This window comes from Actinopolyspora alba, from assembly GCF_900112765.1.
GTDB classification, from domain to species: domain Bacteria; phylum Actinomycetota; class Actinomycetes; order Mycobacteriales; family Pseudonocardiaceae; genus Actinopolyspora; species Actinopolyspora alba.
The window spans coordinates 1-54,967 of record NZ_FOMZ01000017.1; the positions used below are offsets into that span (position 1 = coordinate 1).

The following is a 54,967-nucleotide window of genomic DNA, read 5'->3' on the forward strand; positions in this document are numbered from 1 at the left end:
CACCTGGTAGAGGTCACCGTCGATGTCGATGGTGACCGAGGTGGGGCGACCGACTCGGTGACGGCGACGGGTGAGCACCCGTTCTGGGTGCCCAATCGGGACGAGTGGGTCGACGCGGCCGATCTCCAGGCTGGGGATCGGGTGCGCACCGCTGAGGGTGAGCAGCGGCTGGTCACCAGCATCCGCACCTGGACCGCCCTGCAGCGCGTCCACAACCTCACCATCAACAACACCCACACCTACTACGTCGCCCTCAACGGCCACGACGAAACACTCGTCCACAATTCGGGCGATCGTCCGTGTGGTCCGGATCCCGAAGGGAATATCGTTTACCGTGCGCTTGCCGAAGGTGAGGACCCATCTGTGGGGCTTCACGCTCGGGCGCCTAACAAGGTGAATGCTGAACCTGTCTCGCACGTTGCCGGGCTGAAGGAGAGCCCCTGGATATCCACATCCAAAGAGCCGAGTATAGCGTTCGATAAGTACAATCAGGGGCATGGCGTGGTGGCGATCGACTCGCGGTTCGTTGAAAGAGCAGAAGACATTTCCTCCGGACCCTTCACCAGTAGGAGACATAGAGCTTATGCCAGGAAGGATCAGGAGGTTCTGATCTTTCGACATGTGCCGGTCGAGGCCATCGTGGGCCGTTGGTGAGGAGATTGCTGATGGAGGACGATCTGCTGGAGGCATTGGAAGAAGCCTGGGATGTCGAGTCTGGGTTCTTGGGAAAGCTTCGTGCAGGCCGATTTGATCCCGAGGCCGGGGAAGCCTACGTGGCGCTGCTGTCGAGGATTCCGCCGATCGGGGAAACCGTCGATTCGAGGCTAGTTCAGCTGATCTGGTTTGCTCCCACACTCATTGAATGGCAGACTGAAAGAGCCGCTAAAAACGAGAAAGAAGTGGAAAAATTGGGGCACATCTGGGACCAAGTTCGCGAAGCCTTGATCGCCCTTCTGGGGCTTCCCTGAAGTTGTTGACTACGTAGGCTGCGCTTGTTTGCGTTTCGGTGAAGCTGTGTTAGCCCCAAGGGCTTACTAGGCCGGAGTGGGGTAAGGCTGCTGGCATGGTGGGTGGCCTTGAATCTACCGATGAGTTCCTGTGGGGGCGGGGGATCGGGAGTGGTGCTGGTGGTGCGTGTGCGCCGAACAGCTTTGTGCCGGGGATCTGGGGGTGATTGACGTAACACGCGGGAGTTTGGGTTGTTGTGACTGGGTGTGCATGGTGGAGAAATGCTGCTGTTACTCGTCGATGCCCGCTGTTGTGGTTGTCAAATTCTCTGGTTTGTCGTCGTCCTGAAGCTTGCTCCCTGGATACTTATTCGGGAGGTTCGGGAGGTTCTGGTCTGTCAGTGTGTCGAGTGAGGCTGTCGTGCGCCGGTGAATAGGAGGTTGGTGATGGACGAAGAGCTGCTGGAGGCGTTGGACGAGGTGTGGGACATTGACACCGGCTTTTTGGGAAGGCTCCGTGCGGGCCATTTCGATCCCGAGGCGGGGGAGGAGTATGTAGCGTTGTTGTCGCGGATTCCTCCGGTCGGGGACACCGTTGACTACAGGCTGGTCCAACGGATCTGGTTCGCCCCCACGTTCATCGAGTGGCAGATCGAGAGGGCCACCAAAAGCCCTGGGGACGAGGTCAGGTTGCGGCGGATCGAGAGTCAGGTCCGCGAAGCCGTGGTTGCTGTTCTGGGTGTTCCCTAGAGTTATCGAACAGCAGTCATGCTCGGCCGCCTGACGCCGAAGCTGTGTTGGAGCCAGGAGATTTCAATCGGGCGAAACGGATAAAGTCCCTGGCTCTGTGACGATCCTGACAGTCATCGCTGAGCTTCCCCGAAACGGGCCTGGTGCTGGTGGTTCGTGTACGCCGAATAGTTTCGTGCCGGGTACCGAGGTGGTGTTGGCCGATGGGTCGCGCGAGGCGATCGAGGAGGTCGAGCTCGGTGATCGGGTGTTGGCCACCGACCCGGAGACGGGGGAGACCGGGCCGGAGCGGGTGACGGCCACCATCACCGGCGAGGGTGAGAAACAGCTGGTGGAGGTCACTGTCGATGTCGATGGTGACCGGGGTGGGGCGACCGACTCGGTGACGGCGACGGGTGAGCACCCGTTCTGGGTGCCCAATCGGGACGAGTGGGTCGACGCCGAGGACCTCACGGCCGGGGATCGGGTGCGCACCGCTGAGGGTGAGCAGCGGCTGGTCACCGGTATCCGCACCTGGACCGCGCTGCAGCGAGTCCACAACCTCACCATCAACGACACCCACACCTACTACGTCGCCCTCAACGGCCACGACGAAACACTCGTCCACAACAGCGAGTGCGGACAGAGTCGGTTCTGGAGCACTACCGAGTATCAGGGGCAGCGCATATATCAGAGAGATGACCTCGTGGATCCAGCGCTTTATTCTGCTAAAGACACGTATGGACGTAGTAATCTGAAGCGTATGAAGCAAGGAGTTGCTCCGATTGGTCCGGACGGTAAGTCGGTGAACTTGCATCACATGTTGCAGACGCAGGATGGGCCGATCGCTGAGGTTACGAGTACCATGCACCTGAATAAACCTGGATACGGTATCCTGCACTGGAAGGCTGGTAGTGACATTCCCAGTGGTATCGACCGGGTAGCCTTCGAGGGATGGAAGAAGCAGTACTGGAGGGACAGGGCTGCTGGATTCATCGCGAGAGGATTTCGTGGGAAATGAGTATGAGTGATGTCGACGAGTTTGTCCGGCTCGTCGTTGCGAACAGCCATTTAGCTAACCACTACGCCTCTCCGCCTGACGCCGAGTTGATCAACTGGGCGGAGAGCAGTGTGGGACTGAAGCTTCCGCCGACCTTTCGTCGTTACCTTGAGACTCTTGGTGGTTGTGATCTTCCGGGGGAGGAGATTTACGGTCTTTTTCGGGATAGGTCTGACGATTCGGTGGTGCATGGTTTTTCCGAAGAAACTTTGGAATCTCGAAGAGATATAGTTAATTTTCCAGGTTTTTTGATTCCTTTTATGGAAGACGGCATGGGGGGATTTTATGTGATGGATACCTCTCAGGCTGATGCTTCCGGTGAGGCTCCGGTATATATATGGACCCCTGAGTTTAAAGATTCTCCAGGGGAATACGTAGGGCAGGACTTTGGTGAGGTGGCTTTGATGATGGCCTCTCGTGCAATTGCTAGCGAAGACGTAGAATAGTGTAGTGCCAGGCAGCGTTGATCGTGTAATAGGGTTGTCGGATTTTTGCGCCGAGTGCGAAGATGCGTTTGGGATGGGCTCGTTGGTTGTGCCGACGGCGGTAGGGACGATGGCGGTGTTCTGCTCGTCGTGACTGGCGATTTCTGTAGTGTCTTCGTGGAAGTAGTTCGTAGTTCGGGGCAATGGCGTTATCTGGAGCCGGAGGCCTTGATGGGAAAGTGGGAACAATTTGTCGCGGACTGCGAGAGGGGGTACCCCTACGATAGGGAGGACTACTTCAACGATCGGACATTTCGGGGAAGCATTGAGGATGTTTTAAACGCTCCTGTATTGCAGGATTTTTCAGAAATGGTGGTGTTTCGTACCAGGGTGGAGATCATCGACGCGCGCTTTCGGCCGTTACTGATTCCGGATGTATTTCCCAAGTTTGGTGAGGAGGAGTGGTGGTTGCGTGGTTTGGTGCGTTATGCGCGGCGGAAACTGGTTTCCGAGGTGTGGGAAAGCTTTGGTGTCGAGATCGCTGAGGTTGAGTAAGGCGCCCGGCCATGGCTGTGTCCGATTGGTGTGGGGTTTTGGTGTATGGTTTTGGGTGATGTTGTCGGGGATGTGAAAATGTCTTGGCTGATGCGGGGGTAGTGCTCGGAACCGAGTACAGTGCTGACGAGACGAACAAGTTGGAACGCGTCGGGGATCGAGTTCGCGAAGTCTTGACCCTTGGTCTGGGGCTTCCTTGGCACTGTTGAACACGTGGTTCATGCTCGGTTGATTGAGGGCGATGTTGTGCTGATGCCAGGGTGCTTTGTCGGTCGCAGTGGGTAATGTGCGTCACTGCTAGTGTCCAGTTTCTTTCATGGGTGGTCTGCTTCGTTGCCGCGTTCGTAGGGCATGTAGTGAGGAGTTGGTGTCTGGTGTCTGTGGACTGGAAAATTGAGATCGTCGAGTACGGTGATATCCCTCAAGTTGAGGATGACACCGTTCCGCAGGATGAAGCCGAGCGGCGGTGGAACCGTTATGTGGAGCTGGCTGACTCCGTGACCGGTGATGAGGGTCCTGAGGGGGTTGTTGCGATCGTGTCTTCGTTGAAGGTCCAAGACGATTACGGTGCTTACGAATCGGCGTATGGTGCTCTGGAGCGTTTCCCTCCCGCGGATCTCGGGAAGGGTGTCGCTTGGGCGGCTGAGGAGCTCACTCGAATTCCGTATGATCGCAGCGGAATCGTTCTTGTGACTGTGGCCAGATTGCCCGCCGCTGCCGCGGAGGCGTTCAACGAGGCGGTCAAGTCCGTTCCTGGGGAGGTTCGGAACAGGCTTCGCGATGTTGTCGATTTCCACGAAGCGAATGACTGGCTCGCCGAGGACGGGGACAAAGGCATCATCAAGGTGCCCCGCGAGTAGGGAACGATCGACACCGGCCACCGCAGCCTGCGTGTGACCGCATACCTCCCCTGGCATCTGACGCCAAAACACTGAAGGTGAGCGACCTCGAACAACGGTGTCGTCGCTGGAGCCGGTGCTGGCCGCGGATGCCGTGTCTGCGGGTTCGTGCCGGATGCGTTGGGGGCTGTGGGTGGTCTCCGGCGTGGTGGCGGCATGTCGCGTCCGGGGTCGGCGCCGGATCTGCCCGGTGGTGGTTCGGCACGGTCGTCGGGCTCTGGCGGTTCGTCGGGTGCTGGTGGTTCGTGCACGCCGAACAGTTTCGTGCCGGGTACCGAGGTGGTGTTGGCCGATGGGTCGCGCGAGGCGATCGAGGAGGTCGAGCTCGGTGATCGGGTGTTGGCCACCGACCCGGAGACGGGGGAGACCGGGCCGGAGCGGGTGACGGCCACCATCACCGGCGAGGGTGAGAAACAGCTGGTGGAGGTCACTGTCGATGTCGATGGTGACCGGGGTGGGGCGACCGACTCGGTGACGGCGACGGGTGAGCACCCGTTCTGGGTGCCCAACCGGGACGAGTGGGTCGACGCGGCCGATCTCCAGGCCGGGGATCGGGTGCGCACCGCTGAGGGTGAGCAGCGGCTGGTCACCGGTATCCGCACCTGGACCGCGCTGCAGCGAGTCCACAACCTCACCATCAACGACACCCACACCTACTACGCCGCCCTCAACGGCCACGACGAAACACTCGTCCACAACGTCAAGTGTGGGGCGAACGGTGGTTGGCATGGAGCTCTGAAAAAGGCGGGGCCGGGGAAAGAGATCAACCATATCCCAGCCAACACGACCAGTCCCCTCGCGCATCACAGTGGTCCTGCGATTCGGATGGATATCGCTGACCATCGTGCGTTGTACAGCACGGGGGGTTCGTTGCCTGCCCAAGCATGGCGTACGAGGCAGAAGGAGTTGGTCGATGCTGGAGACTTCCGTGGTGCCATGCAAATGGATGTGGACGACATTCGATCTCGTTTTGGCAGCAAGTACGATGAGGCGATCCGAGAGATGTGGGTAAGTCTCAGCAGCAACAAGGCCCTTCGGAGATGGGCCTCTTCGTTGCCGCGGTCGTAGGGCATGTAGTGAGGAGTTGGTGTCTGGTGTCTGTGGACTGGAAGGTTGAGATCGTCGAGTGCGGTGATATCGTCCAGGATGAGGATGAGACCGTTCCGCAGGATGAAGCTGAGCGGCGGTGGAACCGTTATGTGGAACTGGCCGACTCCGTGACCGGTGATGAAGGTCCGGAGGCGGTTGTTCCGATCGTTTCTTCGTTGCGAGCCGAAGAGGACTACGGTGCTTATGAAGCCGCGCATGGCGCTTTAGAGCGTTTCCCGCTCGCTGATCTTGGGAAGGGTGTCGCTTGGGCGGCCGAGGAGCTCACTCGGATTCCGTATGATCAAAGTGGAATTGTGCTTGTGATTGTGGCCAGGTCTTCCGCCGAGGCGGCGGAGGCGTTCAATCAGGAGATAAAGTTCGTTCCGGGGGATGTTCGGAGCAGGCTTCGCGATGTTGTCGATTTCCACGAAGCGAACGAGTGGCTCGCCGAGGACGGGGACAAAGGTGTCATCAAGGTGCCGCGTGAATGACCGCGTGAGTTCAGGGGTGTCATGAATCGAGAACAGTGGGCTTGTGCATCGCGAAGCTTGGCTTTTTGGGAGTCTGTTGCAGGATGGGTGAGAAATCAGTGGCGAACTCGCTGAGGCCTGAATGTCTTCCGGAAGGATTTACCTATCCTCGGGAGTTCGTTCGTGTGGTGGAGCTCGGGCTCACGGACCTGGAACCGTGGCTGTTTCTTGCGGGAGAAGGGCTCGTGGAGCGCTGTGCTGGTCTGCGGGAGCGCTATCCGGACAGGAATGTGATCCCGTTCGCTCGTAGGATCGACAACGATGATGTCGCTTGTTGGGATCTCGATCGCGATGCCCGCGTGGTGATCGTCCACGATTTCGCTTCGCCGGGGTGGGAGCGGCAGGGAGAGTACGAGGGCTTCTACGACTGGCTCCGCCAAGCGGTGGAGGATCTGATCGAGTATGACAACTGACCTGAAGCCGTTCACGCCGGAGTGCTGGGATCTACTGTGCTGATCGGCAGTGGAGTTCGGGTTCGTTAACGTCCTTGTTCCACGCTCTCGTCTAGATTCTCCCAGGTGCGGGGTTCGACTCCGCACATCCGGCCGACACGGACGATTTCTTCATGGAGCTCGCGTGTGAGGACCGCGTCGTACTCGCCGAGCTGCGCGCACATGTTCTCGAAAGCTATCCCCCACTCGGCGTGGACAGCGAGTTCGGTCATGTCTTTTCGGTCCTCGTCGGACAGCGCGGGAACCCTCCTGATCAACGGGATGAGACTGTTCTCGATGCACTCGATCCGTTCGCGGTTGCGCATGTGTTTTCCCCTGAGCTGGTGCGTGAAGCGCTCCGAAGAGCGGGAGCTTGGGCTGCGTATCGGTCGCGGACGAGGTTCGGTGTCGGAGTGTATCGTGTCCGGAACGATGGTTGGTGTTGCAGTCATCACGATTTGACCGTGGTTCATTCCGCCCTCGAGGTTTCGATGATATCTTTTGCGTTTTTCCCTCGCGGTGATGATCCGTCGTGGAGGGGTGAGTGGATTTCGGAAATCCCTCTTTATGGTATAACAAAGAATGATTTTGTTTTTTATTATTTTAATGTCGATGTCGTAATCAGTGATGGCGAGAACGATGTTTTGCTGTCGGATCCGGTTGTTTCCGTTGTTGACTTTGTTTTGATGCTTGGCCTGTTGCGGCACGAGGTTAGCAGGTTGGGTGCTTCTATTGTGATGACGTCGCGAATCAATAAGTATGTCTTCGCGACGAAGCAAGGTGGTGATGTCGAGTTGTCCTACAGTTTTTCGCCTGTGGTTTCGTGTGTTTCCGCGGATGACATCGAGCGGGCTCCTGTTGTCGCGGCTCGTGCCGCTTTGGACGTGCTGTACGGGGCTCGTGAGGAGTTGAGATCGAATCCGTTCCTGGCTGGGCTCGTGGATATGGTCCGGGCTGGTTGACCGGTTGCGGAAGGCTACGCTACGGCGGATGTGCGACACGGGAACGAGCGATTCGTTGGTACGGGATTGCGCGGAGTTGGACGTGACTGTGCTCGCGGTTGAGCCGTACGGTGTCAGGGTCGTTGCACGGGACGGTGTCGAGGGAATTATCGACAAGATCAAGATTCCGTCCTGGTTGGCCTCCGAGGAGCTTCCCTGCGTGGGGGAGTCGCTGACTGTGGTGGTGCTCGACGAGCGGCGCGATCGGTTTCGGGCGAGTCTGCTCGACACTGATTTCGAGATCGCGGGAATGGTACGGCGCGGTGAGTTGGACGAAGAGGCATACGTTCATCCCGCGGACTTCGCTCCGGAACAGCTCAAAGGAAGGTTGTCGTTCAACGACCGCGACTCGGGCGAACTGGGAGATGAGTGATGACTCATGGTGCGGAAATGGAGAGCGAGTTGCCGATGGCGTCCTCGTTGGATCGATTGCGGATGTTGTTACCGCCTCCGGAGGTGGCACCCGCACCGCAGCCTTGGGAAGATGTCGAGCGTCGACTCGGCGTGGCGCTGCCGAACGATTACAAGGAGTTCATGGAGACATATGGCGGTGGTACTATTGAGGAGTTTTTGATATTTCTTGCTTACAGTCAATCTTTCGAGGCGGCTATGGGGTGGAAAGGAAGGGATTTGGAAGAGATTCGGATGAGTCCTGAGGACGTATTTCCGGGAGGTGTTGTCGAGGAAGATAAAGTAAATTTGTTGCCGTGGGCTTATACGATTGACGGTGATGTGTGTTATTGGTTGATGGATCCTAGGGAGGATCCGGATCAGTGGCGTGTGGTGTCACGTGAGCGGGATATGGAGTGGAACTTTTTCGGAGGTGGCATGATGGAGTTTTTGGTGGAAATTACCTCAGGGCGGCGTCGAGAGCCTTGGTTTCCGGATGATTTTCTGCGCGGCTCTTCGTGTTTTAAAGCTACTGCGTAGTATCTTGCCGGACGGCATGGAGGTTTACATTAGGTCAGTTGTAGGTTAAGAGCGGAAGGCGACAGTTTCGTTTTTCTGCGTTGATTTTTAGTTGTGCGGTGGTGAATAATCTGACCAGTTCGTTGTCTTGTGGTGGTGTAGCTGTGATTATTTTGAGCGTTTCCTAGAGTGGTCGAACACGTGGTTCATGCTTGGTCGCTTGAGAACGAAGTTGTGCTAGCGTCAGGGCGCTCTGCCGGTCGCAGTGGGTAATGCGCGTCACTGCTAGTGTCCAGTTTCTTTCATGGGTGATCTTCTTCGTTGCCGCGGTCGTGGGGAATGTAGTGAGGAGTTGGTGTCGGGTGTCTGTGGACTGGAAGGTTGAGATCGTCGAGTGCGGTGAGATCGTCCAGGATGAGGATGACACTGTTCCGCAGGATGAAGCCGAGCGTCGGTGGAATCGCTATGTGGAGCTGGTTTTGTCCGTGACCGGTGATGAAGGTCCGGAGGGGGTTGTTGCGATCGTTTCTTCGTTGCGAGCCGAAGAGGACTACGGTGCTTATGAATCCGCGTATGCTGCTCTGCAGCGTTTCCCGCTCGCGGATCTCGGGAAGGGTGTCGCCTGGGCGGCCGAGGAGCTCACTCGAATTCCGTATGATCCTAGCGGAATCGTTCTTGTGATTGTGGCCAGATTGCCCGCTGAGGCGGCGGAGGCGTTCAACCAGGAGATAAAGTCCGTTCCGGGGGATGTTCGGAACAGGCTCCGGGATGTTGTCGATTTCCACGAAGCGAATGACTGGCTCGCCGAGGACGGGGACAAAGGTGTCATCAAGGTGCCGCGCGAACAGTGAATGGTCCAATCAATTGGGATATTTTTGCTGAAGGGCTTCAATTGGATTACATAGAGCAGTTGAAGAGGTTCGTTTCTCCATCAAATGTTCATCTTCCTGATGTGGACTGGGTCGGAATCGAGAGCTCCTTGGGATCCTCTCTTCCTGGCGACTACAAAAGGTTTATAGAAGTTTATGGCCCAGGAGATTTCGATAGTTATATCCTTGTGGTGTCTCCTTGTGAAGCGGAATACAGTGACGGGATCAGTGAATTCTGGAAAGAAAAAAGAGGGTCTTTCATTGAGCTGAGAGATGTGGTTTCGTTGCCGTCGTGGTTTTCTGCTCCGGAGGACACCTTATTGCTTTGGGCTGGAACTCCTGATGGCGATGCTTACTTCTGGCAGATCGATAGGCAGTTGTCTCCCGATTGCTGGGATGTTGTGTTGTGCGACGGCGAACTGAATAAATGGTATAAATACAAAGGTGGTATGGCGCGACTGTTGCTGTCTGTTTTTTCTGGTGAATCAGATTTAGATTTCTTTTCGGGATTGCCCCTTGTGGGGCACTCTTGTTTTACTTCGATATACGAGTAGGGGATCGTAGCGTTTTGCCGGTGTCTCCCGGCCGCAGGTGTCGAAATTCCTGAACTATGTAGCGTATTGCACTAAGTGCTGCTGCCGACGGTTGGTGAGGAATTCGCTACAAACCAAGTTGCAGCCCTCGATCATAATCAAGATAAAATAGAGTCGCGGACAAAGCTTCCAGTGAACAGTACGGAGAATGCTATGCCACCGAGTGTTGATCTTCTCAAGCGGCTGCTTCCACCGCCGGAGGTGCCACCAGCGCCGCAGCCTTGGGAAGATGTCGAGCGTCGGCTCAGTGTGGCGCTGCCGAACGACTACAAGGAGTTCATGGAGGTTTACGGTGACGGGACACTCGAAGATTACCTATTGCTGGAGCAGCTGATTACTTCGGAGGAGGAGTCTTCGGAGTGGTGGGAAGAGCAGTTGAATGATTTACGTTCCGCTGCGGAGAGGGTTCCTGAGCGCTACACACTCGAACCCGGTCGGGTCGATCTGCTGCCTTGGGCCTTCACCATCGATGTTGATGTCTGTTACTGGTGGATGGAGCCGAGAGAGGAGCCGGATCGATGGTGGATAGTGTCTCGTGATCGAGATGTGTCGCGGTGGAGCGTCTTCGAGGGGTCGATGGTGGAGTTCTTGGTGGAAGTCGTCTCGGGACGGCGTAGGGAGCCGTGGATGCCGCGTAATTTTCCAGGGGATTCGCCGTGGTTCAAGACGACCGCACGGTATCTCGCCGATACGGATCCGTACAGATGATTTTTCGGAAGGGTCGTTGGTGGTTGGATGACGTGGAGTTCTGGCAGCTTTCGTGATGCCTTCATCGGGGTTGTCCGAGACTCTGGGCAATGGCGGGATCTGGAGCCGGATGCCTTGCTGGGGCGATGGGACCGTTTCGTTGCGGACTGCGATAAGGGGTATCCCTACGATAGGGAGGACTACTTTAACGATCGAACATTAAGAGATAGTATTGAGGTTGCTTTGAACACCCCTGAGCTGCAGGAGTTCTCGGGAATGGTGGTGTTTCGTACCAGGGTGGAGATCATCGACGCCCGCTTTCGGCCACTGCTGATTCCGGATGTATTTCCCAAGTTCGACGAGGGAAGGTGGTGGGCGCGCGGCTTGGTGCGCTACGCGCGACGGAAACTGGTTTCCGAGCTATGGGAAAGTTTTGGGGTCGAGATCACCGAAGTCGGTTGAACCGGACCCGCTGTCGGGTTCGCCCGGCTTCGTGGGGGTGACCCCGGTGGATGTGCGCCTGTCGTGGATCCGCCCGGCAATGTTTTCTTTTCTCGTGTTCGTGATTTTCCGGAGGGGTGTCGATGTATCTGGACAGGCCGCAAATCAAAGAATGGATACAAGAGCACGAAGTGATCGCCCTGGACGAAAGGGTTTCGGGGCGCTTCGAGAGTTACCTCAACTCCTTCCCGTGGGCCGGAAGTCATGTCGACTGGCGGGTAGTTGAGAACGAAAAACTGTGTCATCCCGATGACGTGGACGACCGTTTTCTGGAAAGATGTCGCGGTACGCCTTGGGGGTCTTTCGGGCACGTCTTGGTCACGTATACCGGCGATGGTCCTTCCCTGCTGTGCGAGCTGGAGGACGTGGCCGAGGACATAGACCTCCTGTACTGCGTTTCCCCGGGTGACAATTTTTCCTGTGCGGCTTCGCTGGACGGGAATGTAGTGAGGGTGTACTTCTCCAATTTCCTGGAGTACGACGGACACGTCAGAATGCTCGCGGCGAAGAACACCAAGGAGCACTTCGAGGAGTTCGACCTGCGAGAGCACAGGATCGAACTGGATCGTTGATCTACCTGTCGACGTGCCGGCGGTGGATGAGCCTTGGCGTGACGGTTGGAACACGGCGCATCTCCACCGGGAGGTACTCCCGGCCGGAACCGACCACCACGTACCGGCACCGCTTCGGGGAAAGAACGTCAAGTTCTCACACTCGCTCGTTCTCGGCCCCGTGAGCACGCCCGATCGTCGCCGCCCGATCGGCCTTCCGGCGCAACTTCGTGTTACTTGATCGATACCGTCTTTACCGTTCAACCTCTCCCCACCAGCATCGTTGTTCGGGTGCACCCGCTCCGTCACCCCAAGCGAGGAGAGTTTCGATGCCTGGACGAAGGAAGCAACTGGTCGGTGGCGCCGCTCTGGCGCTGACCGCCCTGTTGTCGGTATCCGCCACCAGCGCCGCCAGCCCGGCCGACTCCGCGGGCACGTCCGCGGTGACCTTCTTCGACGACTTCTCGGGCAACAACCTCGACCGCTCCAAGTGGAAGGTCCTCAAAACCGGCGAGAACTTCGGCACGGTCAACAACGAGCAGCAGGCCTACGTCGACTCCCCGGAGACCATCTACATCGACCACAACGTCGCCGGTGCCAGCGGCGGCACGCTCGCACTGCACCCCCGCTACCGGCCCGGCCACCAGGCGCCCGACGGCCGCAGCTACGACTTCATCTCCGGCCGGGTGAGCACGCAGGACCGCTTCGAGTTCACCTACGGCAGGTACGAGGCCCGCATCAAACTGCCGGAGAACGCCAACGCGGCCGGACTGTGGCCCGCATGGTGGTCGTTGGGCGCGAAGATCGACGAGGGCGAGCCCTGGCCCACCAACGGTGAGGTCGACGTGATGGAGAACGTCGGCGAGCCGTGGACCAGCGTCGCGCTGCACGGCCCCGAGTACCACGGCGACACCCCGGTCAACGCCAGCCAGTCCTTCCCCAACGGCGATCCGGGCGGCTGGCACACCTACCGTGCCGACTGGTGGAACGGCGGGTTCACCTTCTTCGTCGACGGCAGGCAGATCTACCGCATCACCAAGGCCGAGATCGAGCGGAACGGCTGGACCTGGGTCTACGACGATCCGCAGTACATGATCCTCAACTTCGCGCTCGGCGGCTCCTACCCGCAGGGCGTCAACGGGGTCACCCAGCCCTACCCGGGCCTCCCGCAGTCCACGGTGGACAAGGTCGCCTCGGGCAGCGCCCGCTACCTGATCGACTGGGTGCGGGTCTCCCAGTGAGTCACCCCGCCGCGCGGTCGGGAGCTCCTCTCCCGGCCGCGCGGGCCGCTCGTCGCGGTTACCGACCCCGGTCGTCCCGGTGCTCGGCCCGCGGGGTCTCTCCCACCGCGCGAGGTGGCGACCCAGATCGGGTGTCCCAACGACGCCGAGCGATTCCCCTGGTGTTCAGTCCCCGCCGATGACGGTGCGGATCCGTTCCGGCAGCGGGTACTCCCGCTCCACCGGCAGCCGCCGCCGCATCGCCTCGTGATCGCCGTCCCGATGGTGCCGGTGGAGCTCGCCCGCCAGCTCGGTGCGGTCGTGCACCGACACGATCCACTCGTCGACGTAGCGCCGCACCGCGTCACCGCCCAGCCCCACCTGGATCGCCCGCCGCTCGGTGGGGCGCATGGCGGTGTCGCGCTCGGGGTCCCACTGCACCCGCACCGGGCTCTCGGCCAGGTGGGCGCGCCAGTGCTCGTGGTCGCGGTAGCGCTTCGGGTCGAACGAGCTGGCGCAGGAGTGGGCCAGCGCCCACTCGAAACCCTCCCGCCGCAGCCGCACGGCCAGCACCCGCTCCTGGTCGGGTTTGGTGCCGAAGCCGCAGCGGTACATCATCCAAAGCAGCGAAGGCTTGATCCAGGTCATGCGGTCGCGCTTGAACGGTGCGACGAACGTTCCCGCCCGCAGCGCGGCGTCGGCGATCTCCGGGCGGTACGCCTGGTAGACGGTGACGGTCCGCTCGTCGAACTCGGCTCGCACGGTTCTGGTCATCGGTGAACGTCCTCGTGGCAGTGGTCGGGTCGGCGGAACCTGCCGCGGCCTCTCGCTCCGGCAGGACCGACGTCGAGCGAGTACTACACCACGTCGGTCCTTTCCGGCGAGTCGTTTCTCTCCCACGAGAACCGGGTCCGGCCCTGGTTCGTCCGGTTCGCGCCGGGTTTCTCGTGGTGCACCGAGCCCGGTGCACCATGCCCCCGACGAATCGACCGGCCGCGCCGTCCGGTGAGTCCGGACCGAGATCAGGCGAACGCGCTGATGAGCAGCACCAGGAGGAAACCGGTTCCGCCGACCAGCGTGGCCATCACGGTCCACGTCTTGAGCGTGGTGCTCACATCGAGGCCGAGGAAACGTCCCACCAGCCAGAACCCCGAGTCGTTGACGTGCGACAGCACCATCGAGCCGCACGCGATCGCCAGCACGAGCAGCGCCAGGTACAGCGAGGAGAGTCCGTCGACGGCAGCGACCGTCGGCGCGAGAAGCCCGGCGGTGGTGGTCAGCGCCACCGTGGCCGAACCCTGTGCCACGCGCAGCCCGGTCGCGATCACGAACGCGGCCACTATCAGGGGGAATCCGGCAGCGTTGAGCGTCTCGGCGAGGGCGTCGCCGATTCCGCTGGCCTGGAGCACGCTTCCGAACATCCCACCGGCGCCGGTGATGAGGATGATCGCGCACACCGGCCCGAGCGCTCCGTTGACGATCCGCTCCACGTTCGTCCGGGAGCGTCCGCGTCCGAACACGACGATGCTGACGATCGCGGTGGCCAGCAGCGCGATCGGTGTCTCCCCGAGCAGCAGCAGCGGACGCACCCACGCCGCGTCCGAGTCGACCGCTCCCACCGTTCGAAGTGTTTCCAACCCCGTGTGCAGGAAGATCATCACCAGCGGCAGCAGCAGTACCGCGAGGACGGTGCCGAATCGGGGTAGCGGAGCGGCCTCCTCCGAACCCGCCGCGTCCTGGTCCACTTCGGATGAAGCGCCCAGCACCGGCACCGGAACGTCGATACGGGGACCGATGAACTTGGAGAAGACGTACGAACCCACGTACCAGGACGGCACGGCCACGAGCAGACCGAGCAGCAGCACGAGGCCGACGTCGGCTCCGAGGAGCTCGGAAGCCGCCACCGGACCGGGATGCGGTGGGACCAGGGCGTGCATCGCCAGGAAACCCCCGGCCGTGGGGAGGGCGTACAGCAGCAACGAGCCGCCGAACCGTCGCGCCACGCTGAATACGATCGGGAGGAGCACCACGAAGGCGGCGTCGAAGAAGATGGGGAAACCGAACAGCAGGGAGGCGAGTCCCAGGGCGAGCGGAGCCCGTCGCGGGCCGAACCGGTTGATCAACGTGTCCGCCAGGACCCGTGCACCGCCGCTGATCTCCAGCAGCCGCCCGATCATGGCTCCCAGGCCGACCAGCAGCCCCACGTTCGCCAGCGTGTCGCCGAACCCGGTGAGCAGCGTGTCCACCAGTTCGTCGAAAGGTATCCGTGTCGCCAGTCCTACGAGCAGACTGACCAGTACCAACGAGATGAAGGCGTGCAGTTTGAACCGCACGATCAGTAACAGCAGCAGGGCCACCGCGGCGACCGCTATCGCCAGCAGCGGGATGATTCCGTAGACGGGCTCCGTCGTCGTTTCCACGGGAAGCTCCTCGATGCGGGTTTCCTCGAAACCGGTGGCGGCGCGCATCGCCGGAAGCGGTTTCAAAAGGGGAGGGGGATGCGGCGCGCGAGCCGCCGAGGGGCTCGCGCGCGGTTGAACGCGGGACGGGGGCGTCCCGGGACCGTCAGTGGGACTGCCGCGCCACCGTCGGGCCGCTGGAGCCGACCAGGAAGTCGAGATCACAGCCTTGGTCGGCCTGCAGGACGTGCTCGGTGTAGAGCTTCACCCAGCCGCGCTCCTCCTGCCGCGTGGTGGGTCGCCACTCGGAACGCCGACGGGCGAGTTCCTCATCGGGCACGTCGAGGTGCAGCCGACGGGAGGCCACGTCGAGTTCGATCCGGTCACCGGTCCGCACCAGCGCGAGCGGTCCGCCCACGGCGGACTCGGGGCAGACGTGCAGTATCACGGTCCCGTAGGCGGTTCCGCTCATGCGCGCGTCGGAGATGCGCACCATGTCGTCCACACCCCGCTCGGCGAGTTTGCGGGGAATGGTGAGGTTGCCGACCTCGGGCATTCCGGGGTAACCGCGTGGTCCGGAGTTCCGCAGCACGAGCACCGTGTCCGCGTCCACGTCCAGCTCGGGGTCGTCGACGACGGCGTCGTACTCCTCGATGCTGTCGAACACCAGCGCCCTGCCCCGGTGGTTCGCCAGCGCGGGGGAGACCGCGGACTGCTTGACGACCGCTCCGTTCGGGGCGAGGTTGCCGTGCAGCACCGCGGTCCCCGCGCCGAGGCCGAGCGGCTCCGCACGCGGGTGGATGACTTCGGTGCCGGGCACCCGCTCCCCGCCGGACGCAGCCTCGACGAGCCCGTGCCCGGTGACCGTGACCGCCCGTTCGTCCAGCAGATCGGTCAGCTCGGCCAGGACGGCGGGCAGCCCACCCGCGTAGTAGAAGTCCTCCATCAGGTACTCGCCCGAGGGCTGCAGGTTCGCCAACCACGGCACGTCACGACTGATCGCGTCCAGGTCGTCCAGCGTCAGCGGGAGCCCCACCCTGCCCGCGATGGCCAGCAGGTGGACCACGGCGTTGGTGGATCCGCCCAGCGCCGCGTTGGCGACCACCGCGTTGCGCATCGCGGGTTCGGTCACGACTCTGCTGAGCCGCAGGTCCTCACCGACCATCTCGACGATCCGCTGTCCGGCGCGTTGCGCGGTGGCGTAACGGCGGGAGTCCACGGCCGGTATCGCGGCGGACCCCGGGAGCGAGAGGCCCATAGCCTCGGTCAGGCAGGCCATGGTGGATGCGGTGCCCATCGTCATGCAGTGCCCGTTGCTCCGGGACATGCCCGACTCGGCGGCCAGGTAGTCCTGTTTGCTCATCCTGCCCGCGTTGACGTCCTGCGTGAACTGCCACACGGCCGTTCCCGAACCGATGTCGCAGCCTCGGAACTTGCCGTTGAGCATGGGGCCGCCCGTGACCACCAGGCTGGGCAGGTCCACGCTGGCCGCTCCCATGATCGACCCGGGGGTCGTCTTGTCGCACCCGGTCAGCAGCACCGTTCCGTCCACGGGGTTGCCGCGCAGCGACTCCTCCACGTCCATCGACAGCAGGTTTCGGAAGAGCATGGCCGTGGGGCGCAGCAGCGTCTCGCCGAGCGACATCGTCGGGAACTCGACGGGAAATCCGCCCGCCTGCCAGACTCCCTGCTTGACGCTCTCGGCCAGCCTTCGCAGGTGCGCGTTGCACGGTGTGAACTCCGAGAAGGTGTTGCAGATCCCGATGACCGGACGTCCGTCGAAGACCTCGTCGGTGAACCCCTGGGCCCGCATCCACGAGCGGTGGAGGAAACCGCCTCTGCCGCTCTCGCCGAACCAGTGCCTGCTGCGGTTGTCCTCGTCGTTCATAACGGCCTCCTGACCGGGGACGTGCTCCGCTCACCGTCGACGAGGCGGGGCAGCCCGAGCGGGTTGTGGTCCGCCAGTTCCTCCGGGAGCAGCGGTTGGGGAGTGGACTGGAAGCACACCGGGCGCAGGAACCGCCGCAGCGCCGTGGTGCCGACGGAGGTGTGCACCGACCCGGTGGTGGCGGGGTGGGGACCGCCGTGGTGCATGGCCGCCGTGACCGCGACCCCGGTCGGCCAGCCGTTGAACACCACCCGGCCGACGCGCTCGCGCAGCACTTCCAGCAGCGGAGGAACCACCTCGTTGTCCGGATCGGACGGTCGTTCGGCCTCGCAGTGGAGGGTGGCGGTGAGGTTTCCCGTGAACGCCTCGGCGGCCTCCCGCAGCTCCGCGAGGTTCTCGTAGGTCACCACGATCGAGGTGGGGCCGAAGCACTCGGTGAGCGCGGAGTCGGAATCGGCCAGCAGTTCCGGCACGGTGGTTTCGAGCAGTGTGGCGGGTACCCGCTCGTCCGCCGGGGCGCCGGTGGCCAGCACCCGCATTCCGGGGACGGTGGTCAACCGCTCGCGTTCGGATGCGTGCGCGTCCCTGATCCGCTCGTTGAGCATCGTGGCGGGAGCCGACCGCTCCACCGCGTCGACGATGCGCTGCCGTTCGCCGTGCCCCGAGGGCAGGAACAGCAGGCCGGGCTTGGTGCAGAACTGTCCCGCGCCGAGGGTGAAGGACGCCACGTACCCCTCGACGATCTCGGGGCCGCGTGCGCGCAGCGCGGCGGGGGTGACGAACGCGGGGTTGAGGCTGCCCAGCTCGCCGTAGAAAGGAATGGGGTCGGGCCTGGAGTTCGCCGCGTCCAGCAGTGCTTTTCCGCCCGCCTCCGAGCCGGTGAACGTGGCCGCTTTGACCCGCGGATCGGTCAACGCGCGCAGGCCGGCGTCTTGCCCGTGCACCACCGCGAGAGTGCCTTCGGGGGCGCCGGAGGCGCGGAGCGCTCCGGCGAGGAGCTCGCCGACCCGTTCGGACAGCCGTGGGTGTCCGGGGTGCGCTTTGACCACCACCGGACATCCCGCCGCCAGCGCCGAGGCGGTGTCACCGCCCGGGACGCTGAAGGCGAACGGGAAATTGCTCGCGGCGAACACCACGACCGGTCCGAGCGGCACGAGCATCCGCCGCAGGTCGGGCCTGCCGTTCTCGGTCGCCGTGTCGATGACGGGTTCCAGGTACCCGCCGTCCTCGAGTGCCGCGGCGAACATCCTGAGCTGTCCGCTGGATCTTCCCACCTCGCCGGTGAGGCGGGGGCGCGGCAGCGCCGTCTCGCTCTCGGCCAGCGAGACGAGCTCCTCGGTCGCGGCGTCCAGCGCGTCCGCCGCCGCCCGGAGCAGCAGGGCCCTTTCGGAGGGACGCAGCGCGGCGAGCGGTCCGGCCGCCTCGCGCGCGGCGTCGAGCGTTCGTTCGAGTGCGGGGAGGTCGGTTTCCTCCGGGATGGTGACCGTGGTCATCACGCCCTCGCTTTCGGCTGGTCGGGGGATTCGGTGAACCAGGAGGTGGTTTCCCGCCCCCGCACGACGTGGTTCGACAGCCTCGCCACCTCGTCGATCTCGATCTCGATCAGATCGTCGGGGGCCAGGGTGAAGTCGAGTTCCGGAATGATCCCGGTGCCGGTGGCCAGCACGGCACCGTCCGGGAAGTCGGTCTCGGCGAACAGCGCGTCCACCAGTTCCCGCGGGGTTCGGTGCAGCTTCGCGGTGGAGGTCTCCCCGCGCCACACCTCGTCCCCGTCCCGTCGCACGGTCATGCGGATGCGCAGGTCGGTGGGGTCCTCCACCTGCCAGATCGGCCTGATGCCCGCGCTGAGTCCGCAGCTGCCGTTGTAGACCTTGGCCTGCGGCAGGTAGAGCGGGTTCTCCCCTTCCAGGGAGCGTGAGCTCATGTCGTTGCACGCGGTCAGGCCGACGATCTCGCCGTGGTTGTTGACGACCAGCGCCAGTTCCGGCTCCGGGACGTTGAGCGGCGAGTCAGCGCGGATGGCGACGGGGTCGCCGTCCGTGACCACGCGCCACGCCGGTGCCTTGAAGAACAGCTCGGGCCGCTGCGCGTCGTAGACGTGCAGGTAGACGGTGCCCGCGTCGCTCTCCTCGACGCGCGCACCCCGAGACCGTTCGTAGGTCACGCCGCTCGCCCAGACCTCGGTGCGGCCGTCGATGGGAGGAAGCAGCCGAGCGCCCGATTCGGGCGTGGAGTCGGCGGAGGTGTCGCGCTCCAGGAGCTCGCGGAGCTCGGTCGCGGACAGGCGTAACAGTTCCGCGACGCTTTCCGCCGAGGGCAGGGGGTTGACGCGGTCTCCTTCGTGGCGGCCGACGCGGGCCGTGCCCGTCCCGGGATCCACGTAACGAACCAGGTGCACTGCGCCTCTCCTTGAGTTGTTTCGGGCGACCATCACTCGTAATGGTCAGTATGCTGAACGGTAGACAACATGCTGAACGATATGGGCCGCTGTGATCTGTGTCAATCCGAGGTGGGAAATAGGATGCGGCGCAGGGACCGGCTGAGGAGGAGCACGGATCGTGGAGAACGAATCGGGTCAGGGGGACGGCGACCGCTCTCTCGCGCCCGCGGTTACGCGTGCGGTGGCGGTTCTGGACATGCTCGCCGCGAACCGGGATGAGTCGTTCGGGCCGAGCGAGCTCGGCCGGAGGTTGGGGATCGCGAAGTCCTCCGTGTCCAACGTGTGCCACGCCCTCGCCCAGGGAGGGCTGCTGCGTCAGGTGGACGGGGAGTACTGCCTCGGCCAGCGGCTGGTGGAGTACGGCGAGGCGTATCTCGCGGGTGTCGACCTCGTCCAGCAGTTCCACGCCGCCTGCCTCGAGCTGGCCGAGGACGAGGAGGAGACCCTCCAGCTGGCCGTGCTCGACGGTTCCGACGTGGTCTACCTGGCACGCAGGGGTGGAGGCCACCCGATCAGGCTGGTCTCCGAAGTCGGTCGTCACCTGCCCGCGACGTGTACCGCGGTGGGCAAGGCGATGCTCGCCACGCTGAGCGAGCGCGAGCTGGCGGAACGGCTCGGTACGGACCAGGAGCTGCCCCGGCTGACCGCGAACAGCGTGCGCACCCGCGCCGAACTGGATCGGCAGCTTTCCGAGATCCGCGCCAGGGGCTACGCCGTCGACGACGAGGAAGCGGGCGAGGGCATATTCTGCCTGGCCGGCACGGTCTCGACCCGCAGCGGTACGACCGCCGCGGTCAGCGTCACCCTCCTCAAGGCCCGACACAGCCGGGAACGTGAACAACGACTCGTCGCATTGCTGCGAACGCTCGTGCGGGACCTGGCGGGGCGGCTCGGTTCCACCGGGGTGCGGGGTTAGCGGTATTCGGCGTCCCCGGCCGCCGCTCGGGAAGCGACGTCGAGCTCTCGCGCTCGTTGGCTACCGGGATTTCACCCCTGGTGTGTTGACGGCCGACAAGCCCGGCACGTTGTGCCGGATTTCATCCGCGCCGCTGTTGCGCGGCGGTTCCGGCTTTGTGACCGTGGATCTCGCCGGGCCGCACGGTCGTCGCCTCGCCTCAGCGGGTAGTCCCGTCGTCCGGCACGGTTCGCCGCTGGTGGGCCGGAACACGACTTCCTCGAGAACCAGGAGCGCACGCGGTGTTCGATTTCTCCGAGCTGCGGCTCCCCGTGATCGCCGCGCCGATGGCGGGCGGACCGTCCACACCGGAACTGGTCGCCGCCGTGGCATCGGCGGGCGGCACCGGTTTCCTGGCGGCGGGCTACAAGACCCCGGAAACCCTGCGGGAGCAGATCGAACGGCTGCGCGGCGATATCCCGGTCTTCGGCGTCAACCTGTTCGTGCCGGGGCCGCCGTCCGACCGCGCCGAGGAGGTGGCCGCCTACCTGGCTGAACTGCGCGGCGAGGCCGAGCGCTACGCCGCGAAACTGCCGCAGCCCGACCCGGCCGACCGCGACCGGTTCGAGGAGAAGCTCGACATGCTGGAACGCGAACCGGTCCCGATCGTCTCCTTCACGTTCGGTCCGCCGCCCGAGGAGTTGGTGCGGCGGCTGCACCGGGTGGGCACGCACGTGGTGGCCAGCGTCACCACGGTCGACGAGGCGCTGCACGCCGAGCGCAACGGTGCCGACACCCTCACGGTTCAGGGCACCGAAGCGGGCGGCCACCGCGCGACGTTCCACGTGGACACCCCGGACGACGAGGTGAGCACCATCGAACTGCTCGTGCGGGTGCGGGCGGCCACCGAGCTGCCGCTGCTCGCGGCCGGTGGGATCTCCGACGGCATCGACATCGCCAACGCGCTGCGGGCGGGGGCCACGGCGGTGCAGCTGGGCACCGCCTTCCTGCGCTGCCCCGAGGCCGGGACGAACGGGCCGCACAAGGACGCGCTGATCGACCCGCGCTTCGCCGAGACCACCGTGACCAGGGCGTTCTCGGGCAGGAACGCGCGCGGGCTGCGCAACCGGTTCATCGCCGAGCACGACGCCACCGCCCCGGCCTCCTACCCGGAGGTCAACCAGCTCACCAAACCGCTGCGCGCCGCCGCGGCAGCGCAGGCCGATCAGGACGGGTTGGCGCTGTGGGCGGGGACCGGCTACCGCGAAGTGAGTGATGACCCGGCCGGGCGAATCGCCACTCGGCTGTGGGAGGAGGCCGGGAGCCCGGTTCCCGGCGATTTCGCGAGAAATTGACGGTTCCCTCCGGGCCGGGGTGGCTACCGGGGACGCCGTCATGGGCCGTGGTGTTTGGTGGTCAGCGGAAGCGGTTGGTCTTGAGGGCGGTGCGGTTCTTGGTGGCGCGGAGAGCCGCGCCGTGGGCTAGGTGAAGTCGGCGCACGCGCCGATCCAGGTAGGAAGCAGCTGATCACCGCCGCCAAGCTCATCGGGGCTACGCGGCGTTGCGCAGCATGGCTCGGTATTGGTGTGCGTCTACGTACAGCCGGCCGAGATCGTCACCGTCCGAGGACCACAGGATGCATTCGGGCCGCTCACCTGTTCCACGGCGGCAGAACTCGCGGATCGCGGCTTCCACGTGGTCGAGTGGGATGGTGTAGGCGGGGTGGAACCAGCGTGGGTATCCCGGGTCACCGATGACTGCGGGGTCCCGGGGAGGACGCGGGTTGACCGAGACCCACCGGTGGCCGTAAAGGGAGTCGGCCACTTGGCGCTCTTCGGTGTGTGTCCAGGTCAGCGCGCCGAAGCCGGTGCGTGGATTCGTCGCGATCTGCAGGTAGTTGTCCGGCCACCAGTCGAAGGTATCCGCATCGTGACGAGCGGTGGCGAAGCTGAAGTAGGCATCTTCGCCGGGGGCCATCGCTTCCCACGGGGTGCCCGGGTCCAGGTCGTACAGGACCTTGTTGATCAGCGCTTCGACCTGCTGGGGGGACTCACCGTAGTGGTAGGTCCCGTGGATCACCGCGTTCAAGATCATTGTGGGGCCACTCCCTTCAAGGGCCATTCTCGCTGAGAGACGGCGGAGACGACAGTCATGGTGACCTCTCGGGGCAGCAGCGCCCGCACGGCACGCTGACATCCCAGCGGTGGCCCGCAGACGTAGGGATGATTGATGACGACGGTCATGTGCGTGATGGTGCTTCCGCGTTCTCGCTGCTGACGCAGCCACATGGCCAGCTTCGTCTCGGCATGATCGGTGCTGTCGATCTTGCTGCCCGGCGGAGAAACCGGAGGGAACTGCTTGGACTTGGTCAAGAAGTCCTGGGCAGCATAACCGAGTTCCTGCTCGGTAGAGCTTGATAGCGACATGATTTCGTTGCCGTGATCATCGAAGGCGATAGCCCGGGTCGGACTGTAGTTGTTCGAGGGCGGGATGCGCTTACCGACAGCAGCGAGCCATTGGGGGCTGCCGAACTCGGGGGTGGACTCGTGCGGCTGGTCGGGCTGCGCTGTGTTCTCCGACGAGGGTGTGGCGACCATCGGTGGGCTCGCCTCGTCATCGCTGGGGACTCCGGCGGTCTCGGCTCCGGGGGCACCGATGCTGGTCATGTAGGTGCGGATGGTCTTGTCGACCGAAACGAGTGTTTGGCTGGTCTCGGTCGTGGTGGACCAGGCTTCGCGGTAGGCCGGGATGCCGGCCGACAGGTCGGGGTGGGTGTGCTCGTCGACGACGGCGGCCAGGGTCTGGCCGCTTTCGCCGATCCGGTGGCGGGCTCGGGCGAGAGCGGTCTGGCTTTCGGCGAGTTTGGTCAGCACCAGGGCCAGCTGTTCGCCGAGCTTTTCGAGGCTGCTCACGGTGCCTGCCTGTGTTTCCGTCTCGGCGCGAGTGAAGGGTGTGGCTTGCCTGCCGGTGGCACGCTCGTCCGCGGCGCTCGCGGTAGTGATCGCGGGCAGAGGCAGCCCGGCGACCGGCGGTTGTGCGGCACGTCTGGCGCCGAACTCGCTGTGGGTCTCGGTCTCCATTCCCCACGCGTCTCCGGTAACACGCCGCCGGGAAGGATTGTCACCGCGCGGCCTCCTGCGGTGTGGCTGGCGGCTTCGGTAAGGACGCACTGTGCGCGGTGGAGCGCCTCATCCTGCTCCGGGGCGGACCCGGGATCCTTGCCCCCGTCGCTGCGGGCCACGTCCTGGGTGCGACTGACGGTTTGTTCGGCCTGCGCGCGGATCGTGGGGAGAGTGGGGAGCTGTTGCATGGCGCGACGGTAGCGTCGCCGACCGACAGCGAGTGCTCTTCAGCGGACGAACCCGTCGCGGAAGACCTTCTTTCCGGTCAAAACGTGGCCGACCGAAAGGACCGTCCCGGTGCGCGCGCACTTTCCGGGACGGTCTGAACGGCTGAGCTCAGTCGAAGCGGTTGATTTTGAGGGCGGTGATGAAGGCTGTCCACTGTGTTCGGGTGGTGGTGAGGTGTCCGGCTGCGCGGTTCTTGGTGTCGCGGACGGCCGCGCCGTCGGCTAACCGCCCGACCTCGACGCAGTTGTCGGTGTTAGTGCTGCGGGTTGACTTGCGCCAGCTGTGCGGTGTGGTCATTGTGTGCTCTCCGTTCCGTTGATGGCGTCTCCGATGAGCTCTGTGGATTCGATCTGGCTCATGGAGACTTCGCATACCCTGTCCAGGGCGTCCAGATACGCTTGAATTTCATCGCTTTCGTGCAGGAACAATGCCGAGACCCGGTTTTCCAGATGAACGATAGGGGAGCGGGTTCCGTCGAATTCGGCAAGTGAGAACGGACCTTCGAGTCCCGGGTGCCAGCCGCATCTGGTGGGTATCACCCGTAGTTCGACGTTGTCGAGTTCGGCGTATTTGAGCAGCGCCCGTAGCTGATCGACCATGATCTCGCTGTCGCCGATCAACTGGTTGAGCACGCCTTCACCGATGAACGCACGCAGGTGTGCCGGGGTTTTGCGGACAATGGCGTCGTGTCGTCCGATCCGCACGGCGACTCGGGTGTCGATCTCGGAGGCGGGGACTCCGCCGGTCGTCATGATCGCTCGTGCGTAATCGGCCGTCTGCAACAAGCCCGGGATGAGCAGTGGTGAGACTGTCGTGATCCGACTCGCCTCCCGTTCGATCTCCAGCAGGGTCGCCAGTTGCCGGTGCTGCTCGGGCATTCCCACGGACAACCAGTGCGAACCGTCCGGATCTCTGGCCAGGTCAGCCAGTTGTTCGCGCTGCTCGGCGGTCCCACCCACGGTGGTGAGGTAGGCGGTCACGTCCTCGGGCTTCGGCGCCCGTTGTCCACTTTCCCAGCGGGAAACCGTCGCGTGCGAGGTTTCGAGCAGCTCTGCCAGTTGCCGTAGACCCATTCCCGCCGCTTCACGCGCGGAACGCAACTCGGCGCCGAGTGCACGCGCTTTCGGGGTGGTACCAGCCATGCACCACAGCATAACCAGCTGAACTCGGCGTTTGAAGATCACCTGATCAGGGCATTGCGGCAAATTGGTGCCCTAAAACAATCTGGTACAGAACCAAACGCACCACTGGTACCGGTGTGGTGCTGATCAGAGTAAGGAGTGATCGCTCGTGTCGCATCCGTTCGTGTGGGTGCCGGGTGGTGGTGCTCGGCATGCGAGTGGGGATGTGGTGCCGCTGCCGGGGGTGGAGTTTCCGGAGGGTGTGGTGGTGTCGACGTTGTGCGGTGCCGAGGTGTCGGCGGAGACGGGTGAGGTGGCGTGGTTGTGGGGCACGTGTCGCGACTGCGACGAGCGGACTCGGGAGCTGGTCGGGTTGGAGTCGTTGGCCGAGGTCGAGCGGCGCGCCGGAAGGGTGGTGCGGTCGTGACCGGTGAGCGGGCGAGGTTGGTGATCGCGCTGCGGCACGAGCGGTGGGTGCTGGAGCGGGTGGCCTACGACTTGGCTGGTGGTCGGGCTACGGCGCGGCAGTGCGCGGAGACGGCGGTGGTGCTGGAGCGGGTGGCGCGGCAGCTGCGGGAGCACGCGGCGGCGGTCTCGTTCGGTGGTGGGCCCGTGGATGGTGTGGTCGATGCGGGTGTGCTGGGTGATGAGGGTGGTGGTGCCCGGTGATGGTGGGTTCGGTGTGGCCGGTGGGTGCCGCGTTGGTGTTGGCCGGGGTAACGGTGGTGTTGCGGTGCTGGTCGCGGCGGGGCGCCTGGCGTCCGCGCCATGCCGGGGGCAGTGGTCCGGCGGCACGCGGGTTGGCGGCGTTGCGATTGCGGCCGTATTTCCGGGAGGAGCGGCCCACGGTGGAGTTGATCGGGTGGCCGCTGGTTGATCCGGATGAGCAGCCGCACCTGTTCGCCCCGGCGGTGCCGGGGCCGGTGGCGCCGTCGGTGGTTCCCGCTGCTGCCGAGGCTGGTGCGGCGGCTGGTACCGCGACCGGTACCGGACTTGCTGCCGGGGCCGGGGAGCCCTGGAGTGTCGAGCCGGGGCCCGGGAGCGTGGCCGAGCATCCGGACCTGGTCGTCATGGGCCGGGTGCTGGCCGGGTTGCGGCGGCTCCAGAGGCCCTGAACCCCTCCGAGCTCCGGCATCGCCGCCTTGGCGCGGCCCGCGGTCATGGTCCGGGTGTCCCGACCAGCCCCCGACACAGTGGCGGGACACCCGGGCCGCCCCGACCTGGACCTCGTCAATTTCTCGAGAAATCGACGCGAGGGATGCCGGGGCGCCTGGCCTCGGCGGGCGTCAATTTCTCGAGAAATCGCCGGGAGGGTGGCGGGGAGAGCGGCGCTGGAAGAGGACCGGGACCTTGGAAGAGGGCTGGGACCTTGGAAGAGGACTGGGATCTCGGAAGACGACGAGATTCTAGGGCTTGCGGGCGAGCAGCAGCTGGTGCTGCTCGGTCTCGGCACCGCTCCGTCCGGTGGGGACGAACGGTTCCGAGCTGTCCCGCAGCACCTCCAGGCCCGCCCGCTCCAGCAGCCGCGGCCACTCCTCGGCGGCGAAGCTGGTGGCGTGGATCGGGTACCCCAGAAAGCGCACCACCCGCTGCTCGATGTCGCCGGGCACCGTCAGCAGCGCGAACACGCCACCCGGCGCGAGCCAGCCCCGCACCCGCTCCAGCATGGTGCGGATCTCCGCGCGCGACAGCGTCAGGAACGAGAAGAACGCCACCACCGCGTGCAGCGACCCCGGCGGAAAGTCCCGGTCGCGGATGTCGGTGAGCTCGAACCGCGCCCCCGGCACCCGCTGTCGAGCCAGCTCGATCATGGTGGCCGAGACGTCCAGGCCGGTCACCTCGAACCCCGCGCCGGACAGCCGCTCCGAGACCGGGCGGCCGGTGCCGCTGCCCAGGTCCAGCACCTCGTCACCGGGCCGCAGCCGCGCCAGCAGCTCGTGCAGCCCCTGCCACACCAGCGGCGCCTCGTGGAACGCCGCCTCGTAGTCGGCCCCGAGCTCGTCGAACACCTCGGCCGGGTCCAGCACACCGTCCGAATCCACGTCGACTCCAAGGTGTAGGCGACGGTTACCGCCTTCGATGCTGCGGCGAAACCGACGCCGCGTCCCGCAGAAACGCCGGAACCGACGGAGAACGCGGCGGTAACTCGCTGCTCCGAGAGTTCGCGGGGAGCCCCGGTGAACACCGGCGACTCCCCGCGTCCGAATCAGCTCCGCAGGTCGTACCCGCTCCGCGACGGTGCCGCGCTCGTCAACTCCTGGCCCCGGCCACGGACTCGTTCGAGCCCGCCCGTTCCGAGGCCGTGACCTCGGCCGAATCCTCGGCGTGCGAGGCGGGCCGCGCCGCGATCGCCACCGCGAGCGCACCCAGCGCGCCGATGGCCGCGAAGGCGTAGAAGCCCCACGGGTAGGCGATACCGGCCGTGAGCAGCGCACCACCGATCAGCGGGCCGCTGATCGCGCCGATGCGCCCCACACCGGTGGTCCAGCCCAGCCCGGTGGCCCTGCTGTCCACCGGGTAGCTGCGCCCCACGAACGCGTAGACCAGCACCTGGGCGCTGAACACGAAGAACCCGGCGAAGAACACCGCCGCGTAGAGCCCGAAGGCGGGCAGCCGGACGCTGAGCAGCGCCAGCATCACGGCGGCCGCGCCGAACCAGGCGACCGTGGAGCCCTTCACGCCCGCCTTGTCCGCCACGCGACCGGCCACGACCAGGCCGACCACCGCACCGGCGTTGAGCGTCAGCAGCAGCCCCAACGAGGTCCCCAGCGGGTACCCGGCGCTGCGCATGATCTCCGGCAGCCAGGTGTTGAGCCCGTACACCAGGATCAGCCCCAGGAACGAGGTGATCCAGAAGGCCAGCGTGGAGCGGGCCATGCCGTCGCGGAACAGCAGCGTGATGCTCTGCCGCGCCGAGGCGCCGTGCGACTCGGTGGACTTCGCCGCCTTGGCCCGGAAGACCTCGGACTCGGGCAGGTAGCGCCACATCAGCGGCACCAGCACCACGGCGGGCAGCGCCCCCGCCACGAACATGGCGTGCCACCCGAGGTTCGGGATCAGCGCGATGCCCAGCAGCGCGGTCAGCACCGCGCCCACGTGATAGCCCGTCATGATCGTGGTGGTGGCGCTGCTGCGCCACGAGCCCCGCGCGTACTCGGTGGTCAGCGTGATCGCGGTCGGCAGGCAGCCACCCAGTCCCAGCCCGGCCAGGAACCGCAGCAGCCCGAACACGAACACCGAGGGAGCCACCGCGCACAGCAGCGTGAACAGCGAGAAGGTGGTCACCGCCACCAGCAGCACCTTGCGGCGCCCGATCAGGTCCGTGACCGTTCCGATCGTCAGCGCGCCGACCATCATGCCGATCAGCCCGACCGTGGAGACCACCGACGCGCTCGCTGGCGTCAGCCCCCACACGTCGTTCTCGAGCATCACGGGCAGCACCGATCCGAGCACCACCAGATCGAAGCCGTCCAGCAGCACCGCCGCCCAACACAACGGCAGCACCCAAGCGGCGCCCGCGCGGCTCGTCGTCTCAACACCCGACACAGCACTCTCCTAGCTGGGTTGGACGTGGTTGGAAGTTCCGGCCGGTCACACCGTCGCCCCGCCCGGTCGGCGTCGCGTGGTCGCGGCGTCGCGCGGCGTGTCCTCGGGTCCGAACGGGATGGTGACCGTCGGGTAGCAGCCTGACTTTGACGTAAGTCATATGTCCAATACCATCTCGTGACGGTAGTCATACGATCAAAATATGCGGAACGGCTGTGCTGCGACGGATGGCGGAAGTGGAACTACGACACCTGCGGTATTTCGTGACCATCGCGGAGGAGCAGAGCCTCACCCGCGCGGCAGCGCGATTGCACATCGCGCAACCTCCGTTGAGCGCGCAGCTGCGCAAGCTCGAAACGGAGCTGGGAACCACCCTCGTGCACCGCACCGCGCGCGGCGCGCAGCTCACCGAGGCGGGCAAGGTGCTGCTGGAGGAGGCGCGGCGCATCCTGCACGAGGTGGAACAGGCGGGCCGGATGACCCGGGAGGTGGGCAGCGGGCTGGTGGGCAGGCTGGCGCTCGGGTTCATCCCCTCCGCGTCGAACGCGGTGCTGCCGCCCATGCTGCGCCGGTTCAAGGCCGAGTACCCCGACGTGACGCTGCACCTGCAGGAGATGCGTCCCGACGAGATCGTGGACCGGTTGCACGACCGGCGGATCGACGCCGGGCTGTTCTACCTCCCGTTCGAGGACCCCGCGCTGCACGTCCGACCGGTGGCCGAGGAGTCGCTGCTGCTCGCGCTGCCCGCCACGCACCGGCTGACCGACCGGGAGCGGGTGCGGCTCGACGAGGTCTCCGACGAACCGTTCATCCTGCCCGCCCGCCACGGCAGCATGCCGGGGCTTTACGCGATCGTGGTCGAGGCCTGCGAACGCGCCGGTTTCACCCCTCGGGTGGTGCAGCGCGACGTCTGGCTGATGCAGACCATCGTCGGGCTCGTGGCCGGTGGCATGGGGGTGGCGGTGGTGCCCGCCTCGATGCGCAGCCTGCAGCGCGCCGGTGCCGTATTCCTGACGCTGAGCGACGTCGGGGAGCGGGCCCAGACCGCGATCTCGTGGCGGCGCGGCAGCACACCGCCGGTGCTGCGGTCCTTCCTGGACATCGTCACGGGATCGTCCAGCGGGGTCGGCCCCGACGAGTAGCTCCCCAGGCGAGTAGCTCCCGAAGAGGTTTCGCGACCGCGGTTTTCCCGAGGTTGCGACGCTGCTCCGATCGGCTCGTGTTCCCGCCGTGCTGTGGACCACGGTGGGAACACGACCTATACGTCGTGCCATGCGTGCCGACTGGCGGGTGGAGTTCACCGGGCGAATCCTGCTGCTCGGCCACGGCCGCGACGGTTGGTGGACCGGGACGAGTCTGGACATCCAACAGGCGCGTTCCCCGGTGCCGTGGCAGAACGCCACCACGCTGCAGGTCGCGACTTCGGCGCTCGGTGCGCTGCGCTGAAACGCCGCGCCGGTTCGGAGACCCTCCCGCCCGCCGTACCCCGATTCCGGATCGGACACTCCCGCACGGCACGGGTTCCGGTGCCGCGCTTCGGTGTCCCAACCACCGGACGCGCGGCGAATCGTGTCCACCGACACGTGGTCGATCTCCGCTGCACCCGGCATGGTGGCGGAAGTCGTACGCGGTGTATCGAGAAGGTGTGAACGAGTATGACCGTTCCGACCAGCCCCACCTCCGTCGAGGACGAGGTCGTCGAGGAGCTCTGCTCGGCCGCTTTCGCGGGGTTGCGCAGGAGGGACCAACGGCGTCGCGGTGAGCAGTACGTCCGTGGCCTGCTGTCCAGCACCGGTCGTCGCTCCATCCGCAACATCGCGACGAGCGTCGGTGGCGCGGCCGCGGCGCAGAACCTGCACCACTTCGTGCACAGCTCCACCTGGGACTGGAACGCGGTGCGCGAACTGCTGCTGAGCCACCTGCGGGAGCGGATCACCCCGGCCGCCTGGGTGGTGAGTCCACTGTCCATACCGAAGAACGGGGACCACTCGGTCGGCGTGCTCTCGTGTGCCAACAAACAGCAGGCGTTCGGGCTGTGGTTGACCGACGAGAGTTCCGCCTTCCCGGTCGATTGGCGGCTCTACCTGACCACGGAGTGGCTGGCGGACCGGAACCGCCGCAGCAGGGCGGCGATCCCCAGCGGGGCGGGTGCGGAGACCCTGGGGCAGTCCGTGGCCAACGTGGCTTTCGAGGCCGCCCGACGCTGGGGACCGCTGGACGCCCCGGTGGTGTTCGACAACGACTCCGTCGACCTCGACCTGTTCGGCACCGGTCTCGCCGCCGCTCCGTTCCCCTTCCTGATGCGGGTGCGTGCGGACAACCGTTTCGTGGTCACCGACCCGACACTGCCCGGCTACGGTTCCGTTCCCACGACGGCGCGGCGACTGCTCGAAGCCGTGCGGGGGCTGCGCGGCGACGTGGAGTGGACCGATCCCGTGACCCGCCGTCGACACACCAGTGCGGCGGTGACCGTTCCGGTGGAGCCGATCCCACGACGACCGGACGGCGGCCCCGATACCGGCAAGCGGCGGATGCTGCGTCTGGTCGGGGAGTGGTCGGATCCGCGAAACCCACCGGAGCGGATGTGGCTGACGAACGCACGCACCCCGTCGGTCGATGCTCTGCTGCGGAGCGGCAAGCTCCCCCGGCGGGTCGCCCGCGACAGCGAGGAGATCGGCGGGACCGTCGGCATTCGCGACTTCGAGGGGCGTACCTATCCCGGTTGGCACCGCCACATCACGCTGGCCTCGCTGGCCCACACCGCTCGTGTGCTGTCAAGGGACAGGACGGCGGACTACTGATCCCGTCCTCCGGTCCCGCGGAGTGTCCACAGTGCCACCGCCGCCGTGCCGAGCAGGACCAGCGCGGCCGTGTCGAACGCGAAGGAGTACCCGGACGTCTCGGCGACACGCGGCGCTGCCCCCTCGGCGAGCAGCGAGTCGGTGTGGGCGGTTGCCAGCGAGACCAACAGCGCCAACCCGGCGGTCGGCCCGGTCTCCATGGCGGTGTTGACCAGGCTGCCCGCGAGGCCGGGCCGCTCCTCGCTCCCCGGTGAGAAGACCCGGACCGTCGCACCGGAGAACATCATGCTGATCCCGACCGGCAGGACCAGCAGCCCGGCCAGCAAAGCACCCGCGTACGGTCCGCCCGCCGTCGTGCCGCCGAGCAGTGCCGTTCCTCCGGCGGCGAGCAGCGAACCGACAACCGCGACGACGCGCGGCCCGAACCGGTTGACCAATCGCGTCACGATGAGCCCGGTGAGCAACAACAGCAGGCTGAACGGCAGGAACGCGGCAGCCGTGCCGAGCGGAGACATTCCCTTCACCTGTTGGAAGTACAACGACAGCAGCATGAGAACGGTCGAGATCGTGGCGGCACCGACCAGGATCACCCACAGGGCGCCCAGTCGGCGCCCCGAGCCCAGAAACGCCGGCGGCAGCAACGGGTCGGCCGCTTTCCGCTCCGCGAGGATGAAGGACGTCACCAACACCACACCCGCCGCGAGCGGACCGAGCACCGGTAGCGAGAACCAGGATCGCTCCGCCGCGTGGACCAGGCCGTAGCTGAGCGCGGTCAGCCCCGCGGTCGCCAGAACCGCGCCCCCGACCTCGAGCCCACCCCGCGCGGTCGGCCCGTCGGCGGGTAGTAACGAGCTGGTCAGCGCCAACACCAGTACGGCGGCGACCACCGGCACCGCGAACACCCAACGCCACGACACCCAGCCGGCGATCACGCCGGAGGACAGCACGCCCGCCGCCGCTCCGAGCGGGGAAATCCCACCCCACGCCGCCAAGACGCGGGCACGGCGACGCGGTTCGGGGAACACGATCCCGACCAGCGCCACCGCTGCCGGTGCCGCCAGCGCCGCCCCCGTTCCCTGCAGGAACCTGCTGATCGTCAGTGTCCAGAACCCGGGCGCCACACCAGCCGTGATGGAGGCGGCACCGAACAACGTGACTCCTGTCGTGAACAGTCGCCGAGGGCCGTAGAGATCCGCGGCCCGGCCTCCCAGCAGCAACAGTCCGCTGAAGGACAGGCCGTAGGCGGCGTTGACCAGGGTCAGGCGGCTCGTCGAGAGCCCCAGTTCCGCCTCGACGCGCGGCAGCACCACCGCGAGCACGGTGATCGCCATGATGAGCACGAGCTGCGTCGCGGCAAGCAGCGAAAAGGCCGCTCTCGCACGTGGCGTACGGCATTCCGCTCGGCCCGCCGCGGGCGCGTCCTCGTGCCCGGATCCGATGGTCATCAAGAACTCCGAAGAATCGGAAGGTCGTTTCCGCCCGGAGTTTGCGCGTCTTTTCGGGGAGGAACAACCGAGATTTCGGACTTTGTCATGTTCCGGGGATAGTGCTCGACATGACGAAGTATGTGGTGCGGGTTGCCCTGGTATCCGTTGCTTCGGAGGATGTGCGGCGGCTCCTCGGTAGATGTGTTCACCCGGATTTCTGGGGTTCCGAGGATTCGCTCGACCCTTTTCGGGGCACGAGCATTTCGGTTTTCACGGTCAGGCGGAGAACGGTAATTCGGAATCAGGAGAACGAATCATGAATTCGCGTTTCGAGGGAAAAGTGGTTTTCATCACCGGAGCCGGATCCGGTCTCGGCCGGAGGAGCGCTCTTTCCTTCGCGGCGGAGGGGGCCACAGTGGTCGCCGCGGGTCGCGACGACGAGAAGACCGCGCGGACCGTCGGGATGATCGAGGAAAACGGGGGCGAGGCCAGTGCGGTCAACCTCGACGTCACCGATTCCGCTTCGGTGAGCGACGGGCTGGAAACCGTGGTGCGGCGGCACGGATCTCTGGACATCGCGCACAACAACGCGGGGGTCTTCCCGGAACCGGGAGCGTTCGCCGACACGGCGGAAAGCACCTGGCACTCCGCGATCGCCGTCAACCTCACCGGTGTGGCGCTGTGCATGAAGCACGAGATCAACCACATGCGGGAGCACGGTGGCGGCGCCATCGTCAACGTCGGATCGAACATCGGTGACCACGCCAGGTTCGGTGGTGTCGGTCCCTACGTGGCCTCCAAGGCCGGAGTCAGCAACATGAGCCGCTCCGCCGCGAGGGACCACGTTCGGGACGGCATCCGGATCAACGTCGTCAGCCCCGGCGCCTCCGACACCGACATGACGTTCCTGCCGGGAGAGACCGCGGAGCAGCGTTCGGCCAGGCTCACCGGTGGTATCCCGGCGGGCAGGTTGGCCGATCCCGGTGAGATCGTCGCGGCGGTGCTGTGGCTGGCCTCGGATGAGGCGAGTTTCGTGGTCGGTCACGACCTGGTCGTCGACGGTGGAGCGAGCGCCTGACCGCGACTCAGTGCGGGCTGGTCTCGGCCAGGGTGCGCCCGGCCGGGACCGTCGCGCTCGCTTCCCGGGACGTGGCGCGTGTCCGCTCCGTGCCGTCCCGCAGCTCCAGCGTCCAGGACCACTCGCCCGGCTCGTCCGCGCCGACGTGCTTGAACCCGGCCGAACGCAACGTGCGCGCCATCGCGGTGTTGTCCAGCTGGGTCAGCGCGCTCACCCGGGCGAGTCCGAACTCGCGGGCACGCGCCAGCAGCGCGTCCCGCAGCGCCGACCCCACGCCCAGCCCCTGCCAGTCGTCGCGCACCAGCAGTGCCAACTCACCGGTGGTGCCGTCGTGGTCGAGATCGCCCATCGCCACCACCTCGCCGTCGGGCGAAGTGGCCAGCAGCGAGCTACCCAACCGTGAATCCCCCAGCCGTGAATCCCCCAGCCGTGTGTCCCCCAGCCGCGAATTGACTCGTGCCGGAGTCGGCGACAGCTCCGGCCGTCGGTCAGTGGGGATTCCCGCCACGAAGTAGCGCCGGTGCCTGCTCGCGTTCGAGCACCGCTCGTGCAGCTCGCGCACCAGCGGCAGGTCGGAGTCCTCGGTGCCGCGTACCGCGAACTCGGAGCCGTCGCGCGCCGTGTGGCCCTCGGTGGGACGTCCCGCGTGCGCCTTCCGGCTCGCCGCCAGCCCCGTCATCGCGCGGGCCCTGGCGAACTCGGCCGGGGTGAACTCCCCCGCCCTCCGGCGCAGCAGCAGCACACCGCCGCCGGGGTGGTCCAGGCAGATCGACTGTCCGAGCAGTTCATCGGTGCCCATGCCCAGTCCCTCGGTCGAGGCCAACCAGCGCACCTCGACGTCACCCAGCAGCGCCCGCAGCGCGCCGCGCGGTTCGTCGGTGCCCTCCACCAGTTCGGTCGCCAGCCGCAGTGCCCTGGTGGGAACGTCGTCGAGCTCGCGCGGGCCGGTGCGTTCGGCGGTCACGTCACGGCCACCGGCGCTGATTACCGTCTCGACCAGTTCGGCGTGGCCGACCTCGCCGGGCAGGTGCAGCAGGAACTCGTCCACCGCCGCGTCGGCGACCGGGTGCACCTGCATGGTCCGGATGTCACCGTCCAACAGGGCCAGTTGACCGGCCAGTGCGGCCAGGCCGCCCGGTTCGTCGCTGACCGAGGCACGTACCCGCCACAGCTCCCGGTCCGCCCGCTCGCCGAGCTCCACCGTGGTGGGTTCGCCCGCGAACCGTCGCTGCTCGGTTCTCCGACCGCCGAGCCGGGCGAGCGCGGGCAGCATCCGGCCGATCGCGGTCGTGCACAGCCACGCCACACCCGCGACGGTCAGGATCCACGCGGCGAGCCGTCCGGCCCCCAGTTGGAACAGCACGAGCTGCGTCGTGCCGACAACCACCGCTGCGGGGGCGAGCCACGCCGGGGGACGCGCGGCGGTCGGACGCCGGGTCACGGTGCCGCGGTCGGTTGCCGCGAAGTCTCGCTCGGTCATGTTTCCCATGCTGGGCCGGGGTTGTTACCTCGGAGCCCGTCAGCGATGACGTGCGAGTTAAATCCGCCGCTCCCGCCCGTCGCGCGGTGGAGTGGCACCGGGCTCCGGTTCTGGAAGGCATCGGATCGCGCGGGAACCGGCTCGCGCCGTGCGGCCGGTCCGCAAGTTTCGGTGTCCTCAGGAGCCGGGGTTGACCACGCCGATCACGTGCCCCTCCGGATCGGCGAACAGGCCGATCTCCAGCTGGTCCATCACCTTCTCCGGCCCCATCACCCGGCTGCCGCCGAGGGTCTCTGCCTGGGACAGCGCCTGCTCCACGTCGTCGACCCCCACGTAGAACGTCACCATTCCCTCGTGGCCCTCCGGAACGGCGGCGATGCCGCCGCCGATGCCCGCGGTCTCACCGTCGTCCTCGACCGTCTCGCGCTCGACCATGCCGTAGTCCAACTGGTTGTCCGTGTCGATCTTCCAACCGAACAGCCGTGAGTAGTAGTCGCGGAGTTTCGCCGCGTCCTTGCCGAGAATCTCGAAGTGCACCACCGGGTTGCCCATGATTCGCTCCCTTCCCCGCGCACCGCCGGAATCCGTTCGCGCGATGCCTGTCGAAAGCACTCCCACCACGAGTAAAGAACCGCCCGAGACCGGGTCGCAAGCTCTCGGCGACATCGGTGACTTCGGTCCTTCGAACCGGGGCAGGAAGTCCATGCGGGTCGGCACCTGTCCGCGCCGCCGCGTACGTGGACCCGTGGTGAGCGTGCGACGGCGTGCTCGGACCCCCGTGATCACGCGCGCGGTCTCGTGAGAGGTTGCCCGATATGGACGTCAACGCTGACCTGGCCGAGGGGTTCGGGCGCTGGGAACTGGGCGACGACACCGCGCTGCTGGACATCGTCAGCAGCGCCAACGTCGCCTGCGGGTTCCACGCGGGTGATCCGAGGACGCTGCGCGCGGCCTGCTCCGGAGCGGCGATGCGCGGGGTCGCCGTGGGGGCCCAGGTCGGTTATCGAGATCTGGCCGGATTCGGCCGCCGGTTCATCGACATGGACCCGGCCGAACTCGTGGACGAGGTGATCTACCAGATCGGCGCGCTCGACGCGCTGGCCAGGGTGGCGGGCACCGCGGTCACCTACGTCAAGCCGCACGGCGCGCTGTACAACACCATCGTCTCGCACACCGAGCAGGCCGAGGCCGTCGTGGAAGCGGTGCGCCGGTTCCGTCCCGGCATGGCCGTGCTGGGCCTGGCCGGTTCGGAGTGGCTGCGGCTGGCGAGGGAGTCGGGGCTGAACACCCACCGGGAGGCGTTCGCCGATCGCGCCTACACCCCGGAGGGAACCCTCGTGCCGCGTGGTCGTCCCGGCGCGGTGCTGCACGACCCCGAGGCGATAGCCGACCGCTGCCTGCGGATCGTCCGGGGGCAGCCGATCGAGGCGGTGGACGGGACTCCGCTGTCGCTGTCGCCGGACTCGATCTGCGTGCACGGCGACACCCCCGACGCGGTGGAGATCGCCCGCACCGTGCGGCGGAAACTGGCCGAGCAGGGGACGCCGATCGAACCGTTCGCCCCGCCGCCCGCACTCGTGGCGGACTGAGAGCTGTTCTCCGGTGCTCCTGCTCGATGTCGGTCCTCCCGGAGCGAGAGCCAGGGGGAGGTTCCGCCAAGCGAGCACCCCGGCAAGTTCGAGCGGAAAACTCCAAGGAGGTGCGGTGCGGATCCTGCCCTGCGCGGACGCGGGTCTGCTGGTGGAACTGGACGAGCTGGAACAGGTGCTGGCGCTGCACGCCGCGCTGTCCGAACGGAGCCTGCCCGGAGTCCTCGACCTGATCCCCGCGGCCCGGACACTGCTCGTCTCGCTGGATCCCGAGCGCGCCGACCGGCGCGCGCTCGCCGATGAGATCCGCCGAGTGCCGTTGACCGGAACTGGGGCGGCCGGAACTCAGTGGGCCGGAACTCAGCGGGTCGAAACCGGGTCGGTCGGGGAAGAACTCCCCGACCGGGGGTCGCTCACGGTGCCGGTGATCTACGACGGCGCGGATCTCGACGCGGTGGCCGAGCTGACCGGGCTCACGCCCCGCGAGGTGGTGCTCGCCCACACCGGAACCGAGTGGCGGGTGGCCTTCGGCGGATTCGCACCGGGATTCGGTTACCTGGTGGGAGGTGACCCTCGGCTGGAGGTCCCACGCCGCGCGGAGTCCCGAACCGGTGTGCCCGCCGGTTCGGTCGGGTTGGCGGGCAGGTTCAGCGGTGTCTACCCGAGAACCTCGCCGGGCGGTTGGCAGCTGATCGGCCGCACCGAGCTGGAGATCTGGCGCACCGACCGTGATCCGCCGGCACTGCTGCGCCCCGGGGTGCGGGTGCGGTTCGAGGAGGTGTCATGAGCGAGCCGGACACCGGTACCGCCGGGCTCGATAGGGGATCGCCGGCCGCCCGACGGCTGGAGGTGCTGCGCCCCGGTCCGCTGTCGACCGTGCAGGACCTGGGCCGGACCGGACTGGCCGGGATGGGGGTGGGAGTCTCCGGCGCCGCCGATCGGAGCTCGCTGCGGCTGGCCAACCGCCTAGTCGGCAACGCGGAGTCGGAGGCCGCCGTGGAGATCACGCTGGGTGGGCTGTGGTTGCGCGCCCACGGTGTGCTCACCGTCGCGCTGACCGGCGCCTCGTTTCCGATCACTGTGGACGGGAGTGCGGTGGCGAGTCACACCGTGCTCACGCTGCCCACCGGGTCGGTGCTGCGGATCGGGCGGTGTCGCACGGGGATGCGGGGGTATCTGGCGGTGCGCGGCGGCATCGACGTCCCGGCCGTGCTGGGGTCACGCGCCACCGACACGCTCTCGGGACTGGGACCGGAGCCGCTCGCGGTGGGCACCGTGCTCCCCGTCGGGCGAGCCCACGGCGAGTTCCCGCGCGTGGACGCCGCGCCGGTCACCCCGCCGTCCGGCGGTGAACTGACGCTGCCCGTGCTGCCCGGGCCGAGACAGGACTGGTTCAGCGCCGAAGCGCTGCGTCACCTGCTGCGCGAGCCGTTCGAGGTCACCCGGGACAGCGACCGGGTCGGCATGCGCCTGTCCGGACCGCCGCTGCCCCGGGACGAGACCGGTGAGCTTCCCAGCGAGGGGATGGTCAGCGGGTCACTGCAGGTGCCGCCCGCTGGGCAGCCCACCCTGTTCCTGGCGGACCACCCGGTGACCGGGGGATATCCCGTGATCGCGGTCGTGCTGTCGGCCCACGTGGCCGTGGCCGCGCAGGCACGCCCCGGCCAGCGGTTGCGCTTCCGCGCCGTGCGGGAGCCGTCGGAGTACTGATCGCGCGGCGGCACGATCGATCGGTACCAGGGCCGACGGGTGCCGTTCCGACAGGTGTCCCCGCCTCGCGATCCGACGATCTCGCCGCGCCGGAAGGGCCGCGGCAGCGGGGCTCCGTCGCGACGGCACGACGGCGCGGGCGGCCCGGAAGTTCCCACCGGACCGCCCACGGGAGTCGTCGGGTTCGGTCAGCTCGACTGCACGGTTCGCCGGTCGCGGACCGATCCGTCGATTCCGTGAATGAGGATCTCGCCTCCGTCAGAGCTCTCCAGCTGCCTGCGTGCCTCGTCGATCGCGTCCGCCTGGGTGTCGGTGCTCGACTCGGTGGAACCGGTGGCCGCGCCGACCACCTTCCAGCCGCCGCCACCGCCTCCGGGAACGACGTGTCGCTGGCCCATGGTTACCTTTCCGGAAGGGGAAACGTCCTGCTCCGGCGTACCCGTGTCGGAACGCGCTCACACCACTCGGGTGGTGCCTCCGAGCCGATCAACTCCCCACCTCGCTCGTCAATGCCGCAACGCCCGTGGCCCGCTCCGGGAACCGGGAACGTCCCCGGTCGCGCAGGGGAGTCACCGTCAGAGGTGCACCTTGTCCATCGCACCCTCGCCGTAGCGTTCGCCCGCCGCCACGCCGCGCGGCGCCACCCGCTCGAGCGCGGCCAGGTCCTCGGCGGTGAGGGTGACGTCCACCGCGCCCACGTTCTCCTCCAGATACTTGCGCTTCTTGGTACCGGGGATGGTCACGATGTCCTCGCCCTGCGCCGCCACCCACGCCAGGGCCAGCTGGGAGGCCGATACGCCCTTCTGCCGCGCCAGTTCGTGCACCTGGTCGACCACGTCCAGATTGCGCTGGAAGTTCTCCCCCTGGAACCGGGGCGCGGTCCGCCGGTAGTCGTCGCTGGGGAGGTCCTCGAACGAGCGGATCGCGCCGGAGAGGAATCCGCGTCCGAGCGGTGAGTAGGCCACGAAACCGATGCCCAGCTCGCGGCAGGTCGCCAGCACCCCGTTGTCCTCCGGATCGCGGCTGAACAGCGAGTACTCGGTCTGCACCGCGCTGACCGGGTGGGTGGCGTGGGCCTTCCGGATCGTTTCCGGAGCGGCCTCCGAGATCCCCAGGTGGCGCACCTTGCCCTGCCGCACCAGCTCGGACAGCGCGCCCCAGGTCTCGTCGATCGGCACGTCCGGGTCCACGCGGTGCTGGTAGTACAGGTCCACGTGGTCGATTCCCAGCCGCCGCAACGAGCCGTCGATGGCGGCACGCAGGTACTCCGGCCTGCCGTTGACCTCGCCCGTGAGTTCGCCGTTCTCGTCCACCTCGTTGCCGAACTTGGTGGCGAGCACCACCTCGTCCCGGCGGCCCGCCAGTGCTCGCCCCAGTAGCCGCTCGTTGCTCCACGGCCCGTACATGTCGGCCGTGTCCAGGAAGTCCACCCCGAGTTCCAGGGCTCGTCGGATCGTGGCGGCCGACTCCTCGTCGTCCCGCCCCGAGTACCCGAAGGTCATTCCCATGCAGCCCAGGCCCTGTTCACTGACCCGCAGACCCTGACTGCCGAGAGCGCGTTGCCGCATTCGCCCACTCCGTGTCGGTGAGTTCGATCGATTCCGTCGTCGAGTATGCCCGCGTGATCAGCGACCGGCAGTCCCACGACGGATATTCCCGCGTTCGCGCGGCGAGGAAACGGGCAGGAGGAAATGGGCGGGGGAAACGGGCACAGTGGGGGATTCCCGGTCTGCCGGAAGGGGACTCGTCGGGCGCGTTACACGAATCGGTGGTGTTCCCGCGTTGCGCCCTCCGTTGGCGGGCACCGCGTGCGAGGGTGGTCGCGATTCGCGGTCGTTCGAGACACGGAGGTCGGGAGTGGACCGCAGGAGCGTGCTCGTTCTGGTGGCATTCGCGGCGATCGCGGTCGGCTATCTGGTGGTGCGCGACCCGGTCGCCGCCGCCGGAGCGGTACGGCAGGGATCGCTGGTGCTCTTCGACAGCGTCGCTTTCGTGTTCCGGTCGCTGGTCACCTTCGTACGACACCTCTTCGAGGGGTAGCCGATGGGGAAGTGGCTCCGAATCGGGTCTCCTCGCGTCCATCGAATGCGTTTCGAATCACATGTGTCTCTTGTCACGTAGGCTTGGGTCGTGCAGAGTCTTTCGGTGACCGGATCGGGAACGCGAGGTGGTGCGAATGTCCTCGACAGCTGAACTGGGTGACGTGCTTCGCGCGCTGGCCCAGCTGCGTACCGGTGTCGACGAGCTCTACACCAGATACGGCGACGTCGCCGTTGTGCGGCGTATCGAGAACGATCTCCAGCGACTGGAGATAGACGTCTCCGAGCTGTCGACCGCCGCCCCCGGGCCACCGCGCCAGCGTTCCGGCGGTGCCGCCGCGACGGCTCGCGGCGGTGGCGCGACCGCACACCGCGAGGTAGGGGAACGCGACATCATCGAGGTTCCCGACACACCCTACGACCCCTCCTGGTGGCAGGGCGTGGACGACGAGGGAGTCGGAGGTCAGTCATCGCGCGAGGACTGATTCCGCCCGTGGCCGCGGCACCGGACCCCTCGTGGTCGCCCCCGGTCCGGTGTGAACCGGGCCGTGTCCCGTGACGACCGGGCGACCACCGCGACAACCGTCATTCTCGCTACCACCAGGGGTCGAGCATGTCAGCTCCCACAACTTCATCGTCCCTCCGGCGCGGGCGCACGCTGCGAACCGATCGATGGTGGTTGCCGCCGCTGGGTACCGCGCTCGGACTCGGTGCCTTCGTCGTCTACGGCCTGATACGGACCTTCATGAACCAGTGGTACTGGGTGCCCGAGTACCACTACCTCGCCCCGTTCTTCTCGCCCTGCATCAGCGACGCCTGCGTGCCCGGGGCGAGCCACTTCGGATCGCCGTTCCCGGACCTGGCGCCGTGGATTCCCCCACCGGTGTTCGTGCTGCCGTTCGTGCTCGGCTTCCGACTGACCTGCTACTACTACCGAAAGGCCTACTACCGGTCCTTCTGGGCCGCGCCGCCCGCCTGCGCGGTGACCGAACCCCACCGCCGCTACACCGGTGAGACGCGGTTCCCGCTGATCATGCAGAACGTGCACCGCTACTTCTTCTACGCCGCGCTGCTGGTGGCCGCGGTGCTGACCTACGACACCGTGATCGCCTTCCGCGGTCCGGGCGGCGGCTTCGGCATCGGACTCGGGACGCTGCTCATGGTGGTCAACGTCGTGCTGCTGTGGGCTTACACGCTGTCCTGCCACTCCTGCAGGCACCTGATAGGCGGACGCATCAACCACTTCTCCCGCCACCCGGTGCGCTATCGAATGTGGACGCTGGTGAGCAGGATGAACGGTCACCACATGGGGCTCGCCTGGGCATCGCTGGTGTCGGTGGCACTGGTGGACCTCTACGTGATGCTCGTGGCCGCGGGCGCCTTCCCGGATCCGCGGCTGTTCAACTGACCCCCGGCGCGCCTCGGCCGTGCGCGCACGCGGCCGTGCGGCAGCGCCGCGAAACCATTTCGGACGAGAAATCGGAAACGTCACATGGCCGAGATCGAGAGTCACGACTACGACGTGATCGTCATCGGGGCGGGCGGTGCCGGCCTGCGTGCCGCCATCGAGGCCCGCTCGCGCGGACTGCGCACGGCGGTGCTGTGCAAGTCGCTGTTCGGCAAGGCGCACACCGTCATGGCCGAGGGCGGTATCGCCGCCGCGATGGGCAACGTCAACTCGGGGGACGACTGGCAGGTGCACTTCCGCGACACCATGCGCGGCGGCAAGTTCCTGAACAACTGGCGCATGGCCGAACTGCACGCCACCGAGGCCCCGCAGCGCGTCTGGGAGCTGGAGACCTACGGAGCACTGTTCGACCGCACCGCCGACGGCCGGATCAGCCAGCGCAACTTCGGCGGGCACGAGTACCCCAGGCTCGCGCACGTGGGTGACCGCACCGGACTGGAACTGATCCGCACGCTGCAGCAGCAGGTGGTCTCGCTGCAGCAGTCCGACCACGCCGAGCACGGCGACTACGAGGCCGGACTGCGGGTCTTCGCCGAGTTCACGGTGACCGACCTGCTGCTGGACGACGACCGCATCGCCGGGACGCTCGGGTACTGGCGGGAGAACGGTCGGTTCGTGCGGCTGCGGGCACCAGCGGTGGTGCTGGCGACCGGGGGGATCGGCAAGTCCTTCAAAGTGACCTCCAACTCCTGGGAGTACACCGGTGACGGGCACGCCCTCGCGCTGCGGGCGGGTGCCCGGCTGATCAACATGGAGTTCGTGCAGTTCCACCCCACCGGCATGGTCTGGCCGCCCAGCGTGAAGGGGATCCTGGTCACCGAATCCGTGCGCGGTGACGGCGGTGTGCTGCGCGACGCCTCGGGAAGACGCTTCATGTTCGACTACATTCCCGAGGTCTTCAAGGAGTCCTACGCGGACAGCCCGGAGGAGGCCGACCGGTGGTACTCCGATCCGGACAACAACCGCAGGCCACCGGAACTGCTGCCGCGCGACGAAGTGGCACGCGCGATCAACAACGAGGTCAAGGAGGGCAGGGGAACCCCGCACGGTGGGGTCTACCTCGACGTGGCCAGCAGGCTCTCCACCGAGGAGATCATGCGCAGGCTGCCCTCGATGCACCACCAGTTCAAGGAACTGGCCGATGTGGACATCACCAGTGAGCGCATGGAGGTCGGGCCGACCTGCCACTACGTGATGGGTGGTGTGGAGGTCGACCCCGACACCGCGGCCTCCTCGGTGCCCGGGCTGTTCGCCGCGGGGGAGGTGGCGGGCGGTATGCACGGTTCCAACCGGCTCGGGGGCAACTCGCTCTCCGACCTGCTGGTTTTCGGCAGGCGGGCCGGAGCGGGCGCCGCCGAGCACGTCGCCGCCGCGCGGCACGCCCACCCCGACGTCTCGGAGGAGGTGGTGACCGAGGCGGTGAACTCCGCACTCGCCCCGTTCGAGGTCACCGACGCGCGGGGCCAGGAGAACCCCTACTCGCTGCAGGCGGAGCTGCAGCAGGTGATGAACCGCCTGGTCGGCATCATCCGGGACGGGGCCGAGATGTGTGCCGCGCTGGAACAGCTCGCCGAGATCAAACAGCGTGCCGCCCGACTGGCCGTTCCGGAGGGCAACCGCCATTTCAATCCCGGCTGGCACCTGGCGCTGGATCTGCGCAACATGCTGGTCGTCAGTGAGTGCGTGGCAGCGGCGGCGCTGCGCCGCACCGAGAGCAGGGGCGGGCACACCCGCGACGATCACCCGGGCATGAACCCGAAGTGGCGCGGCACGCTGCTCGGCTGCGAGCTGCGGGACGGTTCGATCGAGATCACCGAGCACGAGCAGCCGCCGATGCGGGAGGACCTGTTGCGGCTGTTCTCCCTCGAAGAGCTGGGCAAGTACTTCACCGAGGAGGAGCTGGCCGTCGTGCGAACACCCTCTTAGCGGGGCTGTCGGCTCGGTTCTCGTCGGGACGTGGCGGAACCTCTCGCACGGTTCTCGTCCCGGCCCGAGCGTGCTGCGAGTGCGGGCTTTCGGTGAGTGTCGTGGAAGGGACTGTGGAAATGGGATACCGGGCGCGACTGCGCGTGTGGCGCGGTGACGCCGATTCCGGCGAGCTGCGGGACTACGAGGTCGACGCGGAGGAAGGTGAGGTGGTGCTCGACCTGCTGCACCGACTGCAGGCCACCCAGTGTCCGGACCTGGCGGTGCGCTGGAACTGCAAGGCGGGCAAGTGCGGTTCCTGCTCGGCCGAGGTCAACGGCAGGCCGCGGCTCACCTGCATGACCAGGCTGTCGCTGTTCGACACCGACGAGACCATAACGGTCACCCCGATGCGGGCCTTTCCGGTGATCAAGGATCTCGTCTGTGACGTCTCGTACAACTACGTCAAGGCCCGTGAGGTGCCCGCTTTCAGCCCACCCGAGGGGTTGGAGCCGGGGGAGTACCGGATGCAACAGCGGGACGTGGAGCGTTCCCAGGAGTTCCGCAAGTGCATCGAGTGCTTCCTGTGCCAGGACACCTGCCACGTGATCCGCGATCACTCGGAGAACAAGGAGGCGTTCTCGGGGCCGAGGTTCCTGATGCGGGTCGCCGAGCTGGAGATGCACCCGCTGGACTCGCACCAGGAGAAGGGCGGCGACCGTCCGGAGGAGGCGAGGGGCGACCACGGGCTCGGGCTCTGCAACATCACCAAGTGCTGCACCGAAGTGTGCCCGGAGCACATCGGGATCACCGACAACGCGCTCATCCCGCTCAAGGAACGCCTGGCCGACCGGAGGTACGACCCGCTGACCATGTTGTTCCGGCGCAAGCGTTCGTAGCACGCTTCGCGCCGCACGGTATCGGCTCGGTCGCCGTAGCTGGTCGCTTGGCGGAACCGTCGGCGGCGGCGATTTCGCGAGAAATTGACGCGCCTTCGGCACTATAGGTGCCAATTTCTCGCGAAATCGCCGGGCCGCTTCGGCGCGGGGCGAACTCCGGCCACCCTCGCAGCCGGCACCGCCGCCGGAGGTTCCGCCACGGAACCGGCTACGAAAGCCGCACCGGGATACCTCATTTCCCCTGGAGTTTGTCGTTGCGGGAACTGAAACCCCGCCCCAGCTCGGCGACCTCCGCCTCCATCTGCGGTAGCAGCTTCCGCACTGTCGGCAACATCAGCCGTTCCACCAGCCGCGAGGCGGGCAGGTTCCGCAACCAGTGCATCAGCATGACCGACCTGGGAACGTAGACGCGCCTGGCGCGGCGTTCCATGCCCGCCACGAGCGCCCGGGAGCAGTCGGCGACGTTGGTGGTCGAATGCATCGGCCAGGGCAGTTTCGCCCGCATGGCGCGGAAACTCGGCAGATCCGCCGAGGCATCACGAACCAGGTCCGTGTCGATCCAGGAGGGATGCGCGCTTCCCACGGCGACTCCCAGGTGGCCGACTTCGGAACTCAGGGCGCTGGCCAGCGCCTCGGAACCGGCCTTGCTCGCGGTGTAGGCGGCCATGCCGCCGATCGGGGCGAACGCCGACAGCGAGGAGACCACCAGCAGGTATCCCCGCCGTTCCACCAGGTGAGGTAAGGCCGCACGAGCGGTGTGGAACACCCCGTTGAGGTTCACATCCACCGTCTTGGTGAACGCCCGTGGGTCGTGGTCGCGCACGGTCCCGAAGGGAGCCACGCCCGCGTTGGCCATGACCACGTCGATGCCGCCCAGCTGTCGTGCGCTCTCGTCGATGGCCGTCTTGATCGACTCGGGGTCGGTGACGTCGGCCTCGAACCACGGGTGGCCGGTGCCGAGCTCGTCGGCCACCGAAGCCAGCTCGTCGGGTTCCAGTCCGATCAGGGCCACTCGTGCCCCCTTGCGTACCAGATCCCGTGCGGTCTGAGCACCGATGCCACGTGCGGCACCCGTGATGGCGACTGCTTTGCCCGACATCGACATGGGCATGGGGCCTCCCTGCTCTCGAACCGGCCTGCCGGCGGTGGGACGACAAGCCCACAGCCGGGTTACCCATAGTAGGTTACTCGCTCGTAAAGTAAAGGGGAACGAGTTCGTGAGATCGCGTTCACCGCGACCGATCCCGGACTCGTCCGGCCACGAATCACCCGGGACACCAATCATCGATCCGTCGGATTCCGGAGGTCCTCGTTGCGCGCTTCACTTTCGTCCCTCGTGGGAGCGCTGCTGCTCGTGCTCGGTGTGATCTGGACGTTGCAGGGCGTGGGAGTGCTCGGTGGAAGCCCGATGACCGGGGTGACCCTTTGGGCCGTGCTCGGGCCGATAACCGCGCTCATCGGGCTGGCCTCGATCGTGCTCGGTGGCGTCCGGATGCGGCGAGGACGGCGAAAATGAGCGCGGGTACTCGACTCCGCTAGAAGTGCTCGTTGAGGCGGGAGAACGGATCGACCGTGTGGAAGCCGGGGCGCCGCTCCGGCAGCTCACGCATTTCCAGTCCCCAGGTCATGGGGTGCGGCACCAGCACCGCGTTCAACCCCGCGTGCAGTGCGGGCCAGATGTCCGAACGTGGTGAGTTGCCGATCATCCAGGTCCGCGAGACGTCCAGTCCACGTTCGGTGACGAACCGTTCGTAGGTGGCGGTGTCCTTCTCCGGCACCACCGTGGTGTCGGAGAACAGCTCGCCCAGTCCGGACGTCTTGATCTTGCCGGTCTGCTCGTCGGTCTCGCCCTTGGTGAGCAGGTAGAGGTCGTGCCGCAGTGACAGTTCCCGCAGCGTTTCCTCGACCCCGTCGATCAGCTCGACCCGTTGTTCCCGGATCGGTGCGCAGGCCCTGCGCAGTTCGGCGTGATCCGCCTCGGAAACCTCTTCCTCGCGCAGGTGCCGCAGGCAGTCCAGCAGGCTGCGCTCGAAGCTGTCCACGCCGTAGCCGTGAATCCGGCAGTTGATCCGCTCGATCTCGTCCAGCTGTTCCCGCACCTGGTGCCGGGAGAGCTCGGGATGCGCCAAGTGGTCGATGAACACTTCCACCGCGCGTTCGAACAGCACGTTGTTCTCCCACAACGTGTCGTCGGCGTCGAAGATCAGGTTCTCGGCCAACGTTGTCCTCCGTGTGACGACGGCGAACCGGCTCGTACTCCTCGAACCGGTTTCGGGTCGTACCGAAGGCTAACGTCTGGTACGGCCGTACCAGTACCGCCACGTGCAGCAGTGCGAGTGGTGGGAGGTCGGCGAGATTCGCCGAGGGCTCCGCCCCACCCCGTGACAGCCTGCCCGGTGGCCGGGAAGACCGGTGGCCGGGGAGGCCTCCGGGCGTGGAGCCGTCCGGTCACCGGATCCGGTTCATCGCACCTCGAGCGGGGCGGGCGGCCGGTTCGGGATCAGAGGTTTTCCCGCAGCTGTCGCAGCTCGTCGAGCTCGGTGGTGCGGGAGTCCAGGATCGCCGTGGCGATCGACTTCATCTCCTCGTTCGAGCCCTTGTCGATCTCGGTGCGGGCCATCTCGACCACGGCCTCGTGGTGGTCGATCATCGACTTGAGCCACAGCGAGTCGAAACTGCTCTGCTGGACCTCCTCGAGCTCGGTGAGCTCGCCGGAGACGTCGGTTCCAGGCATCTGCGAGTCCTCGCCCGTGCCGACCTCCCCGGGCGTGACCTCGCCCTCGCCGCGTTCCCGCAACCAGCTCCTGATCTCCTCGAGCCGCGGACCGTGCTGCTGTTCGAGCTGCTCGGCGAACTCCACGACCCGTTCGTCGGGCGCGTTCTTGATCGCCACTTCCAGCAGCTGCGTCTCCGACTCGTGATGGGCGACCATCTGCTCGGCGAACTCCAGGTCGGTGTTGACCTGCGTCGTCTCGTCGCCGCTGCCGGAGTCCTCGGCGGGCATGATCGCGCTCGGTGGCGGCGGAGTGCCCGCGCCCGGCTGCATGTCGCTCGGTTCCTCGTAGTTCGGCGAGCAGCCGGTCAGTGCCAGGACCGCGGCCCCAAGGACGCCGATGATCGTGCTCTTGCGCACCGTTTCCTCGCCTCCGGAAATACCGATCCTTCCCCGGGCGGGTCGGGTGCTGCGTACAACCGACACGCCTGCGGAGCCTTCAACCCGCTGGGTCCAGCGGCCCGCCTGACCGAACAGGCGACCACGTGCCAGCTTAAGGGGTGCCTTCAGGGTGATCCGTACAGGTGGTCCCCGAGGGGCGCTGCGCTCCGCCACGGGCTTCCCGTGGGCGCGTTCGCCGCTCCGGCGCCCACTCGTCGTTGTCGCGTGGATCTCACCTTCGGTGCCCTCGGCGAGGGTGATGAATAGAGTGACTACAGCCCGGACGTAGCTGAGCTGAGCGCCGGGACTAATATCCGCAGATGGCAGTCATCGAATCGATCATCGGGGAGCGAGTCGAACCGACATCGGTTGCGACGCTGCCATCAGGGTTAACCGGCCCGAACGGGCCGGGCGGTCCCGTGGTCGGGGCCGACAACGTCTTCGAGGCAGTGCAGGAGGCACCGTGACGGCCGTCGCGCCAGAGCCGATCACTTCGCGCCCCTATCCGGTGCGCAACACGTCCAAGGGATCCACACTGCTGGGACTGCTGCGTACCACCGATCCCAAGCAGATCGGCATCCTCTATCTGGTCACATCGATGGGATTCTTCCTGGTCGGTGGCCTGATGGCCATGCTGATCCGCGGTGAGCTCGCGGTCCCGGGGATGCAGTTCCTGTCGCAGGAGCAGTACAACCAGCTGTTCACCATGCACGGCACGATCATGCTGCTGTTGTACGCCACACCGATCCTGTTCGGGTTCGCCAACTACATCCTGCCGCTGCAGATCGGCGCGCCGGATGTGGCCTTTCCCAGGCTGAACTCGTTCTCCTACTGGCTCTACCTGTTCGGCGGGCTGACCGTGATCAGCGGTTTCCTCGCGCCGGGCGGTGCCGCCGACTTCGGCTGGTTCGCCTACACCCCGCTGTCCGACCCCGTGCACTCCCCCGGTATCGGTGCCGACCTGTGGATCTCCGGCCTGCTCGTGTCCGGTCTGGGAACGATCCTCGGTGGCGTCAACATGGTCACCACGGTGGTCTGCATGCGCGCGCCCGGCATGACGATGTGGCGGATGCCGATCTTCACGTGGAACATCCTGGTCACCAGCGTGCTGATCCTGATGGCGTTCCCGATCCTGACCGCCGCGCTGTTCGGGCTGCTGGCCGACCGGCACCTCGGTGCCCACGTGTTCGACCCGGCCAACGGCGGGGTGATCCTCTGGCAGCACCTGTTCTGGTTCTTCGGTCACCCCGAGGTCTACATCGTCGCGCTGCCGTTCTTCGGGATCGTCACCGAGATCTTCCCGGTGTTCTCCCGCAAGCCGCTGTTCGGCTACACCGGCCTGATCTACGCGACGCTGGGTATCGCCGCGCTGTCGGTGGTCGTCTGGGCCCACCACATGTACGCGACCGGCGCGGTGCTGCTGCCGTTCTTCGCCTTCACCACGTTCCTGATCGCGGTGCCCACCGGTATGAAGTTCTTCAACTGGATCGGCACCATGTGGCGCGGGCAGATCACCTTCGAGACACCGATGATCTTCTCGATCGGCTTCCTGGTGACCTTCCTGTTCGGTGGGCTGACCGGTGTGCTGCTGGCCGCGCCGCCGATCGACTTCCACGTCTCGGACACCTACTTCGTGGTCGCGCACTTCCACTACGTGCTCTACGGCACGATCGTGTTCGCCACCTTCGCGGGAATCTACTTCTGGTTCCCCAAGATGACCGGCCGGATGATGGACGAGCGGCTGGGCAAGGTGCACTTCTGGCTGACCTTCATCGGCTTCCACGCCACGTTCCTGGTGCAGCACTGGCTGGGGAACGAGGGGATGCCCCGGCGCTACGCCGACTACCTGCCCGGTGACGGGTTCACCACGCTCAACACCATCTCGACGGCGGGCGCGTTCCTGCTGGGAGCCTCGATGCTGCCGTTCCTGTGGAACGTGTTCAAGAGCTACCGGTACGGCGAACTCGCCAACGTCGACGACCCGTGGGGCTACGGGAACTCGCTGGAGTGGGCGACCTCCTGCCCGCCGCCGCGGCACAACTTCACCGAGCTGCCCCGGATCCGTTCCGAGCGTCCCGCCTTCGAACTGCACTACCCGCACATGGCCGATCGGATGCGGGTGGAGAGCCACGTCGGTCTCTCCGGCAAGCCGCTGGCCCACGCGGGTGCCTCCGGTGAGTCGGGCCACGGCGGCGACTCGGGTGAGGCCCGCAAGCTCGACGAGAAGTGATATTCGACCTAACGACACCCCGTGCGGGTGTGTCACGGTAATCCCGCTCGACGGGGAGCCCCGGCCGGTCGGCCCACCGATCGGTCCGGGGCTCTTATTGTTCGGAACCGGTTTCCGAACCCCGTAGGGTGGATCCCGGAGTCGAATATCGAGGGAGTGCCGTCAGTCGTGACCACGTCAAATCCCACCACCGTGCTGATGACCGTGACAGGCCGCGACAAGCCCGGGGTCACCTCGGTGTTGTTCGCCGCGCTGACCAGGCACGGAGTGGATGTGCTCGATGTCGAGCAGGTCGTGATCCGCGGGCGACTGGTTCTCGGTGTGCTCGTGGCGACCGAACACGATCCCGAGCAGTTGCAGGAATCCGTCGAACAGGCCATGGCCACCGTCGGCATGGTCGTCGAGGTCGAGATCGACGCCGAGGACGGCGAGGCCGACAAGCTCGGCTCCACCCACGTCGTCACCGTGCTCGGCCAGCCGGTCTCGGCACGCAGCTTCTCCGAGGTGGCCCGCAAGCTCGCCGAGGTCGATGTCAACATCGATTCCATCCAGCGGGTGGCGGACTATCCGGTGACCGGGCTGCAGCTGCACGTCACCGCCGCCGAGACCGGCGAGCAGACCGACGAGATGCTCACCTCCGAGATGACCGACCTCTCCGCGGGGATCGGTGTCGACGTCGCGGTGGAGCGCACCGGGCTGGCCCGGCGCGCCAAGCGACTCGTGGTATTCGACGTCGACTCCACGCTGGTGCAGGGCGAGGTCATCGAGATGCTCGCCGCCAAGGCGGGCCGCGAGGAGGAGGTCCGCAAGGTCACCGAGCAGGCCATGCGCGGCGAGGTGGACTTCTCCGAGTCGCTGCGTCGCAGGGTGGCGGTGCTGGAGGGGCTGCCCGCGTCGGTGCTCGACGAGGTCGGCCGGGAACTGCAGCTGACCCCCGGCGCCCGCACCACCGTGCGCACCCTGCGGCGGCTCGGCTACCACACCGGTGTGGTCTCCGGCGGTTTCACCAGGATCATCGACCACCTGGTCGACGATCTGGGGCTGGACTTCAGTGCTGCCAACGACCTGGAAGTGGTGGACGGTAAACTCACCGGACGTGTCGTCGGCGAGATCGTCGACCGGGGCGGCAAGGCCAGCGCGCTGAAGCGGTTCGCGGAGTCCTACGACGTTCCGCTGTCGCAGTGCGTGGCGGTCGGTGACGGCGCCAACGACATGGACATGCTCGCCACGGCGGGGCTGGGTGTGGCGTTCAACGCCAAGCCCGCGCTGCGTGAGGTGGCCGACACCGCGCTGTCGCACCCGTTCCTCGATGCCGTGCTGTTCGTGCTCGGTGTCACCAGGGCCGAGGTCGAGGCCGCAGATGCCGAGGACGGATTCGTCGCGCGGGTTCCGTTGGAAACGTGAGGTGTACGACTCGATGCTGTCCAGCCGGGCGTGGCCCGTACGTCTGCCGCGGATTCTGCTCGGCGCGCTGGCGTTGATCGCCGTCGGCAGACAGTTCGTCGCGGACCTGGCGTTGCCGGACTTCTCGCCGGTGAACTTCTTCAGCTACTTCACCATCCTGAGCAACATCGCGGCGGGAGCACTGCTGATTCGTCTCGGGGCGGCTCCCGGCCGTGACGGCCGCGCCGTTCTCGAGTGGTTGCGCGGGGGCATGACCGTCTACATGGCCACGACGGGAACCGTCTTCGCGTTGCTACTCGACGGCGGCGACTCGCTGCCCTGGGTGAACACTGTTATGCACCACGTCATGCCGGTGGTGATGTTCGTGGACTGGCTGCTGGTCCGGCCCCGCGTGCGGATCCGCTACACGAGCGCGTTCGCCTGGTTGACCGTTCCGCTGGTCTACGTCGTCTACTCGCTGGTGCGCGGTGCGGTGACGGGGTGGTTCCCCTATCCCTTCCTGCGGCCCGGCACGGCGGGAGGTGTCGACGGGGTGGCGCTGTACCTGGTGGTCATGACGATCTGCATCGCCCTCGCCGCGATGCTGGTCGCCTGGCTGGGCAACATCCGGGTGCGGGAGCGGGAGCCGGTCGAACTCCCGGAGGGACAATCGGTTCCGTGAGTGAGTACGCTGCGGTGCTCCGGCCGCTGACCGACCGCTACGCCTCCTGGCTGTCGATGCCCGCTCGTGCCACGGCCGACACCTCCGAGGAGGATCCCGACAACGTCGTGCTGATGCCGGTGGTGCTGCGCATCGAGCGCGACACGCCGCCGGTTCGCACCGCGCTGCTCGAGGCCTCGGCCGCGGCCGCCGTGGCGGTGTGCCTCGATCAGCGCAGCGAGCCGGGCGGTCCGTGGTACGAGGCCGTCTCCGGCTGGGTCGACGGGCGGATCCGCAAGGTCACCCGCCGCGCCCGTGGCTCCCACTGGCGGGCCGTGGCGGAACTCCCCGGCATCACGGTCGACGTCGCGGGGGCCGAGGCGCGTGCGCTGCTGCCCGCCCGGGTGGCCGACATGCCGCGGGAACTGACCCGGTTGCAGATCTCCGGCAGCGACCTTCCCGGTGACGAGCCGGAGCCCGCCGGGGACGGGAGCCCGGTGCTGTGGTTGAACCCGCACGTCGAAATGACGGCGGGAAAGGCGGCCGCCCAGGTCGGCCACGCCACCATGATCCTGGCCGCGTTGCTGCGGGGGGACGCGGGCCGCTCCGACGCCGCCGGCGAGCAAGCCGCGAGCGAACTGCGCCGCTGGCACGAAGCCGGTTTCCCCTGCGCCGTCCGCACCCCGGACACCGACACCTGGCTGCGACTGCTGCCCGGTGACGACCCCGCCGCCGCCTGGCGTGATCGCGGGGTGGCCGCTGTGCGGGACGCCGGATTCACCGAGATCGACCCGGGGACCGTGACCGTGCTGGCCCAGTGGTCGCACGCGGTCGAAGCGGAGAGCTGAACGCGTTGCCGATCGTCGGGCGAACGGCGATCGGTCCACGCTCAGTGCAGCACGCTTCCCACCTCGACGTGCGGCAGGTCGTGCCGGTAGGGCTGCGTGCCCTTGCCGCCGTCCACCACGAGGGTGGTGCCGGTGATCCACTCGGCCTCGTCCGAGGCGAGGAAGACTATCGCCCGTGCGACGTCCTCGGGGGCCCCTTGCCTGCCCAGGGGGTACGACGCGTTGACCTGTTCCTTCGGGAGTCGTTGCAGCTTCTCGGCGAACGCGGTGTCGACGAAGCCGGGGGCGACGCTGTTCACCCTCACGGCGGGGGCGAGCTGGTCGGCCAGGTGCTGCCGCAGCACTTCCAGCGCGCTCTTGGTCATCGAGTAGACGGGTAGGCGGACGTTGCCGAAGGCGGCTATGGAGCTGAGCAGTACCACCGAACCGCCGTTGTCACGCATGCTCGACCAATAGGCCAGCTTCGCGTACTCGAGAGCGGCCACCACGTTGAGGTCGTACTCCTTGCGCATGACCTCGGGATCGAGTTCGAGTACCGGAGCGTTTCTGGAAATGTTCGTCGCCGTCGTGTAGACGAGTACGTCCAGCTTCCCGAGTTCCGCCGTCGCCGTCTCGACCGTGGCCCGGCGCTCCTCGTCACGGCGGGCGTGCCCCACCACGGGCAGTACGGCGGTGCCGGTTTCCTCCTTGATCAGTCGCGCCGCCTCGGTGAGTGTCTCCTCGTTCCGCCCCGTGATAGCGACGGAACCACCCTCGGCCGCGATGTCCCTGGCGGTGGCGAAACCGATGCCTCGGGACGCGCCCACCACCAGTGCGCTCTTGTTCCTGAACCTTTCACTCACCAGAGCCTCCCGGAGCCGACGAGGTTTCGGTCCGCGAAGCTAGTCGCCGGGATTGACACGAGACTGACAGAACGTTGACTCCGCTCCCGACAGCACGACGGGAAAGGTCATCCACCCGGAGACCGACCCCGAAGCGGGGGAGGACTACTCAGCCCGGGAAGCCGGACTCGGCACGGCGTCACTTCCGGACTCGTCACCGACCCCACGAGCGGCCAGGGCCTCCCCGAGCTCGTCGGCGTGCCGCAGCGTGCGGATCAGGAAGGGAACCGCGAACGCCGCGACCGAACGGCTCGCGTCGCGCGCCCGCTGGGCCTCACGGGTCTGCCGCGCGATCACCGACAGCGCTCCCACCGCCTGAATGGTCAGCCCCACCAGCAGCCCCAACATCTCCGGGCGCACCCCCAACCGGCGCAGCGGGGACGCCGCTCGCTCGATCGCCGCTACCAGGTCGTCGACCCTCGTGGTGAGCGTGAACAGATTGGCCGCCCCGATGGCCACCAGCAATCGCAGACACACCACCACCGCGCTCTCCACCCCCAGCAGCCACCACTGCAACGCGAAAACGACTCCCAGCAGTACCAGCACCGTGCGCATGGTGCGCAGCACCAGACCGGGGCGGATCCGTGCCACGGCGTACCCGGCGCAGACCACCCCGGCGAACCCGGCGAGCTGCCACGGACGGTCGAACACCACGACCAGGGCCGCGAACACCAGCAACCCGAGGAACTTCCATCCCGCCGGCAGTCGGTGCAGCGGGCTCCGGCCGGGCTGGTAGAGGCCGATCACATGGCTCATGCCACCAGCTCCCGGTAGTACCG

Annotated in this window: 65 protein-coding genes (1 of these 65 cut by a window edge); 42 read left to right on the plus strand and 23 right to left on the minus strand. The window is 66.4% G+C overall.

The features are described 5' to 3' along the window. The 10 genes from BM150_RS21205 to BM150_RS21250 form a co-directional block, all read left to right on the plus strand. Positions 1-654 (plus strand): polymorphic toxin-type HINT domain-containing protein (locus BM150_RS21205; RefSeq protein ID WP_217641806.1); only part of this gene is annotated, 654 nt, incomplete at its 5' end. 11 nt (positions 655-665) lie between these two features. Further along, positions 666-968 (plus strand): hypothetical protein, encoded by a 303-nt coding sequence (locus BM150_RS21210; RefSeq protein WP_092929367.1) that lies wholly within the window; start codon positions 666-668, stop codon positions 966-968. 426 nt (positions 969-1,394) lie between these two features. Continuing rightward, positions 1,395-1,697, plus strand: coding sequence for a hypothetical protein (locus tag BM150_RS21215; protein WP_092929369.1), 303 nt, complete (start codon positions 1,395-1,397; stop codon positions 1,695-1,697). A gap of 175 nt (positions 1,698-1,872) precedes the next feature. Beyond that, positions 1,873-2,697, plus strand: a complete 825-nt coding sequence (locus tag BM150_RS21220; RefSeq protein ID WP_217641808.1) for an HNH/ENDO VII family nuclease — start codon at positions 1,873-1,875, stop codon at positions 2,695-2,697. 2 nt (positions 2,698-2,699) lie between these two features. Next, complete coding sequence (locus BM150_RS21225) at positions 2,700-3,182, plus strand: SMI1/KNR4 family protein (protein WP_175496955.1); 483 nt, start codon at positions 2,700-2,702, stop codon at positions 3,180-3,182. A 129-nt stretch (positions 3,183-3,311) separates the two neighbouring features. Continuing rightward, a complete protein-coding gene (locus BM150_RS21230; protein WP_217641809.1) occupies positions 3,312-3,716 on the plus strand; it encodes a hypothetical protein in 405 nt (134 codons plus the stop codon). Between the two features lie 374 nt (positions 3,717-4,090). Then, positions 4,091-4,576: a hypothetical protein gene (locus BM150_RS21235; RefSeq protein ID WP_092929377.1), complete on the plus strand. Its 486-nt coding sequence runs from the start codon at positions 4,091-4,093 to the stop codon at positions 4,574-4,576. Between the two features lie 324 nt (positions 4,577-4,900). Beyond that, positions 4,901-5,683, plus strand: coding sequence for a polymorphic toxin-type HINT domain-containing protein (locus BM150_RS21240; protein WP_217641810.1), 783 nt, complete (start codon positions 4,901-4,903; stop codon positions 5,681-5,683). 26 nt (positions 5,684-5,709) lie between these two features. Beyond that, entirely contained in the window at positions 5,710-6,195 is a 486-nt protein-coding gene (locus BM150_RS21245; protein ID WP_092929381.1) for a hypothetical protein, read from the plus strand. A gap of 83 nt (positions 6,196-6,278) precedes the next feature. Further along, positions 6,279-6,647, plus strand: coding sequence for a hypothetical protein (locus BM150_RS21250; RefSeq protein ID WP_092929542.1), 369 nt, complete (start codon positions 6,279-6,281; stop codon positions 6,645-6,647). Positions 6,648-6,712: 65 nt separating this feature from the next. Here the strand turns inward: BM150_RS21250 and BM150_RS24285 are convergent, their stop codons facing one another. Then, entirely contained in the window at positions 6,713-6,991 is a 279-nt protein-coding gene (locus BM150_RS24285) for a MafI family immunity protein (protein WP_092929383.1), read from the minus strand. Between the two features lie 138 nt (positions 6,992-7,129). Between BM150_RS24285 and BM150_RS24290 the strand changes: the two genes are divergently transcribed. The 9 genes from BM150_RS24290 (at position 7,130) to BM150_RS21300 (ending at position 13,017) form a co-directional block, all read left to right on the plus strand. Beyond that, complete coding sequence (locus BM150_RS24290; RefSeq protein ID WP_175496956.1) at positions 7,130-7,627, plus strand: hypothetical protein; 498 nt, start codon at positions 7,130-7,132, stop codon at positions 7,625-7,627. 82 nt (positions 7,628-7,709) lie between these two features. Beyond that, positions 7,710-8,039: a hypothetical protein gene (locus BM150_RS21265; protein WP_139219615.1), complete on the plus strand. Its 330-nt coding sequence runs from the start codon at positions 7,710-7,712 to the stop codon at positions 8,037-8,039. Then, positions 8,039-8,596, plus strand: coding sequence for an SMI1/KNR4 family protein (locus BM150_RS21270; protein ID WP_092929389.1), 558 nt, complete (start codon positions 8,039-8,041; stop codon positions 8,594-8,596). Before BM150_RS21265 ends, BM150_RS21270 begins: the two co-directional genes overlap by 1 nt. A 287-nt stretch (positions 8,597-8,883) precedes the next feature. Continuing rightward, entirely contained in the window at positions 8,884-9,426 is a 543-nt protein-coding gene (locus BM150_RS21275; protein WP_139219616.1) for a hypothetical protein, read from the plus strand. After that, entirely contained in the window at positions 9,423-9,998 is a 576-nt protein-coding gene (locus BM150_RS21280) for an SMI1/KNR4 family protein (protein ID WP_175496957.1), read from the plus strand. The genes BM150_RS21275 and BM150_RS21280 overlap by 4 nt, the downstream gene beginning before the upstream one ends. 192 nt (positions 9,999-10,190) lie before the next feature. Continuing rightward, a complete protein-coding gene (locus tag BM150_RS21285; protein WP_139219617.1) occupies positions 10,191-10,745 on the plus strand; it encodes an SMI1/KNR4 family protein in 555 nt (184 codons plus the stop codon). Positions 10,746-10,772: 27 nt separating this feature from the next. Then, positions 10,773-11,186 (plus strand): hypothetical protein, encoded by a 414-nt coding sequence (locus BM150_RS21290; RefSeq protein WP_217641811.1) that lies wholly within the window; start codon positions 10,773-10,775, stop codon positions 11,184-11,186. 122 nt (positions 11,187-11,308) lie between these two features. After that, on the plus strand, positions 11,309-11,797 hold the full coding sequence (locus BM150_RS21295; protein ID WP_139219618.1) for a hypothetical protein: 489 nt from the start codon (positions 11,309-11,311) through the stop codon (positions 11,795-11,797). Between the two features lie 308 nt (positions 11,798-12,105). Further along, the gene (locus tag BM150_RS21300; protein WP_092929399.1) at positions 12,106-13,017 is read left to right on the plus strand and encodes a glycoside hydrolase family 16 protein; all 912 of its coding nucleotides are present in this window, start codon (positions 12,106-12,108) and stop codon (positions 13,015-13,017) included. A gap of 165 nt (positions 13,018-13,182) precedes the next feature. Here the strand turns inward: BM150_RS21300 and BM150_RS21305 are convergent, their stop codons facing one another. From BM150_RS21305 to BM150_RS21325, 5 genes are all read right to left on the minus strand, one after another. Beyond that, positions 13,183-13,770, minus strand: coding sequence for a DUF4291 domain-containing protein (locus tag BM150_RS21305; RefSeq protein ID WP_092929401.1), 588 nt, complete (start codon positions 13,768-13,770; stop codon positions 13,183-13,185). Positions 13,771-14,018: 248 nt separating this feature from the next. Continuing rightward, positions 14,019-15,482: a GntP family permease gene (locus BM150_RS21310; RefSeq protein ID WP_245755655.1), complete on the minus strand. Its 1,464-nt coding sequence runs from the start codon at positions 15,480-15,482 to the stop codon at positions 14,019-14,021. 79 nt (positions 15,483-15,561) lie between these two features. Then, positions 15,562-17,283 (minus strand): IlvD/Edd family dehydratase, encoded by a 1,722-nt coding sequence (locus tag BM150_RS21315; protein ID WP_092929405.1) that lies wholly within the window; start codon positions 17,281-17,283, stop codon positions 15,562-15,564. Then, the gene (locus BM150_RS21320; protein WP_092929407.1) at positions 17,280-18,776 is read right to left on the minus strand and encodes an aldehyde dehydrogenase (NADP(+)); all 1,497 of its coding nucleotides are present in this window, start codon (positions 18,774-18,776) and stop codon (positions 17,280-17,282) included. Before BM150_RS21320 ends, BM150_RS21315 begins: the two co-directional genes overlap by 4 nt. Then, on the minus strand, positions 18,776-19,681 hold the full coding sequence (locus BM150_RS21325; protein WP_217641814.1) for a fumarylacetoacetate hydrolase family protein: 906 nt from the start codon (positions 19,679-19,681) through the stop codon (positions 18,776-18,778). The genes BM150_RS21320 and BM150_RS21325 overlap by 1 nt, the downstream gene beginning before the upstream one ends. A gap of 160 nt (positions 19,682-19,841) precedes the next feature. On the opposite strand from BM150_RS21325, the gene BM150_RS21330 reads away from it, so the two are divergent. Then, complete coding sequence (locus BM150_RS21330) at positions 19,842-20,639, plus strand: IclR family transcriptional regulator (RefSeq protein WP_092929411.1); 798 nt, start codon at positions 19,842-19,844, stop codon at positions 20,637-20,639. Between the two features lie 281 nt (positions 20,640-20,920). Then, positions 20,921-21,973, plus strand: a complete 1,053-nt coding sequence (locus BM150_RS21335) for an NAD(P)H-dependent flavin oxidoreductase (protein ID WP_092929413.1) — start codon at positions 20,921-20,923, stop codon at positions 21,971-21,973. A gap of 196 nt (positions 21,974-22,169) precedes the next feature. Here BM150_RS21335 and BM150_RS21340 read toward each other — a convergent pair whose 3' ends face one another. The 4 genes from BM150_RS21340 to BM150_RS21360 form a co-directional block, all read right to left on the minus strand. After that, a complete protein-coding gene (locus tag BM150_RS21340; RefSeq protein ID WP_165400674.1) occupies positions 22,170-22,712 on the minus strand; it encodes an Imm1 family immunity protein in 543 nt (180 codons plus the stop codon). Continuing rightward, positions 22,709-23,698, minus strand: a complete 990-nt coding sequence (locus BM150_RS21345; protein WP_092929417.1) for a DddA-like double-stranded DNA deaminase toxin — start codon at positions 23,696-23,698, stop codon at positions 22,709-22,711. The genes BM150_RS21340 and BM150_RS21345 overlap by 4 nt, the downstream gene beginning before the upstream one ends. Positions 23,699-24,076: 378 nt before the next feature. Then, the gene (locus BM150_RS21355) at positions 24,077-24,265 is read right to left on the minus strand and encodes a DUF397 domain-containing protein (RefSeq protein ID WP_092929421.1); all 189 of its coding nucleotides are present in this window, start codon (positions 24,263-24,265) and stop codon (positions 24,077-24,079) included. Then, the gene (locus tag BM150_RS21360) at positions 24,262-25,110 is read right to left on the minus strand and encodes a helix-turn-helix domain-containing protein (protein WP_175496959.1); all 849 of its coding nucleotides are present in this window, start codon (positions 25,108-25,110) and stop codon (positions 24,262-24,264) included. The genes BM150_RS21355 and BM150_RS21360 overlap by 4 nt, the downstream gene beginning before the upstream one ends. A gap of 148 nt (positions 25,111-25,258) precedes the next feature. Between BM150_RS21360 and BM150_RS21365 the strand changes: the two genes are divergently transcribed. Genes BM150_RS21365 through BM150_RS21375 form a run of 3 tightly spaced genes read left to right on the plus strand, consistent with a single transcriptional unit; the run spans position 25,259 to position 26,204 of the window. Further along, the gene (locus BM150_RS21365; protein WP_092929425.1) at positions 25,259-25,516 is read left to right on the plus strand and encodes an HC3 family zinc finger protein; all 258 of its coding nucleotides are present in this window, start codon (positions 25,259-25,261) and stop codon (positions 25,514-25,516) included. Beyond that, a complete protein-coding gene (locus tag BM150_RS21370) occupies positions 25,513-25,758 on the plus strand; it encodes a hypothetical protein (protein WP_092929427.1) in 246 nt (81 codons plus the stop codon). The genes BM150_RS21365 and BM150_RS21370 overlap by 4 nt, the downstream gene beginning before the upstream one ends. Beyond that, complete coding sequence (locus BM150_RS21375; protein WP_092929429.1) at positions 25,758-26,204, plus strand: hypothetical protein; 447 nt, start codon at positions 25,758-25,760, stop codon at positions 26,202-26,204. Before BM150_RS21370 ends, BM150_RS21375 begins: the two co-directional genes overlap by 1 nt. Before the next feature lie 291 nt (positions 26,205-26,495). Here BM150_RS21375 and BM150_RS21380 read toward each other — a convergent pair whose 3' ends face one another. Then, on the minus strand, positions 26,496-27,131 hold the full coding sequence (locus BM150_RS21380; protein ID WP_217641815.1) for a class I SAM-dependent DNA methyltransferase: 636 nt from the start codon (positions 27,129-27,131) through the stop codon (positions 26,496-26,498). Positions 27,132-27,339: 208 nt separating this feature from the next. Next, the gene (locus BM150_RS21385) at positions 27,340-28,635 is read right to left on the minus strand and encodes an MFS transporter (protein ID WP_092929431.1); all 1,296 of its coding nucleotides are present in this window, start codon (positions 28,633-28,635) and stop codon (positions 27,340-27,342) included. A 215-nt stretch (positions 28,636-28,850) separates the two neighbouring features. Here BM150_RS21385 and BM150_RS21390 point away from each other — a divergent pair, with 215 nt between their 5' ends. The 3 genes from BM150_RS21390 (at position 28,851) to BM150_RS21395 (ending at position 31,436) form a co-directional block, all read left to right on the plus strand. Beyond that, the gene (locus BM150_RS21390; RefSeq protein ID WP_245755656.1) at positions 28,851-29,777 is read left to right on the plus strand and encodes a LysR family transcriptional regulator; all 927 of its coding nucleotides are present in this window, start codon (positions 28,851-28,853) and stop codon (positions 29,775-29,777) included. 130 nt (positions 29,778-29,907) lie between these two features. Further along, positions 29,908-30,081, plus strand: coding sequence for a hypothetical protein (locus BM150_RS24295; protein WP_175496954.1), 174 nt, complete (start codon positions 29,908-29,910; stop codon positions 30,079-30,081). Positions 30,082-30,290: 209 nt separating this feature from the next. Next, on the plus strand, positions 30,291-31,436 hold the full coding sequence (locus BM150_RS21395; RefSeq protein WP_092929433.1) for an IS701 family transposase: 1,146 nt from the start codon (positions 30,291-30,293) through the stop codon (positions 31,434-31,436). Here the strand turns inward: BM150_RS21395 and BM150_RS21400 are convergent. Continuing rightward, on the minus strand, positions 31,430-32,881 hold the full coding sequence (locus BM150_RS21400; protein ID WP_092929435.1) for an MFS transporter: 1,452 nt from the start codon (positions 32,879-32,881) through the stop codon (positions 31,430-31,432). The two genes, BM150_RS21395 and BM150_RS21400, sit on opposite strands and share 7 nt — an antisense overlap. A gap of 298 nt (positions 32,882-33,179) precedes the next feature. Here BM150_RS21400 and BM150_RS21405 point away from each other — a divergent pair, with 298 nt between their 5' ends. Next, positions 33,180-33,941: an SDR family NAD(P)-dependent oxidoreductase gene (locus tag BM150_RS21405; protein ID WP_092929437.1), complete on the plus strand. Its 762-nt coding sequence runs from the start codon at positions 33,180-33,182 to the stop codon at positions 33,939-33,941. Between the two features lie 7 nt (positions 33,942-33,948). On the opposite strand, the gene BM150_RS21410 is transcribed toward BM150_RS21405, so the two are convergent. Together BM150_RS21410 and BM150_RS21415 are read right to left on the minus strand one after the other, a co-directional pair. Beyond that, positions 33,949-35,421 (minus strand): GNAT family N-acetyltransferase, encoded by a 1,473-nt coding sequence (locus BM150_RS21410; RefSeq protein WP_139219619.1) that lies wholly within the window; start codon positions 35,419-35,421, stop codon positions 33,949-33,951. 177 nt (positions 35,422-35,598) lie between these two features. Next, positions 35,599-35,973, minus strand: a complete 375-nt coding sequence (locus BM150_RS21415) for a VOC family protein (RefSeq protein ID WP_092929549.1) — start codon at positions 35,971-35,973, stop codon at positions 35,599-35,601. A 263-nt stretch (positions 35,974-36,236) separates the two neighbouring features. Here BM150_RS21415 and BM150_RS21420 point away from each other — a divergent pair, with 263 nt between their 5' ends. The 3 genes from BM150_RS21420 (at position 36,237) to BM150_RS21430 (ending at position 38,720) form a co-directional block, all read left to right on the plus strand. Continuing rightward, on the plus strand, positions 36,237-37,010 hold the full coding sequence (locus tag BM150_RS21420) for a LamB/YcsF family protein (protein WP_092929441.1): 774 nt from the start codon (positions 36,237-36,239) through the stop codon (positions 37,008-37,010). 115 nt (positions 37,011-37,125) lie between these two features. Continuing rightward, positions 37,126-37,797, plus strand: coding sequence for a 5-oxoprolinase subunit B family protein (locus BM150_RS21425; RefSeq protein ID WP_092929443.1), 672 nt, complete (start codon positions 37,126-37,128; stop codon positions 37,795-37,797). Continuing rightward, on the plus strand, positions 37,794-38,720 hold the full coding sequence (locus BM150_RS21430; protein ID WP_092929445.1) for a 5-oxoprolinase subunit C family protein: 927 nt from the start codon (positions 37,794-37,796) through the stop codon (positions 38,718-38,720). Before BM150_RS21425 ends, BM150_RS21430 begins: the two co-directional genes overlap by 4 nt. A 188-nt stretch (positions 38,721-38,908) precedes the next feature. Here the strand turns inward: BM150_RS21430 and BM150_RS21435 are convergent, their stop codons facing one another. Further along, positions 38,909-39,118, minus strand: a complete 210-nt coding sequence (locus BM150_RS21435) for a DUF2188 domain-containing protein (RefSeq protein WP_092929447.1) — start codon at positions 39,116-39,118, stop codon at positions 38,909-38,911. Positions 39,119-39,295: 177 nt separating this feature from the next. Next, on the minus strand, positions 39,296-40,288 hold the full coding sequence (locus tag BM150_RS21440) for an aldo/keto reductase (RefSeq protein WP_092929449.1): 993 nt from the start codon (positions 40,286-40,288) through the stop codon (positions 39,296-39,298). 289 nt (positions 40,289-40,577) lie between these two features. Here BM150_RS21440 and BM150_RS21445 point away from each other — a divergent pair, with 289 nt between their 5' ends. The 5 genes from BM150_RS21445 (at position 40,578) to BM150_RS21465 (ending at position 45,031) form a co-directional block, all read left to right on the plus strand. Then, a complete protein-coding gene (locus tag BM150_RS21445; RefSeq protein ID WP_139219620.1) occupies positions 40,578-40,760 on the plus strand; it encodes a hypothetical protein in 183 nt (60 codons plus the stop codon). Positions 40,761-40,896: 136 nt separating this feature from the next. Then, positions 40,897-41,244, plus strand: coding sequence for a thioesterase (locus BM150_RS21450; protein ID WP_092929453.1), 348 nt, complete (start codon positions 40,897-40,899; stop codon positions 41,242-41,244). A gap of 128 nt (positions 41,245-41,372) precedes the next feature. Next, on the plus strand, positions 41,373-42,167 hold the full coding sequence (locus tag BM150_RS21455; protein ID WP_092929455.1) for a hypothetical protein: 795 nt from the start codon (positions 41,373-41,375) through the stop codon (positions 42,165-42,167). A gap of 84 nt (positions 42,168-42,251) precedes the next feature. Continuing rightward, positions 42,252-44,153 carry a fumarate reductase/succinate dehydrogenase flavoprotein subunit gene (locus BM150_RS21460; protein WP_092929457.1) on the plus strand — a complete coding sequence of 634 codons (1,902 nt, stop codon included), beginning with the start codon at positions 42,252-42,254 and terminating at the stop codon, positions 44,151-44,153. Between the two features lie 119 nt (positions 44,154-44,272). Further along, entirely contained in the window at positions 44,273-45,031 is a 759-nt protein-coding gene (locus tag BM150_RS21465) for a succinate dehydrogenase/fumarate reductase iron-sulfur subunit (protein WP_092929459.1), read from the plus strand. Between the two features lie 232 nt (positions 45,032-45,263). Here BM150_RS21465 and BM150_RS21470 read toward each other — a convergent pair whose 3' ends face one another. Next, positions 45,264-46,136: an SDR family oxidoreductase gene (locus BM150_RS21470; protein ID WP_217641824.1), complete on the minus strand. Its 873-nt coding sequence runs from the start codon at positions 46,134-46,136 to the stop codon at positions 45,264-45,266. Positions 46,137-46,253: 117 nt separating this feature from the next. On the opposite strand from BM150_RS21470, the gene BM150_RS21475 reads away from it, so the two are divergent. Further along, on the plus strand, positions 46,254-46,547 hold the full coding sequence (locus BM150_RS21475) for a DUF3040 domain-containing protein (RefSeq protein WP_139219621.1): 294 nt from the start codon (positions 46,254-46,256) through the stop codon (positions 46,545-46,547). 19 nt (positions 46,548-46,566) lie between these two features. On the opposite strand, the gene BM150_RS21480 is transcribed toward BM150_RS21475, so the two are convergent. After that, positions 46,567-47,250, minus strand: coding sequence for an HAD family hydrolase (locus BM150_RS21480; protein WP_092929465.1), 684 nt, complete (start codon positions 47,248-47,250; stop codon positions 46,567-46,569). Between the two features lie 281 nt (positions 47,251-47,531). Then, the gene (locus tag BM150_RS21485) at positions 47,532-48,230 is read right to left on the minus strand and encodes a DUF305 domain-containing protein (protein WP_245755658.1); all 699 of its coding nucleotides are present in this window, start codon (positions 48,228-48,230) and stop codon (positions 47,532-47,534) included. 275 nt (positions 48,231-48,505) lie between these two features. On the opposite strand from BM150_RS21485, the gene BM150_RS24300 reads away from it, so the two are divergent. From BM150_RS24300 to BM150_RS21505, 5 genes are all read left to right on the plus strand, one after another. After that, positions 48,506-48,652, plus strand: a complete 147-nt coding sequence (locus tag BM150_RS24300; RefSeq protein ID WP_175496960.1) for a hypothetical protein — start codon at positions 48,506-48,508, stop codon at positions 48,650-48,652. Then, positions 48,649-50,415 (plus strand): aa3-type cytochrome oxidase subunit I, encoded by a 1,767-nt coding sequence (gene ctaD / locus BM150_RS21490; RefSeq protein ID WP_092929467.1) that lies wholly within the window; start codon positions 48,649-48,651, stop codon positions 50,413-50,415. The genes BM150_RS24300 and ctaD overlap by 4 nt, the downstream gene beginning before the upstream one ends. Before the next feature lie 168 nt (positions 50,416-50,583). Continuing rightward, complete coding sequence (gene serB, locus BM150_RS21495) at positions 50,584-51,819, plus strand: phosphoserine phosphatase SerB (RefSeq protein WP_092929469.1); 1,236 nt, start codon at positions 50,584-50,586, stop codon at positions 51,817-51,819. 13 nt (positions 51,820-51,832) lie between these two features. Further along, positions 51,833-52,480 (plus strand): Pr6Pr family membrane protein, encoded by a 648-nt coding sequence (locus tag BM150_RS21500; RefSeq protein WP_092929553.1) that lies wholly within the window; start codon positions 51,833-51,835, stop codon positions 52,478-52,480. A gap of 56 nt (positions 52,481-52,536) precedes the next feature. Next, a complete protein-coding gene (locus BM150_RS21505; RefSeq protein ID WP_092929554.1) occupies positions 52,537-53,307 on the plus strand; it encodes a peptidyl-tRNA hydrolase in 771 nt (256 codons plus the stop codon). A 41-nt stretch (positions 53,308-53,348) separates the two neighbouring features. On the opposite strand, the gene BM150_RS21510 is transcribed toward BM150_RS21505, so the two are convergent. The 3 genes from BM150_RS21510 to BM150_RS21520 form a co-directional block, all read right to left on the minus strand. Next, the gene (locus BM150_RS21510) at positions 53,349-54,149 is read right to left on the minus strand and encodes an SDR family oxidoreductase (RefSeq protein ID WP_175496961.1); all 801 of its coding nucleotides are present in this window, start codon (positions 54,147-54,149) and stop codon (positions 53,349-53,351) included. A 144-nt stretch (positions 54,150-54,293) separates the two neighbouring features. Further along, entirely contained in the window at positions 54,294-54,944 is a 651-nt protein-coding gene (locus tag BM150_RS21515; RefSeq protein ID WP_175496962.1) for an energy-coupling factor transporter transmembrane component T family protein, read from the minus strand. Further along, positions 54,941-54,967 carry the end of an energy-coupling factor ABC transporter ATP-binding protein gene (locus BM150_RS21520; RefSeq protein ID WP_092929473.1) on the minus strand. It continues 648 nt past the right edge of the window, so 27 of the gene's 675 nt are visible here — the last part of the coding sequence; its start codon lies beyond the right edge, outside the window; its stop codon occupies positions 54,941-54,943. The genes BM150_RS21515 and BM150_RS21520 overlap by 4 nt, the downstream gene beginning before the upstream one ends.

Coding starts and splice junctions, on each gene's coding strand:
- BM150_RS21210 (WP_092929367.1), top strand. CDS start 666: ATGGAGGACGATCTGCTGGAGGCATTGGAAGAAGCCTGGGATGTCGAG.
- BM150_RS21215 (WP_092929369.1), top strand. CDS start 1,395: ATGGACGAAGAGCTGCTGGAGGCGTTGGACGAGGTGTGGGACATTGAC.
- BM150_RS21225 (WP_175496955.1), top strand. CDS start 2,700: ATGAGTGATGTCGACGAGTTTGTCCGGCTCGTCGTTGCGAACAGCCAT.
- BM150_RS21250 (WP_092929542.1), top strand. CDS start 6,279: ATGGGTGAGAAATCAGTGGCGAACTCGCTGAGGCCTGAATGTCTTCCG.
- BM150_RS24285 (WP_092929383.1), bottom strand. CDS start 6,991: ATGCGCAACCGCGAACGGATCGAGTGCATCGAGAACAGTCTCATCCCG.
- BM150_RS21270 (WP_092929389.1), top strand. CDS start 8,039: ATGACTCATGGTGCGGAAATGGAGAGCGAGTTGCCGATGGCGTCCTCG.
- BM150_RS21285 (WP_139219617.1), top strand. CDS start 10,191: ATGCCACCGAGTGTTGATCTTCTCAAGCGGCTGCTTCCACCGCCGGAG.
- BM150_RS21290 (WP_217641811.1), top strand. CDS start 10,773: ATGACGTGGAGTTCTGGCAGCTTTCGTGATGCCTTCATCGGGGTTGTC.
- BM150_RS21295 (WP_139219618.1), top strand. CDS start 11,309: ATGTATCTGGACAGGCCGCAAATCAAAGAATGGATACAAGAGCACGAA.
- BM150_RS21300 (WP_092929399.1), top strand. CDS start 12,106: ATGCCTGGACGAAGGAAGCAACTGGTCGGTGGCGCCGCTCTGGCGCTG.
- BM150_RS21305 (WP_092929401.1), bottom strand. CDS start 13,770: ATGACCAGAACCGTGCGAGCCGAGTTCGACGAGCGGACCGTCACCGTC.
- BM150_RS21315 (WP_092929405.1), bottom strand. CDS start 17,283: ATGAACGACGAGGACAACCGCAGCAGGCACTGGTTCGGCGAGAGCGGC.
- BM150_RS21320 (WP_092929407.1), bottom strand. CDS start 18,776: ATGACCACGGTCACCATCCCGGAGGAAACCGACCTCCCCGCACTCGAA.
- BM150_RS21340 (WP_165400674.1), bottom strand. CDS start 22,712: ATGATCTTGAACGCGGTGATCCACGGGACCTACCACTACGGTGAGTCC.
- BM150_RS21345 (WP_092929417.1), bottom strand. CDS start 23,698: ATGGAGACCGAGACCCACAGCGAGTTCGGCGCCAGACGTGCCGCACAA.
- BM150_RS21355 (WP_092929421.1), bottom strand. CDS start 24,265: ATGACCACACCGCACAGCTGGCGCAAGTCAACCCGCAGCACTAACACC.
- BM150_RS21360 (WP_175496959.1), bottom strand. CDS start 25,110: ATGGCTGGTACCACCCCGAAAGCGCGTGCACTCGGCGCCGAGTTGCGT.
- BM150_RS21375 (WP_092929429.1), top strand. CDS start 25,758: ATGGTGGGTTCGGTGTGGCCGGTGGGTGCCGCGTTGGTGTTGGCCGGG.
- BM150_RS24295 (WP_175496954.1), top strand. CDS start 29,908: ATGCGTGCCGACTGGCGGGTGGAGTTCACCGGGCGAATCCTGCTGCTC.
- BM150_RS21395 (WP_092929433.1), top strand. CDS start 30,291: ATGACCGTTCCGACCAGCCCCACCTCCGTCGAGGACGAGGTCGTCGAG.
- BM150_RS21400 (WP_092929435.1), bottom strand. CDS start 32,881: ATGACCATCGGATCCGGGCACGAGGACGCGCCCGCGGCGGGCCGAGCG.
- BM150_RS21405 (WP_092929437.1), top strand. CDS start 33,180: ATGAATTCGCGTTTCGAGGGAAAAGTGGTTTTCATCACCGGAGCCGGA.
- BM150_RS21410 (WP_139219619.1), bottom strand. CDS start 35,421: ATGACCGAGCGAGACTTCGCGGCAACCGACCGCGGCACCGTGACCCGG.
- BM150_RS21415 (WP_092929549.1), bottom strand. CDS start 35,973: ATGGGCAACCCGGTGGTGCACTTCGAGATTCTCGGCAAGGACGCGGCG.
- BM150_RS21420 (WP_092929441.1), top strand. CDS start 36,237: ATGGACGTCAACGCTGACCTGGCCGAGGGGTTCGGGCGCTGGGAACTG.
- BM150_RS21430 (WP_092929445.1), top strand. CDS start 37,794: ATGAGCGAGCCGGACACCGGTACCGCCGGGCTCGATAGGGGATCGCCG.
- BM150_RS21435 (WP_092929447.1), bottom strand. CDS start 39,118: ATGGGCCAGCGACACGTCGTTCCCGGAGGCGGTGGCGGCGGCTGGAAG.
- BM150_RS21440 (WP_092929449.1), bottom strand. CDS start 40,288: ATGCGGCAACGCGCTCTCGGCAGTCAGGGTCTGCGGGTCAGTGAACAG.
- BM150_RS21450 (WP_092929453.1), top strand. CDS start 40,897: ATGTCCTCGACAGCTGAACTGGGTGACGTGCTTCGCGCGCTGGCCCAG.
- BM150_RS21455 (WP_092929455.1), top strand. CDS start 41,373: ATGTCAGCTCCCACAACTTCATCGTCCCTCCGGCGCGGGCGCACGCTG.
- BM150_RS21460 (WP_092929457.1), top strand. CDS start 42,252: ATGGCCGAGATCGAGAGTCACGACTACGACGTGATCGTCATCGGGGCG.
- BM150_RS21465 (WP_092929459.1), top strand. CDS start 44,273: ATGGGATACCGGGCGCGACTGCGCGTGTGGCGCGGTGACGCCGATTCC.
- BM150_RS21470 (WP_217641824.1), bottom strand. CDS start 46,136: ATGTCGATGTCGGGCAAAGCAGTCGCCATCACGGGTGCCGCACGTGGC.
- BM150_RS24300 (WP_175496960.1), top strand. CDS start 48,506: ATGGCAGTCATCGAATCGATCATCGGGGAGCGAGTCGAACCGACATCG.
- BM150_RS21500 (WP_092929553.1), top strand. CDS start 51,833: ATGCTGTCCAGCCGGGCGTGGCCCGTACGTCTGCCGCGGATTCTGCTC.
- BM150_RS21505 (WP_092929554.1), top strand. CDS start 52,537: ATGCCCGCTCGTGCCACGGCCGACACCTCCGAGGAGGATCCCGACAAC.
- BM150_RS21515 (WP_175496962.1), bottom strand. CDS start 54,944: ATGAGCCATGTGATCGGCCTCTACCAGCCCGGCCGGAGCCCGCTGCAC.